Below are 56,244 nucleotides of genomic sequence, written 5' to 3' on the forward strand. Positions count from 1 at the left end.
CCGTATGCCTATCTCAAGGACGTGCTGACACGACTGCCGACGCAGCGGGCGAGTGAGATCGGCCAACTACTGCCGCATCAGTGGGTACCTGCCTGAATCACGCAAGGTGAGTTCGGCGGACGCTTACACCTATGCCAGATCTGGTGCAGATGTATGTGTCTATTAGGTATCCGGTTACAGGCCATGAAAATTGGGTGCTCTGCGCTTTTATCAGGCGTATCTTTGTTCGTTGCGATAATTCGGTGATTGGCATCAAAAAATACGCCCAATAGCTTCTAGGGTCGCTCTTTTTCTCACGCCACTACCAATGAGTATGTAAGTCGAATTTAGCGTCTTAAATATGAAGCCATCTTCGAATTTATGGAGGAAGCTTGTGCGCACGAAGTCACCGACATCCCATCGACGACTGCTATCGTAGATCACGGTATCTGCGTAGATAACTGCGGGCTTTCGATTTGTTCTGGTTAGCTCAGAGAGCTGGACTGGGGTGACTTCTAAATCAATCCACCGCCAGTTCGACACGATGCAGTATTCAGCATATGGGTAGCGTTCACGGACGATTTTTACAGCTTCATCCTGGCTGACCTTGGCTCCTGACATCGGCAGTCCAGCACTAAAGAGCAGAGCGGTTATTTCGTTTAACTTTTCCATCGATTAGCCTCCGTAATAGCGACGCGATGGAGATTCAGCGGCGTAGAGCACCACATCTGAACCCATTTGTACCTGGCTGGCCATGAGCTTGGAGGGGCCACCAAATTGATAGCAACCAAACCTTGTGTGGACGAGGTGAAATAGCTCGCCGCGCTTGGTTCGCTCCTCGATGAGCTTTAGGACATCCGCTACGGCAATACCTTTATTGTCGGGAAAGTCGCAGCTCACGACCGCTTGAAAGCTTCGGATGTACAGTCCTTCACCTGGTTCTTCTAGCGTTCGTTTGATGATCTCGGGGTCATTAGTAGCGATGGTATTTACAACGCCATCAGTTTCCTTGCTCGCAAGAGTGATACTCATCCAGCGCTCGCTACCTTTTTTGTTAAGGCACCAGAGGCCCGCGCTTTCGGACTTGAATTCAAAGTCTATATGTCCTGCCTGGGCAGCCATCGTGTTTCTCCGCTTCAAATATCTCTTCAGTTGCTATTTCGCCAGGTAGGCAGATCGGAATCATTTGCGCTTGGAGCTGAGGTTTAAGGCCCTGTAGGCCAGGGCTTTCGCTTGATGCCATCACGCCTGCTCCTATGCGGCGATGATTTCAAATGGAATTTATTGACGGGATTTGCTGATATGCTCATGCGACATTTAATTTATCGTAGGCGATAAAGAGGTGTCGCGTCAAAGCTGGTCTGATGCTCAATTTTTGGGCTCAAACAAAATGCGGTACGAAGCGGTGTTGGGGCAGGTGCTGCGTGACGTTAGGTTGCAGGCCGGTCTTACGCTCACGGATTGCAATGAGGCGCTGAGCGTTGCGAACCTGAGTCAGGTTGAAAACGGCCTGGCAGTCATAAAGATCGAGTCCTTGGTTGGCCTCTGTGAAGTGCTAGGCGTTGCTCCAAGCGACGTGTTTTTAATTGTCGAGGCGCGCCGTTCTGGTCTGAGCGTTGATGAACAGATCGCTGTAAGTGCTGCAAGGCTTGGAAGGCTGTTGGGTACAGGTCGCCTTGATGGGGTTGCACAGGATGACGTTGTGCGCGCTATAACGAGGCAGAAAAAGGACAGCACTCGTGCCACTGTGATGCGGATGCAGCGTGAGGGGCTGCACAAGGAGGAGGTTGCTCGCCGGCTAGGGGTGACACTTAGGACAGTCCAGCGGCACTGGCCTAAAGGTGCAGAGTAATGTCGTCTTCGGATCTGGTTTGTCTTGGCGCTGTCGCGGTTGAGGGAGCAGGTGGTATCGGGGCCGTAGTCAGCAGCTAACAATTGGCTGGTAAACCTGAAGGGATGTGCTTGGCGGTTGATAGCTGGGGATTTGGGGCTGATGGGCGGGTCGGTGAGCAAAATATTGAAAAAAGATCTTGCATAGTGTATGTGCATGTTCCATAATGCACACATAGATTCTTTCCGTGAAGGCATTCGATCTTCACGTAATGTGCAGCTGGGTGGGGTGGTAAATCCGTTCGGCGTGCCCTTCAACATCGCCAGCTATGCGCTGCTGACGCTGATGGTGGCGCAGGTCTGCGGCCTGCAGCCGGGCGAGTTCATTTGGACCGGCGGCGACTGCCACCTGTACGCCAACCATATCGAGCAGACCGACCTGCAGCTGACGCGCGCGCCGCTGCCGCTGCCGACGATGAAGCTCAACCCCGAGGTGAAGGACCTGCTGGCCTTCAAGTTCGAGGACTTCGAGCTGGTGGGCTACGAAGCCCATCCGCATATCAAGGCGCCGGTCGCGGTCTGAGGTTCTGCCCGAACAAAACCGCAGGCGGGGGCAATTTGCTACCCTTTTCCCTCAACGAGTGAAAAGGGAGTCCCCCGTGAGCCGAATCGCACTGGCCCTGCTGCTGGTTTGCAGTTGTTTGACCAGTCATGCCGAGACCTCGCCGCTGCGGGTCGGCATCACCGAAGTGCCGCCTTTCGTGATCAAGCATGAGGACGGCAGCTGGAGCGGCATCAGCATCGACTTGTGGAATGCCATCGCCGAGAAGAACGGCTATGCCTTCCAGTACGAGTCGATGCCCTTCGAGCGCCTGCTCGACAGCCTCGAGCAGAGCAAGGTCGACGTCGTGGTCGGGGCGATGACCATGACCCCCGAGCGCGAGGCGCGCTTCGACTTCACCCATCCGTTCTACTTCACCGGGCTCGCCATCGCGGTGCCGGCTACCGCCTCGGCGGGCTGGTGGACGACCTTCAAACGGCTGTTCTCCTGGCGTTTCATCAGTGTGGTACTGGGCCTGGCCGCGGTGCTGATGCTGGTCGGGGCCTTGATCTGGTTCTTCGAGCGACGGCGCAACCGCGAGCAGTTCCCTGAGGAGCCGGTGCGCGGCCTGGGTGATGGCTTCTGGTGGGCCGCGGTGACCATGACCACCGTTGGCTACGGCGACAAGTCGCCGGTGACGCTGGGCGGACGGCTGGTCGCGGTGGTGTGGATGTTCGCCGCACTGATCATGGTCTCGACCTTCACCGCAGCGATGACCACGGCCCTGACCGTGAGCAATCTGCAAGGCAGCATCCAGGGGCCGAAGGATCTGCAGGGCGCCAACGTTGCCAGCGTGCAGCACACGGCCAGCTCGCGCTGGCTGCAGGAGCAACGCATTCGCCAGAGCGACTACCCGAACCTGACCAAGGCCTTGCAGGCGGTGCAGCAGGGTGAGGCCGATGCCATCGTCTATGACAAGCCGATTCTGCAATACCGCAACCGCGAGCTGGTCGGCGCGCGCCTGCAGGTCCTGTCAGGCACTTTCGAGAACCAGAGCTACGGCTTTCTGGTGCGCAGTGGCAGCCCGCTGCGTGAGCCGATCAGCCGGGCGATCCTGAGCATCATGGATGATCCGCAATGGCCGCGAACGGTGAACGAATACCTGGGTGAGGCGCTCTGAGGCGTCGTTTGCGGATTGGCCTCCAGCGGGCGTCCGCCAGTCGTGCGCTTTCAGTCTGCCGAGAATGCTGGCGCCGGGTTTGCTGTCGATCATCGCCAGAGAGAGCTGAGCGGTCACGCGCATCGGCATGCACGCCGGCTATCGCTGCCGTAGACACTGGCGCAGAACAGCACGCATGGTCATGCCTGCTGTGCCTGGGCCAGCTCTGTCAGCAAGCGTTGCGCCTGCTCCTGGCGTTCGGCCTCTTCCAGGCGCGCGCCTGGGTTCAGTGACGACCATTGCGGGTGAGCGCGCGCCACGTTCAGTGGGGCGGGCAGTTTGCCCTGGCGCCACAGGGTTTCCTGCGGCGCGTTAAGGGTAATGGCGTCCATCGCCGCGTGGCCGCGCACGTCCAGCGCGGCCAGCAGTTGCTGCTGACGCAGGGCGAGCAGGCGCAGCACGGCGTCGTCGACGGTCAGCTCGCGCTGACCTTTCAATTTTCCCTTCAGCCTTTCCCCGTAATTGCGCAGGGTCTGCGCGCTGCCGCCGATCACCGCGCCCAGCGCGGCAGCGGCGCCGAGGGTGATGCCGCCTACCAGCAGATCGACACCGATGCCGGTGGCGGCGCCGGCGGCCATGCCACCGCCGACCTTGATGCCAAGTTGCTTGAGGGTTTCCGGGTTGAACAGGTCGTCGCCCCAGCGGCCATTGAGCAGCGGCAGATCGGCGGCCTTGGCATCGCTGCTGCGGAAAGCGTAAAGGCGCAGCAGGGCTTCGACACAGCGTTGTTCGCGCTGGCGAATCGCGTCGCGCAATTCGGCGATGGCGCCCTGTTCCAGCACGGTCTGGGCCGCGACGCTACGGCGGCAGGCGGCGCAGTCGATCAGCAACTCGGCGATCAAACGGTTGCCGGCCTGGCGCCGGGCCAGGCGCTGGGCTTCGTGATCCTCGATCAGGCGTTGCAGTTGCGGGCGTGAGCGCTCCAGCAGCAGGGCCAGGCTCTCATACAGGCGTCGCTCGCCGTCTGCAGGTGGCGCCACGCTATCGAAGGCCACCAGGGCGTGCAGGCCGAGGCGCGCCAGGGCTTCGCGCCATTCGGCTTGGCGATGGCTGGCGCTGGCGACGAAGTTGAGCACCGGCAGCAGCGGTCGGCCGCACATGTTGAGCACGGCAAGCTCGTCGCGGTACTTGGCCAGCACCGGCTCGCGGACGTCGATCACGTACAGCCCGGCGTCACAGGCCGTGAGCTGGCGCAGTACCTTGGCTTCCTGCTCGTAGCGCTGGCGTGCTTCGCTGCCTTCGAGAAAGCGTGCCAGGCGCGCCGGCCCGTCGAGGCGCTCGCCAGGGCGGTCGAGACGTTCCAGGTAGTCGAGCAGGGCGATGGCGTCTTCCAGGCCTGGGGTGTCGTACAGCTCCAGCAGCGCCTGGCCGTCCACCGACAGGCGCGCACCTTCGACGTGGCGGGTGGTGCTGGCACGCGGCGAAACTTCGCCGAAGTCGATGTCGCGGGTCAGGGTGCGCAGCAGCGAGGTCTTGCCGACGTTGGTGTGGCCGACCAGGGCCAGTTTCAGTGGTGGGCTCATGAGGCAGACCCCGACAGGGTGTTCCCGGATTGCATCCGGGCTACGGGCTGAAGCTCCCCTCTCCCGCTTGTGGGGGAGGGGTTGGGGGAGAGGGTAATAGAATCGTCAGTCATGCCCACTCTCCAGCCAGCTCAGCGGTGCCGTGTCGCCATGGGCCAGGCCGAGCTTGTCCAGCGCCTGGTGCCAGTCTGCCAGGCGTGCGCTGTCGAGGCTCTCGCTGGTGCTCGGTGGCAGCAGCCAGATGCGCGTGGCGCCGGCCGAGCGCGCCAGTTCGCCGAGCAGCGCCAGGGTGCCGCGGTCCGGTGAGCGGCGTGGGTCGCAGACGATGGCCAGGCGTTCAGGCGGGAAGCGTGTCAGTTGTTCGAGCAACAGGCGGCGTTGTTCGCGGCTGTCGATCACCCCGGCGTCGGCCACGCCTTTGGGCAGCGCTGCCGGAGGCCAGGTGCGTCGCCCGTCCAGTTCGATGCCGAGCAGCAGTGCGCCGCTGCCCGCTTGGGTGCTGGCGCCGCTTGGCGGTTGATGCAGCGTGGCGGGCGCCAGGTCGCAGATGCCCAGGCGTTCGCTGTCCGGCTGCAGGCGCTGGCGCAACAGGCCGTAGCCGGGCAGGTCGAGATCCAGATGCAGCGCCCCCTTGCCGGTTTGCCAGCGCCACAGGCACAGCAACGCCAGCAGCAGGCGCGGCAGCAGGCCGTAGACCAGTACCACGCCGACCAGCCAGCCAGCCCAGCTTTGCCGGGCCACCTCGCTGGCGATGGCGGCATCGCCACTGGCGCGGATCAGGTCGATGTCCGGCAGGCTGAAGCAGAGCAGCGCGGGCAGGGAGCCGATGGCCTGAGTCAGGGCGATGAAGGTGTCGCCGCCGAGAATGGTGGTTTCCCAGACGAAACCGTAGCGGCGGGTGGCGAGCAGCAGCAACAGGGTGATCAGTGCCGTGAGCATGGCCAGCGTCCACAGACCGTTGACCATCAGGCCCAGCCCCCAGCGCGTCAGGCGCTGGCGTTGCAGCATCAGCAGCAGCGCCGGTGCCAGTTGCGCAGCGCTGGCGTCGCGCGCCAGTTTTTCACTGAGCCACAGCCACAGGCGGCCGAGTGCGCCGGGGTGATCCCGGGTCAGCAGCAGGCCCAGCAGCCAGCCAAGCAGCATCAGCAGATTGAGCCCGAGCAGGCTGCCCAGGGCCCAGAACACATTGACCGGCTGGCGCCCGTCGCCCAGCGCTGCCAGGGCCAGGCCGAAACCGCTGGCCAGGGCCAGCAGCGCCAGTAGCAGGCCAGCCAGACGTGCGCCTTGCAACCAGTGCAGCAACTCCTGCCACTGACCGTCACGGCGGGCCAGGTGCAGGGCGCGATGCTGGATGCGTTCGGCCAGGTCGCCGTGTTCGCTGCGGGCCCGGCGATTGGCCTCGGCGTCTTCGAGCGGGCCGGCGTGTTCCTCGCGCAGGCGAATCGTCTCGCTGAGCCAGAGGCGTTGGAATGCGGTGGGGGAGGAGGCGTCTATCACGCGGCGTCTCGTCGTTCGGATCAGGGGTTGAGAATAACCCCTGATCCGCCCCGGTGCGAATCAGCGCTGCTGGCGCAGACGCACGGCGATATCCGGTTGATCGATGAACAGGCCGTCGATGCCGGTGGCTAGGAAGGCGCGCAGCTCGGCGTCGATGTCGCCGCGTGCGGTCGGATCGCTGCCATTGCGCAGGTCTGTAGGCAGGAAGGCGTTCTCGGCGCGGAAGGTATAGGGGTGTACCTTGAGCCTGGTGGCATGGGCGTCGCTCACCAGGCTGGTCGGCGTGGTCAGGTTGCCGGCTGCATCACGCGGGATGATCATGCCTTTCTCCGGACCGATGCCGCTGGCGTAGCGGGCGATGGCTTTCAGGCCCTTGGGCGTGATCATCTGCGCATAGCTGAGGTCGGTGCCGAGTGCCTGCTGGTCGTATGGCTGGCCGTCCGTCCACAGCAGCTGGATCAGGCGGATCGAGGTCATGCGGCTGAGGGTCTTGAGGTTCTCCACCTCGAAGGACTGGATGTACACCGGCGCCTTGGCGCTGGCGTAGCCGTTGCGCTTGAGCACGGCCAGCAGCGGTTTCTCCATGGCCAGGCCGAGTTGCTGAAAGTGGGTGGGGTGCTTGGTTTCCGGGTACAGGCCGATCACCCGTTGCTGGCTGAGCTGCAGGCTCTTCACCAGGTCGATGATTTCCTGCAGGGTCGGGATTTCGAACTGGCCGTCGAAGCGCGTATTGCCCGGACGGACCTGCGGGATTCGCTCGATGGCGCGCAGCGTCTTGAGCTCGGCCAGGGTGAAGTCCTCGCTGAACCAGCCTTCCAGGCTGACGCCGTCGACCGTCTGGGTGCGCTTGCGTGCCGCGAACTCGGGGCGCTGGGCGACGTCGGTGGTCAGGCCCAGTTCATTGTCATGGCGCGCCACCAGTTGCCCGTCGCGGGTCATCACCAGGTCCGGCTCGACATAATCGGCACCTTGCAGCACGGCCAGGGCGTAGGCGGCCAGGGTGTGTTCGGGCACGTAACCACTGGCGCCACGGTGCGCGATCACCAGCGGCTTGCGCGCAGCATGCGCGTGCTGTGGCTGTGTGCCGGGTTGGCGCTGGGCCCAGTCGACGGCGTTCTGCACGGTGTCGGCCTGCACCGGCAGTGCAGCGCTCAGCAATCCTGCGCACAGCAGTCCTGTGCGCAACAGGTTCGATATCATCGCGGCATCTCCTTGCTCGGGTGGGAGTGCAAAGCCTGGCGCATGGGCGATGACGATTCGGCGACAAACCGATGGCCGGTTGCCCGGGCTGTGAGCTGCTCGTCACTTGGTCGCTCTGCTATGCTCGCCGTTATGAACAAGACACTCCCCCTTTCCCTGATCGCCGCGCTCGCGCACAACCGCGTGATTGGCCGCGACAACCAACTGCCCTGGCACCTGCCGGCGGACCTCAAGCACTTCAAGGCACTGACCCTGGGCAAGCCGATCATCATGGGCCGCAAGACCTGGGATTCGCTCGGCCGGCCCTTGCCGGGGCGCCTCAACATCGTCGTCAGTCGCCAGCCGGGTCTGAGCCTGGAGGGTGCCGAGGTGTTCGCCACCCTGGACGCGGCCATCGAGCGCGCCGATGCCTGGGCGCGCGAAGAGGACGCCGAGGAGCTGATGCTGATCGGCGGCGCGCAGCTCTACGAGCTGGGCCTGGCGCAGGCCGATCGCCTGTACCTGACGCGTGTCGGTCTCGATCCCGAGGGCGATGCTTTCTTCCCCAAGGTCGAAGAGGCCACCTGGCGCATGACCTCCAGCGTCGAGCACCCCGCCAGCGCCGAAACACCCTTCTATGCCTTCGAAGTGTGGGAGCGCCGCGGCGCATAATCCTGCCGAGCGTTGCGGCCGTCTTTGCCGTCAGGTTGCCCTGCGCGGTGTGACGGCCATGGCCTTGCCACTGCCGTAACGGCTTTCGTGCATTCTGATGCAGGTTCTTTCATGACTGAGCAATCGCCCGTCGACGAGCGCCCGAGCGTCGTCGCTGCACTCTTCGTGCGTCATCCACTTTGGGAAGATGCGCTGGCTCTGCTGTTCGGCACCGCTCTGGTGGCGCTGGGTATCGCCTTCTACGCACACGCCGGCCTGATTACCGGCGGCACCGTTGGCATCGCCTTTCTGGCCAACTATCAGGCCGGCTGGTCGTTTGGTCTGGTGTTCGGCCTGGTCAACCTGCCGTTCTACTTGCTCGGTATCTGGCGCATGGGGTGGGGCTTCACCTTGCGCACGGGCTGCGCGGTGTTGCTGGTTTCGCTACTGTCCGAGCTGACGCCGCAATGGGTCGTCTTCGCCCATCTCAGCGCCCTGTATGCCGCGTTGTTCGGCGGCGCGGCGATGGGGCTGGGGTTACTCATGCTGTTTCGCCACCGTGCCAGCCTGGGCGGGGTGAACATTCTCGCGCTGTACATGCAGGAGCGCTTCGGTTTGCGGGCCGGCGCCGTGCAGATGGCCATCGACGCGAGCGTCGTGCTGGCGGCGATCTTCGTGATATCGCCAGACAAGGTGCTGCTCTCGGTGCTGGGGGCGGTGATGCTCAATCTGGTGCTGGCGATCAATCACCGGGCGGATCGCTACGTCGGCGTCAGTTGAATCTTTTGACGCATGAGGGGCTGCCTGGTTGCAGGCAGCCCCTCGTCGTTTTCGCGGACGCGAAACTCAGATCACTTCGGTGAACTGGATGATCTCCACCCAGTAGCCGTCCGGGTCCTTGATGAAGGCGATGTCGCGCATGCGGCCGTCGGTGAGGCGTTTCTGGAAGGTCACGCCGAGGTCTTCGAAGCGCTGGCAGGCGGCCTTGATGTCCGGCACCGCTACGCACAGGTGGCCGAAGCCGCGTGGGTCGCTGTTGCCGCTGTGGTAGGCAAATTCCGGGTCTTTCTCGGTGCCGTAGTTGTAGGTCAGTTCCAGCACGCCGGGGATGGACTTGCGCCACTGATGCCGGGCCGCTGGGTCAGCGGGAATCTGCGACTTGTCGTTGATCAGGGCAAGGAAGTACAGGCTGAACTCGGCGTCGTGGAAGTCCTTCTTCTCCAGCAGGGTGAAGCCCAGCACGCGGGTGTAGAAATCCAGCGACTTCTGCAGATCCTTCACGCGGATCATGGTGTGGTTGTAGACGAATTCTGCAGTGGCGACGTCGGGCTTGGCGGTCACGCCGGGCAGGGTGTTCAGTTCGTCGAGGGTCATGGGGTTCTCCATCAGGCGTGAAAAGTCTGTACTTGCCTAGATGGATTCGGTGGCAACGTTTTTCAAGTATGTGGGTAAGCCTTTGCCAGCCCTGACCAAGCAACGATGCAGGGGCGTATGTAGGAGCTGCTTCAGCCGCGATTGACGCGGAGACGCGAAGCATCGCGGCTGAAGCCGCTCCTACGGCGCATACGGTTGGCTTCAGATCTGCAGGGTGATCAGCTCGGCTCGCGCCTTGTCATCCTCGATATGCACGATGCCCAGGCCGATGGGCAGCTTGAAACGCCGTGGCCCGGCGCTGCCGGGGTTGAGGTAGAGCACACCGCCGCGCATCTCGTGCAGCGGCTTGTGCGAATGCCCGGCGATCACCACGTCGATGCCGAGTGCGGCCGGGTCGATATCCAGCTGCTTGAGGTCGTGCAGCACATGCAGGGTAACGCCGCCAAACGTCAGCGTCAGGCGCTCGGGGATGGCGTCGGCCCAGGCGTCCTGGTCGTTATTGCCACGCACCACCGACAGCGGCGCGATGCGCTGCAGTTCGGCGAGGATGTGCGGCCCGCCGATATCACCGGCATGGATCAGATGATCGACGCCCTGCAACGCCGCCAACGCTTCGGGGCGCAGCAGGTCGTGGGTGTCGGCGATCAGGCCGATGCGTATAGGCTGATAATCATTGGCACGCATTACATCCGCTCCGTGTAAATAAAGGCGGTAGAGCAGGGCTCTTTAGGTATTCATCCAGGCCATTTAGATCCAGCGCTAATGTACGTCAGGGCCAACTGACATCCAGCACGCGCACGAACACCTTTTTCTGCTCCTCCTCTGAAAGCTGGCTTTCCAATTGAGCTTTTAGCTCATTGGGTGTCGAGGGTTTTTGCTTCCTTATTGGCCTGCCTTTCAGCTTCTTGCTGTCGCCAAACCAAAGCACCAAATAGATCCCGTGGCCTGCAGACTTCGGTGCAGGTGCATATTGGGTAATGAGTTGATCGCGTAGAGCTGTCCATAGCTTTTCGTGATCGTCACGTTTTATCTCAATTGGCAGTGCCAATAGGTTGCGGTAGTCGAGAAGAAGATCGGCGCGCTTATCGCCTGCGTGGTCATATTCCGGAGCAATGCCAATGCCGTGAGCATCCAGCCGTGAGCGCAAGCGGGCCAGTAGGACATCGCGACATAGGTTCTCCCCACGGCGGCTGCGCGGCTGCCTAGTGGGGATATTCCAGAACATCCGATAGCCGTCGTCATTGCCGTGGCGTAGTTCATGGGCGATGTCGTCTAGATGGCACAAAGTCAAATGCATCAGATCGGCGACATTTGCCGGCGCCTGGTTGGCCAGCACATCGGCGACCGCTTCCAAACCTAGGAAGCGGAATTCAGCTTCCCTCTTGCGTGCTTGCTGCTGCTCCAATGTGCTCCGAATACGGTAGCGCTGAGACGCCAGAGCTGGGACAGCAAGCAGGCGCTGAAGCTCATTGCGGGCTTCTACTGTCGTTTGCGTACCCAACCAGTCGATCATTCCGCGCAGTTCGTCGCCCAGATCCATCGCTGCAGTGACGCCCCCTCGACCCCGCTCCATATCAGCGTGACGGATAAGTGTCTCGATCAAACGGCCCAGAATACGTTCGGGTTGGGAGGGGCGCAGGGCCTGTAGCTGAATACCTTGCATCAGCACTTCCACCGCTAGCTGTGTAGCTTTATCAGCCTTCCCTACTTCGCCGAGGCGTTGCCAGAACTCCTCTGATTCGTCAGCGCTGCCAGTCAGAACCTGTAGCGCTAGCCACAGAAGGCGCTGTTCAGCATTGAGTGGTGACTTCAGCTTCTGCAGTGTCAGCGCAGCGAGACATTCCGGAGCAAACAGCAGAGCTGCTTTCAGCAACTGACGAAGGTCGTGGAGCTGTTGGGCTGTCGCTGTTTCGGGAAATTGCTGCAACAGTTCTGGGATTGCTAGTTGGGCGACCTTTGCATAGGCAACGTCTCTGGCCAACAGGTGCGTGATGCCTGCAGAGGTATCGCCAACAGTGAAAGCACTAGTCGCATGCTGAACCATTACGCGGGAAAACAGTTCGGGCCGCTGCTGCGCGGTCTCTGCACACCAGATGCGAAGATCATCCAGTCCGAAGTGTGGTGTACAGAGATACATGGTGAGCAGTAGCTCAACCTGATCATCGGGTAATACGGCCCTCTGTTTGGGGCTATCTGTCCAGATCAGTCGCAGGCCAAGCAGGCACGGCAGGCTAATGTAATAACGCTTTCCGGCTTGCTTCAGAGCGATGATCTCTGCTGCAGAGGGCAGGTCCGAGCGCTGTAGGCATTTTCGGAAGCCAGACTCGGCTGCATACATGAGGACATCATCCAGATCGCTATAGCTGGAAAAACGGGCGCTGATAGTGTCCCCTCTAATATCCGAGAAGTGACCTAGCCAAAGCCTCGCAAGGTGTTCTAGCAGACCAGCCGAGGCTGTACCGGCGGCAATCGCGTCAAGCTCTGGAGTAATGTTTTGAGTGCGCCGGTGGCGTTGTTCAGCCTGTTGTTTTTTGTAGCTGCGAGAACGTGCCGCATCTTTAAGGCGCCAGCTTTCCCGTTCAAGATCACAGGTCATCCAGTTTTTTAACCAGCGCGCTCGCTCTGGGCAATCCTGCGCCCACGCTTCAAGAGCCTCCAGAGATAGCCCTTCTGCACCACGTTGTTGTATTAGTGCAGCCGCCGCGTACTGAGCATGGATTTTGGCCGCCGGTTCCTCTGACATGTCTGCCTGTTGGAGATGCCAAAGTCCTATGTCTGCCGGTGGCACGGCGTCATGCAAGTGGAGGTAGGGGATATGCCAGCTATCGCTTGCAATAGCTTGGACGCATTGCGTAAGCACGGCTTTGTATTTCTCGGGATGCTGTTCTAGCCAGTTCTGGATCTGTAATCGAGAGTCTTGCTCCCGGCTGAAATAGCCATGTTGATTAGCTCCAACACCCAGCCAGTTGAACAGTTGCTCACCCGTGGCGCGCTCACCGAGTTCCTTGAGGGTACGGGCAAGCAATCGATCGACCGAACGGGAAAGCATCCCCTCGGTTCTATCCTCGTCAAAGAGGTCGCTCTTTGCACGGAGCCCATCCAATAATGCTGGTAGCTGATCCGTTGGTGTGCGCTCCGATAGTCCATGCTCCAAGAACATCCGGTAGCCTCCAATCAGATGTGTGTTCTTGGGTGGATGAAGGCAATCAAGCAGGTCTTCCGCCATCAAATAATCCGGATACATCCGATCTAGCAGTTGGCTCAGAAGATCGTCATCTTCGTCTTCAATATAGCCACTGCATATTTGTGACAACAGGGATTTGCTTTCAGCTGGATGGGCCATTTTCAGCCAGATACTGAGCGCGCTATTACGGAGTCGTGGCCAGAGCGAAGCGTCTTTGATCATCGCGAGCAGCGGCGCTGCCAAGGTGGCATCGGCATGCCCGTATTCGAGAATATCCAGCACACAGTCCATATGTGACTGGGTTGGTTCATCGCGCTCGGGAGCCAGCAGAATGCGTTGAAAGTCCTCAAGCAACGACTCGTCTGCCAAGGCCCGGAACCCAGACATGTCTTGCCAAAGGTGCCAGCGATATCCAGGGAACCTCTCCGCTTGCTGGCGCAGGGCCTGCAGCAGGTAGCGTTTGTCTGCGGTGCTGAATGGGCCGACATCGCCATACAGCACGATGCCAAGAGGATCTGCTTCTATTAGGCGCCTGCGTATTGATGTGCTTTGTTGCGCGAGCCATGCGAGTAGTCCCCGCAAGTCGGCGACTACTCCCCCGTCGAAGCCGAGTAAAAGATTAAGTAGCCTTCCATGGGGAAGACTCTCCCGATCCAGCTTGTCCGCCAGCCATCTTGCTGCCAGATATTCGGCGATGCTGCGGTGGTGGGGGATTAGATGATCGACGTTGCCAGGTGCGGGGGTGAATAAAGCGGACTGTAGTGCTCTTCTGGCTGCAGCAGGAATCTCTGGTTTGAACTGGTTGAGTTCTGGGTAGTTATTGTCGCTGGAGTCCGAGTCGCTGGAAATGCCAGCCTTGCTCGATAGCAGCTGCACAGCGAACAACTGCCCTGCCGCTTTCAGCAAGGTTTCGTTATCGACCGCTTTGGCTTCACTGGTTTGCCGGTGGCGAACATTGTTTTCTTCCGCGAGTTTCTCGCAGGCGAGTCGATAGACCTCGCTGCGGCTTTCCGGCCATTTTTTACCGCTGACGGCCCTGGCCATTAGACCGAGCATTTGTGGGTTGCTCAGTAGTGCGGCAATACCGTGCCGCTCGGCTTGTTCGATAAAAGCTTTGGGGTCGATAACGTTGTAATTGCTGTGCAGTATTTGCTGGATGTCCTCGCCGCTCAGCGGACATAGCTGCAATACCGTCAACAGGCCATCGGGGCTGGCGCCTTGCAGATCAGCGATGTCTGCCGAGCCATACCAGTCAGCTGCGCGGCAGGAGAGTCGGAAAGCAGGTTTGCCGAGCCGAAGTAATTGTTGGCGGATGCGTAGAGGTAGGCTGTTAGCTCCTGCGGAGCGGGCCTCATCCAGTGCGTCGATGAACAGTTTTTTCTCGCGCCACTCCTCTAGCGGCGGTGTCGTGTTGATAAGTTCGTTCACCGTGACATATACGCCATCGACCTCCAGAGCAGCCTGCTTTAGGGCTTCACTTTTGCCTGCCCCGGGCTCGCCCAGCAGAACCCATGCAGGCGTCATGCGAAAGTTGTCGAGTGGTAACTCTTCTGGCCTGTGTTCTTCGTCCTGCGTTTCGGCAACTTTCAGTACTCGCCTGGCTACCAGCATCGTCCTTATCTCTCAAAGCCTGCATGCCCAGCAGAATACAGGGCTGATCAGTGGCGCAGAAAGCAAAGCGCCCCGCTATTGCGGGGCGCTTTTAACACTACTGAACTGGCTTAGCCGTCCAGCATCGCCTTGTCACGTACCGCGCCCTTGTCGGCGCTGGTGGCGAGCAGGGCGTAGGCCTTCAGGGCGGTGGTCACCTTGCGCGTGCGTGGCGCGGCAGGTTTCCAGCCTTTCTTGTCCTGTTCGGCGCGGCGGGTGGCCAGCTCTTCATCACTGACCAGCAGGTTGATGCTGCGGTTGGGGATGTCGATGAGGATCTTGTCACCGTCGTTGACCAGACCGATAGCACCACCGGAAGCCGCTTCCGGCGAGGCGTGGCCGATGGACAGGCCGCTGGTGCCGCCGGAGAAACGGCCGTCGGTGAGCAGGGCGCAGGCCTTGCCCAGGCCCTTGGACTTCAGATACGAGGTCGGATAGAGCATTTCCTGCATGCCCGGGCCGCCTTTCGGGCCTTCGTAGCGGATGATGACGATGTCGCCGGCTTTCACCTCATCGTTGAGGATGCCCTTGACCGCGCTGTCCTGGCTCTCGAAGACCTTGGCGTTGCCTTCGAAGACGTGGATGGACTCATCGACACCGGCGGTCTTCACCACGCAGCCGTCGAGGGCGATGTTGCCGTACAGCACGGCCAGGCCGCCTTCCTGCGAGTAGGCGTGCTCGACGCTGCGGATGCAGCCTTCGGCGCGGTCGTCGTCGAGGCTGTCCCAGCGGGTCGACTGGCTGAACGCAGTCTGGGTCGGGATGCCGGCAGGGCCTGCCTTGAAGAAGTGGTGCACCGCCTCGTCCTGGGTCTGGGTGATGTCCCATTGGGCGATGGCGTCACTCATGCTCGGGCTGTGCACGGTGGGCACGTCGGTGTGCAGCAGGCCGCCACGGGCCAGTTCGCCGAGGATGGAGAAGATGCCGCCAGCGCGGTGCACGTCTTCCATGTGGTACTTCTGGATGTTCGGCGCCACCTTGCACAGCTGCGGCACCTTGCGCGACAGGCGATCGATGTCGCGCAGGTCGAAGTCGATCTCGGCTTCCTGAGCGGCGGCCAGCAGGTGCAGGATGGTGTTGGTCGAACCGCCCATGGCGATGTCGAGCATCATGGCGTTCTCGAACGCCTTGAAGCTGGCGACGTTGCGCGGCAGTACCGACTCGTCGCCTTCGCCGTAGTAGCGTTGGCACAGCTCGACGGCCAGGCGGCCGGCGCGCAGGAACAGCTGCTCGCGGTCGCTGTGGGTAGCCAGGGTGGAGCCGTTGCCCGGCAGGGACAGGCCCAGGGCTTCGGTCAGGCAGTTCATCGAGTTGGCGGTGAACATGCCGGAGCAGCTGCCGCAGGTCGGGCAGGCGCTGCGCTCGTACTCGGCGACCTTCTCGTCGGACGCGGTCGAGTCGGCGGCGATGACCATGGCGTCGACCAGGTCCAGGCCGTGGCTGGCCAGCTTGGTCTTGCCGGCTTCCATCGGGCCGCCGGAGACGAATACCACCGGGACGTTCAGGCGCAGGGCAGCCATCAGCATGCCGGGGGTGATCTTGTCGCAGTTGCTGATGCAGACGATGGCGTCGGCGCAGTGGGCGTTGACCATGTACTCCACGGAGTCAGCGATAATCTCGCGGCTCGGCAGCGAATAGAGCATGCCGTCATGGCCCATGGCGATGCCGTCGTCGACGGCGATGGTGTTGAATTCCTTGGCCACGCCGCCGGCTTTCTCGATCTCGCGGGCAACCAGCTGGCCGAGGTCCTTCAGGTGCACGTGGCCGGGCACGAACTGGGTGAAAGAGTTGGCGATGGCGATGATCGGTTTCTTGAAGTCTTCGTCCTTCATCCCGGTGGCGCGCCACAGGGCACGGGCGCCGGCCATGTTGCGGCCGTGGGTGGAGGTTTTCGAGCGGTAATCGGGCATGACGGTTTCCTGCGGCTAATTCGGTTGAGTGTGCGGTGAGCAACGTCGGGGCGGCTGATCGCTGCCAGAGGAGGGCTGCAAGACGAGTCGGGATCACCACTCGTGCGCCAGGGCTCACGGGCCCGCCGGGGATGCCAGGCGAGGAATCGGCTGATTCTACGCCCGGCAGGGCAAGAGGGGAAAGACCGCTAGCCGGAAGGCGCTAGCTGGGCTGCACTACGGTGCCGGGGCGGAGGCCGTCGTCGATCTTGTGGGTCAGGCGCTGGATGGCTTGCACCATTCGCTGCGCGCCACCCTGAATGCTCTGGATGGCTCGCCCAGCCTCATTCGCCAGCACAACTCCCTGGTCCACCTTTTCGCAGCTCTGACGCATGCTGGATACGGCTTCCTGGGCCAGTTCGTGATTGCGCCTCACCACCTCAATGATTTCCTCGGTGGCCTGAGCGGTGCGGGAGGCAAGGTTGCGCACTTCATCTGCGACAACCGCAAAGCCTCGGCCTTGCTCGCCTGCGCGAGCGGCTTCGATGGCGGCGTTAAGGGCCAGAAGATTGGTCTGCTCGGCGATGCCGCGAATGGACTGAACGATACTGTTGATCAGCTCTGACTGCTGGCTGACTGCGCTCAAACGCTCGGCTGCATGGGTCAGCCCTCCGGCGATACCCTGCACCATATCCACGGTGCGCGTGACCACCTCGGCGCCCCCTTGGGCTTCAGCGTCGGTTTGCAACGCGGTTTCAAAGGCCAGGTGAGTCGCTGCGGATTCCGCCTGCTGCTCCAATACCTTGGCGGTGATGTCGGATGCGAACTTGACGATCTTGTAGAGACGCCCGCGAGTGTCGAATACCGGGTTGTAGCTGGCCTCGAGCCATATCACCTTGCCTTCCCGGTTGCGCCGCTGGAAGCGGCCGCTGCAGTATTCGCCGCGATTGAGTTGCTGCCAGAACTGCTGGTAGCCCGAGCCGGTCGTTTCTTCCGGGGCGCAGAACAGGCGGTGATGACGGCCTATCACGTCCTGCGGCCGGTAGCCCATCACACTGAGGAAGTTGTCATTAGCGGCGAGCACCTCGCCGCTTGGATTGAACTCGATGACGGCCGTCGAGCGGTTCAGGGCCGTCATGATCGCGTCTTCTTCATGCTGCTGAACAACGCTCTGGGTAATGTCGGTTGCCAGCTTGATCACCTTGGTGACTGCGCCTGTGGCGTCATGCACAGGGTTATACGAGGCTTCTAGCCAGACGTCTCGCCCCTGTTTGTCGAGGCGCAGAAAACGCTCTCGGATGAACTCACCGCGCGCCAAGCGCGCCCAGAACTGCCGGTACTCGTTGCTTTCTGCTTGCTGCCTTTGGCAGAACATGCGGTGGTGTTGCCCCACGATTTCATCGAGACGGTAACCCATGGTGTGCAGGAAGTTTTCGTTCGCGCCGAGAATCGTTCCGTCGGGTTGGAACTCGATGATGGCCTGTGAACGATTTAGGGCGTCCTGCAGTGCCAGGGCTTGGGCCAGCGCTTCATTGCAGCGCGCCAGTTCTTGTTTCAGAGCGGTATTGAAGAAGTTCATTTTGTGGAGCTCCGGTTCTCCCTCAGATCAGGCTACGTGGCATGAACGAGGGCAAAGATGTTCCTGTTTGGCGATGCTCCCTGGTCTCTGGTTCGCATGGTCAATGCTGTTCTCCCCTTAGGATGTAGGCGGGTATCTGCTCCAGCGGGATTTCCCGGCTGACCGCGTCAATTTTCTTGGCCTCTTTGGGCATGCCGTAGACCACGCAACTGGCCTCGTCCTGGCCGAGGGTGAAGGCGCCTGCCTCGTGCATTTCGCGCAGGCCGCGGGCGCCGTCGTCGCCCATGCCGGTCATGATGATGCCGGTGGCGTTGGCACCGGCGGCACGGGCAGTGGAGCGGAACAGCACGTCCACCGAGGGTTTGTGACGGCTCACGGGGGGGCCGTCGACCACTTCAACCATGTACTGCGCGCCACTGCGCTTGAGCAGCATGTGGCGACCACCGGGCGCGATCAGGGCGCGACCGGGGATGACCCGGTCGCCGTGCTTGGCTTCGCGCACTTCGATCTGGCACAAGCCGTTGAGGCGTTCGGCGAAGGCTGCGGTGAACTTTTCCGGCATGTGCTGGACGATGACGATGCCCGGGCACACGCGCGGCAGCGCGGTGAGTACGTACTCCAGAGCCTGGGTGCCGCCGGTGGAGGTGCCGATGGCGACGACTCGCTCGGTGGTGCGGGACATGGCCCCGACACTGCTGGCCGGCAGGATGGCGTCGGCATTGAGTTTGGGCGCCACTGCCACGGGGGCTGGCGTCTGGCGCCTGAGACGGGCCTGGGACGCGGCCCGAATCGCGCCTGCCAGCTCTTCGGTGGCCTCCAGCAGAAACTGGCGCAGACCGACCTGCGGCTTGGTGACGATGGCCACGGCACCGGCGGCCATGGCCTCCATGGTGGTGGCGGCGCCTTTTTCCGTCAGGGTCGAGCAGATCACCACCGGGGTCGGATGCTCGGCCATCAGCTTCTTCAGGAAGGAAATGCCGTCCATGCGTGGCATCTCCACGTCCAGCACGATCACATCGGGCCATTCGCGCTGCATCTTGTCCAGGGCGAACAAGGGGTCGGCAGCGGTGCCGATCACCTCGATGCCGGCGTGTTCGGCGAGACTGGCATTCAACACCTGGCGAACGACAGCGGAGTCGTCGACGATCATCACCTTGATGTTCTTCATGATGGTTGCGCCTCGTAGCGGCGTGTAGCGATCTGCTGTTGGGAGGGGCAGCGCAGGGTGACGTGGCCGCTCCAGATGTCGAAAATCAGGTTACGGTAGCCATCGCCACCGGCATGTGTGGCATGGCACTGCAGTCCATGGGCGGCGAGCAGTTCCAGGCCAGCGCTGACATTAGCGTGGCCGATGTTACGTTTGACCTGTGCGCCGAACATGTTGCCGCCGCCGAACAGGCTGATGCGATAGTCGCTGGAGCGTGTGCCACTGGCCTTGATCTCGCAGAGCAGCATATGCAGGGCCTCATCGGCGTAGCGCCCATCGAGCTGTTTCCCGGGGTGGCGTCGACTGGGCAGCATGTAGTGGCACATGCCGCCGAGCAGCTCGTTCTGGTGCCAGAGCACCAGCGATACGCACGAGCCCAGCAGGGTACGGATGCGCGTATGGCGGTCGCCGAAGTACAGATCCCCCGGTTGCAGGAAGACCTCGATGACGCCATCGGGCTTATGCATGGGGCTTCCGGTAGATCGAAGGGCGCAACGCCTGCAGTTCGTCGCTGATGCCGTTGAGACTTTCCGAGTGGCTGACGAAGAAGTAACCGCCAGGACGAAGGCGCGCGCACAAGCGCTGTACGACCTGGCGCTTGGTCGGCTGGTCGAAGTAGATCATCACGTTGCGCAGGAAGATCACGTCGAACACGCCAACCTCGGGTAGTGCATTGTTGAGGTTGATCTGGCGAAAGCTGATGCGGCGCTTGAGCGCCGGCTCCAGGGTGAACATGCCGGCGTGCTGGCCGGTGCCTTGCAGGCAATGGCGGTGCAGCACCTCACGCGGAATACCGGTGGCACCCTCCAGGGGGTAGATACCGGCGCGGGCCTTGTCGAGGATGCGCGTACTGATATCCGAGGCGAGGATTTCCCAGGGGCGAGTGCCCAGGCTGTCGGCCAGCAGCAGGGCCAGGGTGTAAGGCTCCTCGCCGCTGGAGCAGGCTGCGCTCCAGATGCGTAGAGGCTGGCTGCCGCTGCGCAGTTCGTCCTGCAGGCGCTGCTGGAGAAACTCGAAGTGCTTCGGTTCGCGGAAGAAATAGGTCTCGTTGGTGGTCAACAGGTCGACGGCGGTCTGCAGCTCGTCCTTGTCCTTCATGAGCAACTGGAAGTAGTCGCCGAAGCTGCTCAGGTCGTAGTGGCGCAGGCGCTTGCTCAGCCGTCCTGCGACCAGCTGGCGCTTGGCGTCGCTCATGGCGATGCCGGCGATCTCGTAAATCATGTCGCGAAACTGCTGGAACTCGCGATTGCTCAGGCTGGCGGCATTCATTACGGACTCCCGGGCTCAGGCCTGTTCAGGCAGTTGGTTGGCGGCCAGTCGGCGCAGGTCGTCGAGCGACAGCACACGACCGATATCGAGCAATACCACCAGGCGTGTGTCGAGCTTGCCCATGCCGATGAGGAAGTCGGTCGGAATATGGCTACCGAGGCTGGGCGGCGGTTCGATGTCCTGGACCGGGATTTCCAGCACGGCGTTCACGGCCTCGACGACGATGCCGATAACCTGCTGCAGACCATCACGCTGGACTTCCAGGATGACGATGCACGAGCGGCGTCCGATCTGCGTCGCGTCCTGACCGAAGCGCTGGCGCAGATCCATGATCGGTACCACGCCGCCGCGCAGGTTGATGACGCCGAGGATGCTCGGGGGCATCAGCGGCACCGGGGTCAGCCGACCATACTCGATGATCTCGCGGACATCGCGCGTGCCAACGGCGAAAATTTCGTCGCCGAGGCTGAACGTCAGGTATTGCTGGCTGGTGTCCGTGGCGGTGGCCGGGTTGAAGCTGGACATGAGTCGCTCCTGGGGCACTGTGTGGTGCCCGGCTGCGAATGTGGGCTGTGGTCAGTGCTGGAAGCGTATGAAGCCGGCGTACGCCGAATCCTGCGCGAACGAGTTGCTGCTGGCTTCGCTCGTTTCTCGGGGGCGGCTGGCCTGTTGGCTGCGCTCTGGACTCTTGCTGCCAGCGCTGTTTTGGATCTTGAAGAAATCCATCAACTGCTGCAGTTGTTCGGCCTGGCCACTCATTTCTTCGGCGGTGGCTGCCAGTTCCTCGGAGGCAGAGGCTGATTGCTGGGTGATCTCGCTGAGCTGATTCATGGCGGTGTTGATCTGCCCGACCCCGGCACTCTGTTCTTCGGAGGCTGCGGAAATTTCCTGTACCAGATCCGATGTCTTGGCGATCGAGGGCAGCATCTGGTCGAGCAAGTCGCCCGCGCGTTCGGCCAGCGATACGCTGTTCTTGGCTACCTCACTGATTTCCTGAGCGGCGATCTGGCTGCGTTCGGCCAGCTTGCGAACTTCGGCGGCCACCACGGCGAAGCCCTTGCCGTGTTCGCCAGCGCGGGCGGCCTCAATGGCGGCGTTGAGCGCCAGCAGGTTGGTCTGGTAGGCGATGTCGTCGACGATGCCGATCTTGTCGGCAATGGTCTTCATCGCCGATACGGTGTCCTTGACCGCCTGGCCGCCCTCGTCAGCCTCACGTGCGGCCTTGCTGGCCATGCCGTCGGTGACCTTGGCGTTCTCGGTGTTCTGCGCGATGGAGGCGGACATCTGTTCCATCGAGGCACTGGTTTCCTCCACCGAGGCGGCTTGCTCCGAAGCGCCCTGGCTCATGCTCTGCGCGGTCGCGGAGATCTGCTCGGAGGCTGAGGTCAAGGCGTTGGCATTGCTGCGCACCTCGCCGATGATCTGCGCCAGTTTTTCTACCATCACCTTGATCGCGGCGAGCATGCTGGTGGTGTCGCCGGCCTTGGTATTGACGCTGGCGGTGAGGTCGCCGGCGGCGATGCGCGCCACCATTTCGGCCGCGTAGGCCGGCTCGCCTCCGAGCTGGCGCAGCAGATTGCGGGTAATGAACAGACCGATCAGCGCAACCAGCAACAGGGTGATAGCGGACACGATGATGGAGGACAGTGTGGCGGTGTGCAGCTGCTCGCTGGCATCCAGGGTGGCCTGGTCACCTAGTTTCTCGTTGAATTCCACGTGAGCTTCGAAGGCGCGGGTCAGTTCGTTGATGGCCGCCGAGTTGTCGAGAATCATCTTTGCCGCCGCTTCGGTCTGGTTGTCGGCGGACAGCTTGATGACCGCGCCCTGCACCTCCCGAAAGCGCGCCAGCGCCGCCAGCACTTTGTCCAACAGTTGCTGATCCTCTTCATTGGACAGCAGCTTGCGATAGGCCTCGGTAGCATCTTGCAGGCTCTGCTCGGTCTTGCGGATGTCCTCTTCGATCAGGCGCATATTGGCGTCATCGGTGGTCAGGATGTGCTTGTACATCTGCCGGATCAGGTCCTTGGCATTGCTTTCCATGCCACGCAGGGCCAGCAGGCTGGGTACCGTGTTGTCATTGCCGTAGTTGGCCGAGGTAAACACCGACTTGAGCTGGTACTGGCCGACACTTGCCAGCACGATGATGCCGAGCAGAGCCGAGAGAACCAGAAGGATCATTTTCTTGCTGATGGTCATTTATTTGCTCCTGCGCGCTCGCGCGCATCGCATGGTAGGTACGAGGTGTCGCTGGGTTGGCCTGCCATGGCGGCGATCTGCGCGACCGACAACACTTGCTCCATGCGTAACAGGGTGAGGAAGTGCTCGTCGATGCGAGCCATGTCCTCGATGAATTCGCCGCGAATGCGGCTGCCGAACGCGGGGGCCTGGCGGATGGCCCCTGGTTCAACTTCCACCACCGCGTTGACCGCATCGACCAGGGCGCCCATCAAATGGGTCTCCTCCTCGTCGAGAATTTCCACGATGACGATGCAGGTGCGCGCGCCGAGGGCAGTACGACCATGGCCGAAGCGTTCGGCCAGGTCGATGATCGGCACCACGGCGCCGCGCAGGTTGATCACGCCGCGCACCAGACTGGGCATCATCGGCACCATCGTGATCTGGTCGAACTCGAGGATCTCGCGCACGTAACGGGTGGCGACGCCATACAGGTCCTGGCCGACGCGGAAAGTCAGGTACTGGCGTTGTTGCTCTTCGTTGATCAGCAGGGTGAGATCGGTGGTCATGGTTCAGCTCCCGAAGCGGGCGAATCCGCCGTTTTGTTCGCCGGATGCACTTGGCGCTACCGATATGGCCGCATGCTGGGGGCGTGAGATATTGAGCAGGTTGTCGCGGTTGGCCAGGCGAAAGAACTGCACCAGGTTTTGCAGGTTGATCGATTGGCTGGTCATTTCCTCGGCTGTGGCCGCCAGTTCTTCCGAGGCCGCCGCGTTCTGCTGGGTGATGTCGCTGAGTTCGCCCATGGTGCTGCTGATCTGGTTCACCCCTATGCTCTGCTCTTCCGAGGCGGCGGAGATTTCCTGTACCAGATCGGAGGTCTTGGTGATCGAGGGCACCATCTGGTCGAGCAGGTTGCCGGCACGCTCGGCCAGCGACACGCTGTTCTTGGCCACTTCGCTGATTTCCTGGGCTGCGACCTGGCTGCGTTCTGCCAGCTTGCGTACTTCGGCGGCGACCACGGCGAAGCCCTTGCCGTGCTCGCCGGCACGAGCGGCTTCGATGGCGGCGTTGAGGGCCAGCAGGTTGGTCTGGTAGGCGATGTCGTCGACGATGCCGATCTTGTCGGCGATGGTCTTCATCGCGGCCACGGTGTCCTTGACCGCCTGGCCACCCTCGTCAGCCTCACGTGCGGCTTTGCCGGCCATGCCGTCGGTGACTTTGGCGTTCTCGGTGTTCTGTGCGATCGAGGCGGACATCTGCTCCATCGCCGCGCTGGTTTCTTCGACCGAGGCGGCCTGGCTGGAGGCTGCCTGGCTGAGGCTCTGCGCGGTGGCGGAGATTTCCTCGGCGGCGCTGCTGAGCGTGCAGGTGGACTGTTGCACCTGGCCGATCACGTCCGCCAGTTTGCGTACGGTGGCATTGAGCGATTGCTGCAGTTCCTCGAGATTTCCTTTGTAGTTTCCGTTCATGGAGCGAGTCAGGTCGCCTTCGGCTAGCGCCTTGATCACGGCCATGGCTTCGTTGACCGGGGTGATGATGGCTTCCAGTGTTTCATTGAAGCCATTGACGATATTGCGGTAGTAGCCTTTGTGTCGGTTGGCATCGGCACGTACGTCGAGCTTGCCATGCATCGCCGATTGGCTGAGCAGGCTGGTGTCCTCGATCAGTGCGACCATGTTGGCGCGCAACTGCTCGATGGTCTGGTTGATGAACACCTTCTTGCCAGGGAAGGTTTCCAGATGAGCTTCGAGGTTGCCGGCACCGAGCTCCTGCACGCAAGCGATGGCTTTCTTCTTCACGGCGATGTGGCCGGCGACCATGGCGTTGATGCCGTGGGCGATCTCGGCGTAGCTACCGGAAAAGCGTGCTGCGTCGATGACCACATCGATATCGCCCTTGTCGTGCTCTTCGGCCATGTGGCGCATCTCGTCCATCAGCCCGGCGATGTTGCGGCGCAGGGTTTCGATGTTGTCGTTGATGAAGGCCTTCTTGCCGGGGAACTGCTCCAGCGAAGCGTTAAGGTCACCTTCGCCGATGGCCTTGACGCAGGCCATGGCTTTCTTCTTCACGGCGATGTGACCGGCGACCATGGTGTTGATGCCGTGGGCGATCTCGGCGTAGCTGCCAGAAAAGCGCGAGGCGTCGATGACCACATCGATATCGCCCTTGTCGTGCTCTTCGGACATGTGGCGCATCTCGTCCATCAACCCGGTGATATTGCGGCGCAGGGTTTCGATGTTGTCGTTGATGAAGGCTTTCTTGCCGGGGAACTGTTCCAGTGGCGCCTTCAGGTCGCCTTCGGCGATAGCCTTGACGCATGCCATGGCTTTCTTCTTCACATCGACATGGCTGGCCACCAGGGCGTTGATGTCTTCGGCCACCGCGCCGTAGATGCCGGGGCGGTGGGTGTCCAGCGTCGCGTCGATATCGCCCTGGGCGTGTTCATCGCTGACGCGGCGCAGGCTCTGGGTCAGCCCGTCGAGTTGCCCGCCGATTTGTTGCAGATGATCGCGTAGCGAGCTGGCGGCTGCGGGAAGCGCAGGCTGATGGCTGACTTCACCGCGCGTCAGTTGCTCGGCGAAGTCGAGCAGGGCCTGGGGTTCAGCGCCCAGTGGCTGCAACGTGCGTCGCAGCAGCAGGCCCTGCACGATAACGGCGATGGCCGCCAGGAGCGCGATGGGCATGGCCGCGCTGGCGGCCAGATTGGATGCGAGAACCAGCAGTGCGAGGGTGGCCGTCGCGATCAGCGTCGTTATGCGAAGGGTGATGTTCATTGCACGGTACTCCTCCGTTGAGTGAATGGTGTGACTTGTGCCCCTGTGTTTTGCGTGAGCTGCGCCTTCATTTGCATGACTCAGCTCCCGAAGCGGATGAACCCGCCTTCCTGCTCATCGACCTGTGCTGTTGGAACGCTGCGTACTACCGGCTTGGCCCGCGCTGTACTGGTGTCGCTGCGCTGATTGGTCAACTGGAAGAACTGCATCAGGTCCTGCAGGTTGACCGATTGCCCGGTCATTTCCTCGGAGGTGGCGGCCAGCTCTTCGGAGGCAGCAGCGTTCTGCTGGGTGATGTCGCTGAGCTGGGTCATGGCGGCGCTGATCTGGTTGACGCCGGTGTTCTGCTCGTCCGAGGCGGCGGCGATTTCCTGCACCAGGTCGGAGGTCTTGGAGATCGACGGCAGCATGTGGTCGAGCAGGCTGCCGGCGCGCTCGGCCAGTGACACGCTGCTCTTGGCCACTTCGCTGATTTCCTGGGCGGCCACCTGGCTGCGTTCTGCCAGCTTGCGCACTTCGGCGGCGACTACCGCAAAGCCCTTGCCGTGCTCGCCGGCTCGGGCCGCTTCGATGGCGGCGTTGAGGGCCAGCAGGTTGGTCTGGTAAGCGATGTCGTCGACGATGCCGATCTTGTCGGCGATGGTCTTCATCGCGGCCACGGTGTCGCGCACCGCCTGGCCGCCTTCGCTGGCTTCGCAGGAAGCCTTGCCGGCCATGCTGTCGGTGATCTTGGCATTCTCGGCGTTCTGCGCGATGGAGGCGGACATCTGCTCCATCGCCGCGCTGGTTTCCTCGACCGAGGCGGCCTGGCTGGAGGCCGCATGGCTGAGGCTTTGCGCGGTGGCGGAAATTTCCTCGGCGGCGCTGCTGAGCATGCTGGTGGAGTGTTGTACCTGGCCAATCACATCCGCCAGTTTGTTCACCGTGGCATTGATCGACTGCTGCAGTTCGGCCAGATGCCCCTTGTAGTGGCCGTTCATGGTGCAGGTCAGGTCACCCTGGGACAGCCCAGCGATCACGTTCATGGCTTCACGCAACGGGGATACGATGGCTTCCAGGGTGTCGTTGATGCCCTCGACGATGCGACGGAAGTCCCCCTCATGGCGGCTGGCGTCGGCGCGGGTGTCGAGGCGCCCGTCGAGCGCGGCCTGGCTGAGCATCTGGGTATCTTCGATCAGAGCCAGGACGTTGCGGCGCAGGGTTTCGATGTTGTCGTTGATGAAGGCCTTCTTGCCGGGGAACTGCTCCAGCGGCGCCTTCAGGTCGCCTTCGCTGAAGGCCTTGATGCAGGCCATGGCCTTCTTCTTCACGCTGATATGGCCGGCGACCATGGCGTTGATGCCGTGGGCGATTTCGGCATAGCTGCCGGAGAAGCGTGTGGCATCGATGGCCACGTCGATATCGCCCTTGTCATGCTCGTCGGCCATGTGGCGCATCTCGTCCATCAGCCCGGTGATATTGCGGCGCAGGGTTTCGATGTTGTCGTTGATGAAGGCCTTTTTGCCTGGCAGTTGTTCCAGTGGCGCGTTGAGGTCGCCTTCGGCGATCGAGCGCACGCAGGCCATGGCCTTTTTCTTCACTTCGATATGGCTGGCCACCAGGGCGTTGATGCCCTGTGCGACTTCGCCATAGAGACCGGGGAGGCGGGTGTCCAGCGCCACGTCGATGTCGCCACGGGCGTGTTCATCGCTGACATGGTGCAGGTTCTGGGTAAGCCCGCCGAGCTGGGCCGCAGCCTGTTGCAGGCGGTCCTGCAATGAGCCAGCGCTCGCCTGATTCTGCGGCCGCGGGCTGTTGTCGCCACGCGCCAGCCGCTCGGCCAGGTCGAGCAGGAGCAGAGGGTCCGCCCCCAGTTGCTGGTTCAGGCTGCGCTGCAGCAGCAGCCCCTGAATGGCGACGGCAATGGCTGCCAGGATGGCCACCGGCAGAACCGCGCTGGCAGCCAGGTTGGATGCCAGCACCAGCACGGCGACGATGGCGGTAGCGGTCAAGCTCATGATGCGCAGAGTGAGGTTCATTGCACGGTACTCCTGAGTTGCTGGGCTGGGCTGGCGACGCGCGCATTGGCGTTTTGCGTGACCTGCGTCAGCAGGCCCGGGATATCGAGGATCAGGGCGACCGCACCACTGCCAAGGATGGTGAAGCCGCTCAGCGCCGGGACCTGGCAGAACACCTTGCCCAGCGGCTTGATCACGGTCTGGAATTCGCCGAGCAACTGGTCGACCACCAGGCCGGCGCGAACCCCGGCGTAGCTGACCACCACCACGTTTTCGCGGCGGGGTGGCTGGCTCTGGTCATCGAACATCTGGCGCAGGCGAATGAACGGCAGCACGTCGCCGCGCAGGTCGAGGTGCTGCTGGCCGGCGATCTGCTCGCTGGGCAGCTCGATGCATTCCTCGACCATGTCCAGCGGCACCACGTAGCTGGCCTGGCCGACACCGATGAGGAAGCCATCGATGATCGCCAGGGTCAGCGGCAGGCGGATGCGCACGCAGGTGCCCTGGCCAAGCTTGCTGTCGAGTTCGACGGTGCCGCGCAGGGCGGTGATGTTGCGTTTGACCACGTCCATGCCGACGCCGCGGCCGGAGAGGTTGCTGATCTGCTCGGCGGTGGAGAAACCGGGTTCGAAGATCAGGTTGAGAATCTCCTTGTCGCTGAGCGGCTGGCCCTCGCTGACAAGGCCACGCTGGGTGGCTTTGGCCAGGATCTTCTGCGGGTTGAGGCCGCCGCCGTCGTCCGACACTTCGATGACGATGCCGCCGGCCTCGTGGTAGGCGTTGAGGCGGACCAAGCCTTGCACCGACTTGCCGCTGGCGCGCCGCGCGTCGGCCGCTTCGATACCGTGGTCCATGGCGTTGCGCACCAGGTGAGTGAGCGGGTCGCCGATCTTCTCCACCACGGTCTTGTCCAGCTCGGTGTCGCCGCCGCTGATCTGCAGCACGATGTCCTTGCCCAATTCCTTGGACACGTCGCGCACCACGCGCTGGAAGCGGTTGAAGGTGGCGCCGATCTGCACCATGCGCAGGGTCAGGGCACTGTCACGGACCTCTTCGACCAGGCGCGAGAGGGTCTCGGCTGACTCGCTCATGTCGGTCAGGCCACTGCGCTGGGCCAGCATGCGGGTGTTGGCGCCGGCGATGATCAGCTCGCCGACCAGATTGATCAGTTGATCGAGTTTGCTGGCGTCGACACGGATCAGGTTGGCGTCGTTGCTGCCACGCGCTGCCTCCTTGCCGCTGCGCGCCTCGGGGGATGGGGCTGGAGTGGCGCTTTCAGCCTGGATGCTGGGGGTATCGACGCTGGCTTGGGGGCTGTCGGTGGCGCTGAGTGCTTCGATACTCAGCCCGGAGCAGCGTGCCAGGCGTTCGAGTTGCGCCGAGCCTTCGCTGGCGCGCTCCTGCAGCAGCGCCTGGAAGTCGTCCAGGCTGGCGCCGGGTGGCAGCAGACGGATGCTGCCCTCTTCGCGAACGAAGTCGAAGGCGCCTTCGATGGCGCTGGCTTCGGCGTCGCTGGCGAAGCTGAGTTCCAGGCCCAGGTAGCAGGTTTCCGCATCCAGCTCATCGAGTGTCGGCAGGTGGTCGAGTACCGTCTCGATATGCAGCACCTGACCGAGTGTGCTCAGGTAGCGGATGAAGGCCAGTGGATCCATGCCGTTGCGCAGGGTGTCCGGGCCAAAACGCAGTGACAGGTACCAGTGCTGACTGCCGCCGGCGGCACGGTGTTCCTGAGTGGCGCTGGCTTTTGGCGTGGTCGCTGTGCTGGCCGGCTGATCCTGCAGGTAGCGGCTCAGGGCCGTGATCAGCTCCTGGCCGTTGGCGTTCACGCTGTCAGGCAGTTCCGCCAGGTCACCACCGTCGGCCAGGTGACGAATCAGCCCGGCCAGGTGGTCGCCGGCGTTGAGCATCAGGGCGATCAGGTCGGCGTCCAGGCGCAGCTCACCGCCACGTACGCGGTCGAGCACGCTTTCTGCCACATGGGTGAAGGCGACGATGCCATCGAAGCCGAATAGCCCGGCCGAGCCCTTGATGGTGTGGGCGGCGCGAAAGATGGCGTTGATCAGTTCGGGGTCATCCGGGCTGTGTTCGACCTGCAGCAGCGCGTCTTCCATCTGCAGCAGCAGCTCCTGACTTTCGGCGATGAAGGTGCCGATGATGCTGTCGAGGTTCATCAGTTGGCCTCCGGGGCAATCAGTGCGTCGCCCAGCCCACTCAGGGCGAGCAGCTCGCGAACCACAGCATTGGCGCCCAGCAAGCGCAGGTCGATATCCTGGCGGCGCGCCTGCTCGCGGGTAGCCAGCAGCAGTTGCAGGCCGGCGCAGTCGAATTCCTCGATGTCGCTCAGGTCGATCTCGAGGGCGATGGCGCCCTGCAGAGCTGCGCTCAGGCGCGGCTTGGTGTCGGCTGCGGTGTAGATGCTCAGGGCGCCGTCGAGCTGCAGTTGGCGGGTCTCATCGACTGTGGTGGTCGCGTGCATGGCACACCTCGCGGATCAGGGCAGGATCAGTTTGGAGACGGCGGTGAGCATCTGCGCCGGCTGGAAGGGTTTGACCACCCAGGCTTTGGCACCGGCTGCCTGGCCTTCGCTCTTCTTGGCGTCGCCGGCTTCGGTGGTGAGCATGATCACGGGGGTGAATTTGTAGTTGGGCAGCGTCTTGACGTTCTTCAGGAAGGTGATGCCATCCATGTTCGGCATGTTCACGTCGCTGATGATCAGGTGCACCTTGCGCCCGTCGAGCTTGGTCAGCGCGTCCTTGCCATCGACGCCTTCGATGACGTCGTAACCGGCACTTTTCAGGGTCATGCCGACGACCTGGCGAATGGAGGCGGAGTCGTCGACGATGAGAATGGTCTTGGCCATGGGGCAGGTCCTCAGAAAAAGGTGATATCGGAAGCGCTTTCGGCTGCTGCACTGCGGCGGCCGTGATGAATGGAGTGCTGCTCGGGCATGGTGTAGGTGCGCGACAGCTCGTCGAGCCAGGTGCGCGCGTCGATCCGTTCGCAGGGCTCACTCAGGTGCATGCCCAGGCGCTGAATGTCGTCGCGCATGTGGCCCAGCATCTGGCTGACGCGGTCCTGGAATTGCAGCGCCACCAGCACCTCGGAGATTTCCTCGCCAACGGCCCTGTTCTCCTGATGCAGCACCGCACCCTGTTCGACCAGGCGAGTGGCGCTGCCACGCAGGTCGTCGATGAGCTGGCGGATCACTTCGCTGGCGCTTTTCAGGGTGTTGGCGTCGCGGTCGGTGTGTTCGTTGGAGACCTGCAGGGTGCGCTCGATGGCCGAGCTGACGGTTTCGATGGTTTCGTCGATGCGTTTTCCGGTGGCTTCGGACAGGGTGGAGAGCTTGCGCACTTCATCGGCGACGACGGCGAAGCCACGGCCGGCCTCACCGGCCCGTGCGGCCTCGATGGCGGCATTGAGGGCCAGCAGGTTGGTCTGCTTGGCGACGTCGCCGACCTCCTTGGCCATGGTGCGCAGTTGGGTGGTGTAACCACTGAGGCTGATCACTTCGGCAAGCAGGGTCTCCTTGCTGCTCAGTGCCTGACGCAACTGGCCGACGATGGCTTCCAGGTCATGCTCGCTGCTGGCCAGGAGGCTGAGCAGCGATTGCTCGTCGCCCTGGTTGTCGCTGCTGACCACTGCGCTGATGCGCTGGGCCAGCTGGGTGAAGCGTGCGCTGAGCGATTCGATGGCCGTTTCGGTGTGCTGACGAGCCGCTTCGATCTGCTGCGACCAGACAGGAGACAGGCCACGGCACAGGTCGGGCAGGCCATCTACGTGGCGTTGGGCCTCCTCTGCCTGACCAGCGCTGACGCCGCTCTGGTAGGCCAGCGCTGCCGCTTCGGCCTGCTTGCTGGTCAGGCTGCGCACGCTGGCGTGCACCAGTACGCCGGGCAGCAGCGCAGCGATCAGCCAGTAGGCGCTGGGTAGCACCAGCATCAGCCAGGCGAGCAGCAAGCCGCCAAGGCTGGCCAGGGCTGCGGGGAGCCAGGAAATCCGGGGGGTGGTGAGCTGTGCGGTCACGTTGACACTCCATCGGGCAGCGACGTCGGGTATTGGCTACCCGGTCTTGGCTGTCAGGATGGTGTGTCGGCAGCCTTTGCAGCATCGGTGCATCCCGATGATGGCGTAGGGCCATTCTTTTTTTTTGTAGGGCTTTTCCTACCTCGACAGACGCTCCGTCATGGCGAAGCGGATGATGTCGGCGTTGCAGCTGAACCCCATCTTCTCCATCAAGCGGGTCTTGTGAGTGCTGACGGTCTTGTTGCTGATGGACAGACGCTCGGCGACCTGATTGACGCCCAGGCCGTCGGCGAGCAGGCGCAGTATCTGAAATTCCCGATCCGACAGGCTGTCCAGACCACTGTCACGGGGTTCGGCATTGGCGAAGGCCAATTGCTCGGCGATGCGTGGATCCAGGTAACGTCCGCCGCCGGCCACCTTGTTGATGGCGGCGAGCAGGGTTTCGGCGTTGTGGTCCTTGGTCAGGTAGCCGCTGGCACCGGCCCGCAGGGCGCGCTGGGCGATCTGCGGTTCGTTGTGCATGCTCAGCACCAGAATGGGTAGCTTGGGGTAATGGCCTTGGATCCGGGCGATCAGGTCCTCACCGCTGATACCGGGCATGCTCATGTCCAGCAGAACCAGGTCGAGCTCCACGTTGCGCAGGTTCTCCAGCACCTGACCGCCATTTTCGGCCTCTGCAACCACTTGCAGGCGGTTGTCGAACTCGATCAGTTGCTTGAGACCGTTGCGCATGAGGGTGTGATCGTCGGCGATCATGATTCGCGTCATCAGGTTTCCTCGGCCGATTTGATGGGCAAGGTCGCCTGCACGGTGGTGCCCTGGCCGGGGTGGCTGAAGATCACCACCTCGCCACCCAGGCTGATGCCGCGCTCGCGCATGCCGGCCAGCCCCAACGAGCGTTTGTTGACGGAACCCGGGTCGAAGCCGCGACCGTTGTCGGCGATGTCCAGGCGGTAGGCGCCGTCGATGCGCTCCAGGCTCACCATGGTGCGCGTGGCGCCTGAGTGGCGGGCGACGTTGTTGAGCGCCTCCTGGACGATGCGAAAGGCGGTAATGGCTTGGTCATCGGTCAAGGCGGGTTCTTCGCTGTGGGTGGTGAGTTCGCAGGCGATCCGGGTGTGCTGGCGAAACTCGTTGATCAGCCATTCCAGTGCCGGGTAGAGCCCCATGTTGAGCACGGCCGGGCGCAGGCTCGTGGCAATGGAACGCACCACCTGGATGGTGCGATCACACAGCTGCATCAGGCCGTCCACGGCATCGCTCAACCCTGGCGCCTGGGCGCCGAACTGCAGGTTTAGCATAGATATGCCCATGCGCAAGGCCGTCAGATGCTGGCCCAGTTCGTCATGGATTTCCTGGGCGATCAGCTTGCGCTCTTCTTCTCGGGCCGATTCCCGGCGGCTGGTCAGCTCGCGCAACTGCTGGTTGCTGTCGGCTAGCCGGCGTTCGGCCTTGCGAATGTTGGTGATGTCCCGCGCCAGGGACAGCACGCTGGTGACCTCACCGTTGGCATCGCGCTCGGGTACCAGTTGCACCAGGTAGTGCAATTGCTTGTCGATGGGGCCATCGATGCCGTGGATCATTTCCTCTTCCAGCGAGGTGCCGCTTTGTGCCACCTCGCGCACCATGTCCGCCATGATGTCGACCTGCGAGTTGTCGCCAAAGGCATCGCGTGCGGGGCGGCCGCGGGCCTCCACCAGAGGCAGTCGGCACAGCGCCTCCAGCGCCGGGTTGGCATAGATCAGACGGAAGTCGGGCGTGAGGCGGCCGATGGCGTCGTGGGTGTTCTCGATCAACGCACGGAACTGGCGCTCGTTGTGTCGCAGGGTTTCGGTCAGGCGTTGCTGCTCGGTGAGGTCGTGCAACAGTGCCAGGCTGTAGCCGCGCCGGTCATAGTGGAAGCGTGTGAACTTCACCGAGAGGTGACGGCGGGTGCCATCGATGGGGTTGTTCAACTCCAGGTTCAGCGCTCGCTGGTCGCGTACCAGCTCCTGCAGCTGTTCGTCGCTGTGCAGGGCCAGTGGCGCCAGCACCTGGCCGATGCTCTGGCCCAGCAGGTACCTGTGGGCCTGGCCCAGCAGAACGGTGGCCGATTCGTTGAGGTAGCGAATATTCAGGCCATCATCGAGCAGCACGGCGCCGTCGGCGGTGAAGTCGAGCGCGAAGCTGAGCAGGTACACCAGCTCGGCGCGCTCCTGGGTCGAGCGTGGCGGGCTCAGGCGAATCAGGAAGTGATCGACGTCTGCGCCGCTCGCCGAAATTCCGGAAACGCTGGTGCTCAACCATTGATACGCCTCATCTGCGCCGCGTATGCGCAGCTCGCCGCAGGGAATATCGGCATGCTGGTGACGCGCGCGTTTCATTGCATAGGTCAGGGCGTCCCGATCCTGCGGGTGCAACCAGTGCGTCAGCGGCTCGAGCGTAGGCACCTGCAGCGGCGTGCCGAGCAGCTGCAGCAGTGCCTGGTTACCCTGCTGCAGACAGCCGTCGAGCTTGAGTACTCCCAGGCCTACAGGTGCCGAATGCCATGCCGCGCCGAGCAGGGCATCTACCGTACGTGTCTCTTCCAAAGCCTTCCCCCGATGGCCTGACCCTTTGAGTATGGGTCAGTTTTCAGGTTACGCCGTATGCATCGGGTTCAGGCTCAGGGACGTTCGGTCCGCAGGATCTGTGCGGGAATTTGTTCCAGAGGGATTTCCCGACCGATCGCGCCAAGTTTCTTGGCTTCCTTGGGCATGCCGTAGACCACGCAGCTGGCTTCGTCCTGGCCGAAGGTCTGAGCCCCGGCTTCGAACATTTCGCGCAGGCCACGGGCGCCATCGTCACCCATGCCGGTCATGATGATGCCGGTGGCGTTGGCACCCGCCGCGCGTGCGGTGGAGCGAAACAGCACGTCCACCGAGGGTTTGTGCCGACTCACGGGCGGGCCGTCGACCACTTCCACCAGGTACTGCGCGCCGCTGCGTTTGAGCAGCATGTGACGGCCTCCGGGGGCGATCAGGGCGCGCCCGGGGATGACCCGGTCGCCATGGCGCGCTTCCAGTACCTCGATCTGGCACAGGCCATTGAGGCGTTCGGCGAAGGCCGCCGTGAAGCGCTCCGGCATGTGCTGGACGATGATGATGCCAGGGCAGACCCGTGGCAGCGCGGTGAGTATGTACTCCAGCGCCTGGGTGCCGCCGGTGGACGTGCCGATGGCCACCACGCGCTCGGTGGTGCGGGCCATGGCCGCTTGCCCGGCCGGGAGCACCGCATCGGCGCCCAGCTTGGGCTGCACCGGGACCTTGCTCTTGGACAGTTGGCGCATGTTGGCGCGCGCTGCGGCTTTCACCGCGCCGAGCAGGTCATCGCTGGCATTGACCAGGAATTTGCTCAGGTTGAGCTGCGGCTTGGTGACGATGCTCACGGCGCCAGCGGCGAGGGCCTGCATGGTGGTGCTGGCGCCTTTTTCGGTGAGGGTCGAGCAGATCACCACCGGCGTCGGGCGCTCGGCCATGAGCTTCTTGAGGAAGGTGATGCCGTCCATGCGCGGCATCTCCACATCGAGGACGATCACGTCCGGCCATTCGCGCTCCATCTTGCTCAGGGCGAACAGCGGGTCGGCGGCGGTGCCCAGAATCTCGATCGCCGGGTCAGCTGCCAGCACCGAGGCCAGCACCTGACGGACGACGGCGGAGTCGTCGACGATCATGACTTTGATGGGTTTCATGCAGGTTGTACTCCAGTGGGACATCCACTGTCAGCTACGAGGGGGGATTGCTTGAGGGCCAGCTGGCCGCTCCAGATATCGAAGATCACGTGGCGGTGGCCTGTACCACCGACATGTTCGCCATGACTCATCAACCCGTGCATGGCGAGGAGCTTGTAGGCCATGTCGATATTCTGCTGGCCGATGTGGCGTTTGCCGCGATTTCCGACGTTCGGAAACATGTTGCCGCCGCCAAAGATGCGCAGGTGATATTCGCTGGCGCGGGTGCCGTGAGCGCGGATGGCCTCCAGCAGCAGGAGCATGGCTTCGTCACCGTAACGCCCATCCAGCCTGGCAGTGGGCTGGCCACGGGTGGGCAGCATGTAATGGCACATGCCGCCCAGCCTGCGCCGAGGATGCCAGAACACCAGGGAAACGCAGGAGCCGAGCAGGGTTCGAATACGCGTGCCAACGCCGGCGAAGTGCAGGTCACCGGGTTGCAGATAGACATCTCGGGGTGCAACGGGTCTAGGCATCGGGTTTGCGATAGATCGAGGGTTTCACGACCTTGAGTGTGTCATCGATGCCGTTGAGGCTTTCCGAATGGCTGATCAGAAAGTAGCCGCCGGGCCGCAGTCGGCTCAAAAGGCGCTTCACCACCTGGCGCTTGGTGTCACCGTCGAAGTAGATCATGACGTTACGCAGGAAGATCACATCGAATTGACCGACTTCCGGCAATGGGTTGTTCAGGTTGATCTGCTCGAAGCGCACGCGTCGGCGCAGTGCGGGGTCGATCAGCAGATTGCCCTCGTTGGCGCCGACGCCGCGAAAGCAGTGGCGTACCAGCATCCGACGCGGGATATCCTCGCTGTCCTGCACACGATAGACCCCGGCACGGGCACGATCCAGCACGCGCTGGCTGATATCCGACGCAAGGATCTCCCAGGGTTTGTCCACGAGTACGTCGGCCAGTAGCAGGGCGATGCTGTAGGGCTCCTCGCCGCTGGAGCAGGCCCCGCTCCAGATGCGCAGGGGGCGCCCGCTGGGAATCAGGCCCGGCTTCTCCAGATGCTCGCGGAGAAAGTCGAAATGCTTGGGTTCGCGAAAGAAGTAGGTTTCGTTGGTGGTCAGCAGGTCGACGCAGGTCTGCAGCTCCGCCGGGCTCTGGCTCAGGCGGCGGAAATACTCGCCGTAGCTGTCGAGATGAAACTCGCGCAGGCGTTTGTTCAAACGGCCGGCGACCAGGGGTTTCTTCGCGTCGGAAAGGCTGATGCCGGCGATTTCATGGATCAACTGGCGGAACCTGGCGAACTCCTGATCACTCAGGGCTATGGCTGCGCTGCTGCTCATGGTTGGTCCTGCGCCGTCGTGCCTTGTGCACCGGCATGCTCCAGCAAGGCTATTTCATCGTCGGACAGCACTCGCCCGACATCGAGCAGCACCACCAGGCGCTCATCCAGCTTGCCCATGCCGCGAATGAAGTCGGCGCGAATACGATTGCCGAAACTGGGGGCCGGCTCGATCTGTTCTGCACTGAGCTCCAGGACTTCGCTGACCGCATCGACCACCATGCCGATCACCCGCAGGCCATCGCCTGTCGCGATCTCCAGAATGACGATACAGGTGCGTGGGCCTATCGAGGTGGCGCTGCCGCCGAAGCGCAGCCCCAGGTCGATGACGGGCACCACCGCCCCGCGCAGATTGATCACGCCGAGGATGCTCGGCGGCATCATCGGCACGCTGGTCAGGTGGCCGTACTCGATGATCTCGCGCACGGCATGGATATCCACGGCGAACAACTCCTGCGCCAGGGCGAAGGTCAGGTACTGGCCGGCGACACTGTGAGTGGCGGCAGTCATCGACTACTCCTGAAAGCGCACGTAGCCTGCGGGCAAACCGCCGGCCATCAGCGTGGACGCGTCGTCATCGGTCTGCGCACTACGTGGCGAGCGGCTCGGGCGTGACGGCTGGACGTTGCGTTGCGAACTGCGAGTGCCCTGGGCGCTGTTGAGCTTGAAGAACTCCATCAGTTGCTGCAGTTGCTCGGCCTGGCCGCTCATTTCTTCTGCCGTGGCCGCCAGCTCTTCCGACGAGGAGGCGTTCTGCTGGGTGATTTCGTTGAGCTGGTTCATGGCCGTGCTGATCTGGCCGACGCCCGAGCTTTGCTCTTCGGAGCCTGCCGCGATTTCCTGCACCAGGTCAGACGTCTTGGCGATGGAGGGGACGATCTCGTCGAGCAGGGTGCCGGCACGTTCAGCCAGTTGCACGCTGGACTTGGCCACTTCACCGATTTCCTGGGCTGCGATCTGGCTGCGTTCGGCCAGCTTGCGCACCTCGGCGGCGACCACCGCGAAGCCCTTGCCATGCTCGCCGGCACGGGCGGCTTCGATGGCGGCGTTGAGCGCCAGCAGGTTGGTCTGGTAGGCGATGTCGTCGACGATACCGATCTTGTCGGCAATGGTCTTCATGGCGCGTACGGTTTCCTTGACCGCCTGGCCGCCTTCGCTGGCTTCGTTGCTGGCCTTGCTTGCCATGCCATCGGTGATGCGGGCGTTCTCGGTGTTCTGCGCGATGGAGGCGGACATCTGCTCCATCGAGGCGCTGGTTTCCTCCACCGAGGCCGCCTGCTCGGAAGCCGCCTGGCTCATGCTCTGCGCGGTGGCGGAGATTTCCTCGGAGGCACTGGTCAGGGCGTCGGCGTTGCCGCGTACTTCGGAGATGATCTGTGTCAGGCGCTGCGACATGCTGTGGATGGCGGCCAGCATGCTGGTGGTGTCACCAGGACGGGTATTGACCTGCACGCGCAAATCGCCTTCGGCGATGCGGCTCACGACTTCGGCAGCATAGCCTGGCTCGCCGCCGAGCTGGCGCAGCAGGCTGTGGGTGATCAGCCAGGCGATCAGCACGGACACCAGCAACGCTACGCCACCGACGATCAGCAACTGCATGCGCGACTCCTCGTAGAGGGCAGTGCCGTCAGCAGAAGTCTGGTTCATCAGCTCGCTCTGCAACTTCACCATTTCGTCCACGGCAGCCAGCAGCGTGTTGTTTGCAGGAATCAACTGCTCATACAGGTAGCTTTCCGCGCGCTCCTGATCGCCAAGCATGGAGAACAGCTCGTCAAGGTGTTTGCCAAGGGATTCGCGTGCCGCGTTGATCTTCGCCAGCAGTTCGCGCTCCTGGGGCGTATCGACCATCTTGCCGAGTTCTTCGACCGCGTCGGCGCGGCGCTTTCTGCTGGCGTCTATCAATGCCTTGGTTTCTGCATCAGCGGCTTCGTTGTCGACCAGCAGCATGTCGCGGATAAACCGGGCTTGATTCAGGGTTTCTTCCTTGGCGCTGACGGCCAGGCGCACGGTGACGTAGCTATCCTCGACAATGACGGTGCTTGCCGCATCGATGACGGCCATGCGAGTGATGCTGAGCACCAGTGATACCACCAGCAGCAGGATGACCACGCCAAAGCCCAGTCCCAGCTTGGTCGCCACTTTCATATTCTTGAACATGGTTACTTTCTCCGTATGACCTGGTCAGGTGCTCAGGTGCGTGTTCTGCTGCCGGACGCCACGATTTCGGCGACCGCCAGGGTGTGTTCGATGGTTAGAAGGACGATGAAGTCATCACCCTGGCGCACCATGCCGTGGATGAAATCGCTGCGAATGGGATTGCCGAACGCCGGGGACGGGCGTATCTGCGTGGCGGCGACCTCCAGCACTTCGCTGACGGCGTCGACGATGATGCCCAGTACCTGAGCGTCCTCTTCGTCCACCACCTCGACGATGATGATGCAGCTGCGTTTGTCGATGCGGCTTGGGCCCTGGTCGAAGCGCAGGCTCAGGTCGATCACCGGCACGACGGCGCCGCGCAGATTGATCACGCCGTGGATGCACGCGGCGGCCATGGGCACGCGCGTCAGCTGCGGATATTCGATGATCTCGCGCACGCACAAGCCGTCGAGGGCGTAGCGCCGTGCATTGAGCTCGAAGGTCAGGTACTGGCGCGAGGCGTCCGGCTCGGTGACGGCCGCGCCATCGACGGGGATGACCGCCATGGGGTGCTGCGGCACGCTCGCCGGATTATCGGGAAGGCTCATGATGTGCGCTCATTGGCTGAATTCAGGCTTCGATGGTGAGTGGGGCCGCGTGAGTCGTGGCACTGGACAGGTCGGTGAGCAGACTGGGGATATCGAGAATCAGCGCCACCGCGCCGCTGCCGAGAATGGTGAAACCGCCAACGCCACGGCAGGTGCCGAACAGCTTGCCCAGGGGCTTGATCACGGTCTGGAACTCGCCCATCAGGTGGTCGACCACTAGGCCGGCGCGCTGTCCCGCGTAGCTGACCACCACCACGTTTTCGCGGCGTGGCGGTTGGCCGGATTCGTCGAACAGTTCGCGCAGGCGGATGAATGGCAGTACCTCGCCGCGCAGGGCGATGTGGCCGCGGTCGTGCCGGGTGTTGGTGTCGAGCTCGATGCATTCCTCGACCAGATCCAGCGGGATCACGTAGCCGGCCGGGCCTACGCCGACCAGGAAACCATCGATGATGGCCAGGGTCAGCGGCAGGCGGATGCGTACGCAGGTGCCTTCGCCGAGCTTGCTGTCCAGGTCGATGCTGCCGCGCAGGGCGGTGATGTTGCGCTTGACCACGTCCATGCCGACGCCGCGGCCGGAGAGGTTGCTCACCTGTTCTGCGGTGGAGAAGCCCGGCTCGAAGATCAGGTTGAAGGTCTCCTTGTCGGTCAGGGTCTGGCCTTCGCTGATCAGTCCGCGCTCACGGGCCTTGGCCAGGATGCGCTGCGGATCGAGACCACCGCCGTCGTCGGTGACCTCCAGGACGATGCTACCGGCGTCGTGGTAGGCGTTCAGGCGCACGTTGCCCTGTGCCGGTTTGCCCCGCGCCTGGCGCACGGCCAGCGACTCGATGCCGTGGTCCATGGCATTGCGCACCAGATGGGTGAGCGGGTCGGTGATGCGCTCGACGACGGTCTTGTCCAGCTCGGTTTCACCGCCGCTGATGGTCAGGGCGATGTCCTTGCCCAGCTCCTTGGACACGTCGCGCACCACGCGCTGGAAGCGGTTGAAGGTGGCGCCGATCTGCACCATGCGCAGGGTCAGGGCGCTGTCGCGGACCTCCTCGACCAGGCGTGAGAGCAGTTCGGTGGATTCCAGCATTTCGGCATGGCCACATTGCTGGGCGGTCATGCGCGCACCGGCACCGGCGATGATCAGCTCGCCGACCAGGTTGATGAGCTGGTCGAGCTTGCCGGCATCGACGCGAATCAGGTTGTTGTCGCTGCTGCGGTTTTCCTTGACCTGTTGCTGCTTGTGCAGGGCCGCGGCGATCACCGGTGGCTGCACCAGGCTCTCTTCCATCAGCACCTGGCCGATGGGACGGGCTTCGGCCTGCTGCTGGCCCTGGACCTGGGCATGCAGCACCTCCTGCAGTTCGGCTGCGGTCAGGGTGCCACAGCGCATCAGGATCTCGCCCAGGCGCATGTCCTCTTCCGGCAGGGCGCGGATCAGTTCCAGATACTCTTCGGACTTGCTGTTGGGCGGCAGGATGCGGATCAGGCTGTCTTCGCGGACGAACTCGAAGGCGCCTTCGATGGTGGCTTTGTCCGCCTCGCTGACGAAGGCGACCTCGAAACCCAGGTAGCAGGTTTCCGGGTCCATCTCGCTGGCTGGCGGCACCCGGTCGAGCAGCGGAACGATGCTGACGATGCGCCCGAAGGTGTTCAGGTAGCGCAGCAAGGACAGCGGATCCATGCCGTTGCGCAGCGTGTCTGGGCCAAAGCGCAACGAGAGATGCCAGTGATCGGCGCTGACGCCGCCAGTGCCGCTGCGCTCGACCAGACCGTTGCTGGAAGGCAGGCTGCTGGTGCCTTGCGGGGCGCTCATGTAGAGGCTGAGTTGCTCGCCCAGCTGACGATTCTGTTCGAGCAGGGCCGGGTCGAGCTGTTCGAGCGAGTGGCCTGCATCGAGCAGGTCGACCAGGTGGCGCAGGTGATCGCCAACCTGCAGGAACAGGGCGGTCAGGGTGCCGTCGAAGCGCAGCTCGGCATTGCGAATCCGATCCAGCACGCTTTCCGCGATATGGGTGAAGCTGACGATCAGGTCGAGGCCGAACAGGCCGGCCGAGCCTTTGATGGTGTGCGCCGCACGGAAGATCGCATTGATGGTGTCGCTGTCCTCCGGGGCGCTCTCCAGCACCAGCAGCGCTTCCTCCATCTGTTCGAGCAGTTCGCGACTCTCGGCGATGAATATCTTGAGTACTTCGTCCATGTCCATGCCGTGTCACTCGCCGCTGGGTTTGATCAGGATGGGGTCGCCGAAGAAGGACACCAGGCCACTGAGTTCGAAGGCATCGATCACCGCGGGGCTGTGGTGGCTAAGGCGCAACTGACAGCCCTGGCGTTCGGCTTCCTGCTTGGTCAGTACCAGCAGTTGCAGCCCGGCACAGTCGATTTCGTCGAGGGCGGAGAGATCCAGCTCCACCTCCGCACCAGGCGTCAGCGCGCGCAGCAGCAGATCCAGGTTTTCGCCGACGCTGTAGATGGTCAGGCCACCTTCGAGCGGCAGGATGCGGTACAGGTTCTCGCTCGACGCGTCTGTCATGGCGCCGGCCTCAAGGCAGGATCAGTTTGGAAACGGCAGTGAGCATTTGCGCCGGCTGGAAGGGCTTGACCACCCAGGCCTTGGCGCCTGCGGCGCGACCTTCTTCTTTCTTCCCTTCGCCGGCTTCGGTGGTGAGCATGATCACCGGGGTGAACTTGTAGGCGGGCAGCTGCTTGACGTTCTTGAGGAAGGTGATGCCGTCCATGTTCGGCATGTTCACGTCGCTGATGATCAGGTGCACCTTGCGACCATCGAGTTTGTTCAGGGCATCCTTGCCGTCGCATCCTTCGATCACGTCGTAGCCTGCACCTTTCAGGGTGATGCTCACGACCTGGCGAATGGAAGCCGAGTCGTCGACGATGAGTACGGTCTTGCCCATGGGGTACCTCAGAAGAAAGTGATTTCGGAATCGTTGCGCTTGCCGGGTGCTTCTCCCCGGTGGATGTCGTGTTGTTCAGGCATGGTGTAGGTCTGGGCCAGTTCATCCAGCCATCGGTCCACATCCAGAGGCACCGGTTGCTGGCCGAGCCGGCGTTGTTCATTGCTGCTGTGGATGTGTCCGAGGAGCTTGTCGATGTTGCCGCTGACATGCCCGAGCATCTGGCTAATGCGGTCCTGGAACTGCAGCGACACCAGCACTTCGGCGATGTCCTGGGCGACGATTTCGCTCTGGCTGCGCATTGCGTCGTTGTGGCTGACGATGCCGCTGGCGCTGTGGTGAAAGCGGGTGATCACGCCCTTGATGACGTCGCTGGCATTGTTCAGGGTGGCGGCGTCGGTCTTGGCGTATTCGCGGGAGATGTTCAGGGTCTTGTGAATCGCGCCGTTGACGATGGTTACAGTTTCGCCAATGCGCTGGCCGGTTTCGCCGGACATGGAAGACAGCTTGCGCACTTCGTCGGCGACCACGGCGAAGCCACGGCCACTTTCACCCGCACGGGCGGCCTCGATGGCGGCGTTGAGGGCCAGCAGGTTGGTCTGCTTGGCGATGTCGGCGACGTCCTGCGCCATGTCCTGCAACTGGTCGGTGAAGTTCGACAGCTCCATGACTTCCTTGAGCAGCGACTCCTTGCTGGCCATCGCCTCGCGCAGGGCCATGATGATCATGTCCAGTTCGTGCTGGCTGGTGGACAGCAGCGCGACCAGGCGATTGCCGGCTTCACGCTCGTGACCGTTGCCCAGGCTCTGCTGAATGCGTACGGCCAGGTTGGCGAAGCGCTCGCTCAGTGCGCTGATCGCTTCTTCGGTGTGGTTACGTGCGGAGTGAATCTGTTGCGACCAGAGCGGCAATGTCTGTTCGCAAAGCTCTTCCATATCCCGGGGGAGAGGTTGCTCGTCACGGGGCTGGACTTCGACGCTCGGCGGCGATGATTTGAGTCGCTTCTGCTGAAGCAGCAGTACGCCGCCGATCACCAGCAGGCCGACCAGCGCGACGAGGGTGTCGAGCCAGCCTGAGCCGACCAGCACGACAGCCACGATGCCGGCCAGCAGCGTTAGCGATGGAATGACCAGGGAGAGGTTCTGCTCGCGCACTTCATGGCTCCGCGACTACTGGGATCAGGTGATCGCGGAACAGTTGCCAGGCTAGAAGGGGGAATTTCCTGCAGGTTGCCTGTCATCGTTCCATCGACATCTGGAGGATGCATTAGGCACTTGGGTGGGGGCATCGGAATACGCTGGATTTTTGCGTGAACTTATCCCGCTTGGCGCTAGGGAAATCCTCAGCCGGGCTCAGACATACTGAGTCTGCTGGCGTACTTGACCAGGTCGGCGTTACTGGAAAAGCCCATTTTCTCCATCAGATTTATCTTATGCGTGCTGACGGTCTTGTTGCTGATCATCAGTTGCTCGGCGATCTGGTTGACGCTAAGGCCGTCGGCCAGTAGTCGCATGATCTGGAACTCCCGGTTGGTCAGGCTGTCGAGGCCCGACACCGGATTCTGCTTGAGGCTGTTGAGGGCGATCTGTTCGAGCAGCTCCGGGTCGATGTAACGCGCGCCTGTGCTGACCTTCTTCACGGCGGCGATCAGGGTTTCGGGTGACTGGGTCTTGGTCGTGTAGCCGGTGGCCCCGCAGCGCAGCACGCGCATGGCGACATGCGGGTTGTTGTGCATGCTGAGAACCAGAATGGGCAGTTGCGGATGTTGATGGACGACGCGTGATACCAGCGCCTCACCACTGAGACCGGGCATGCTGATATCCAGCAGGAGCAGATCGATCTGTGTCGTTCTCAGATACTCCAGCGCCTGCAGACCGTTGGCCGCCTCGCCGGCGATGTGGATGTCCTTGTCCAGTTCGAATAGCCGTTTGAGGCCTTCTCGCATGATCGTGTGATCGTCGACGATCATCAGGTTGATCATTTGCTTTCCTTCATCGATTGATGTTCACGGGGAATATTGCCTGGACGATGGTGCCCTGCCCGGGGTGGCTGAAGATGATCACGGGGCCGCCCAGTTGCTTGCCGCGCTCGCGCATGCCGGACAGTCCGGTGGAGTCGGGCAGGATGTCGCTGAGGATGAAGCCCTGTCCGTCATCGAATATCTCCAGAACGTAGTCGTTCTCCCGCTGCTCCAGGCTCACTTCGGCTCTGGAGGCATTGGCGTGACGCAGGATGTTGGTCAGCGATTCCTGGACGATGCGATAGAGATGGGCCGCGCGTCGCGGCTCCAGCTCCAGATCTTGTTTGGGCAGGTTGCAGCGACAGTCGACCTCTGAGAGCTGGCGAAATTCATCGATCAAGCCTTTGAGGGTGTTGCTCAGGTTGTGCTGCAGCTTCTTGATGGGCGCCCCATTGCCGATTTCACGGACGACCTCGATGGCGCTTTGGGAAATGCTGCTCAGGCGTTCGATGTGACCCAGCAGATCAGGGCGGTCCTGGCCGAGATGGATACGCAGCACGCCCAGTCCTTGTTGCAGTGCGGTGAGTTGCTGTCCCAGCTCGTCGTGTAGTTCACGCGCGATACGCTTGCGTTCCTGAGTGCGGGCAAGAGCGCAGAGCCTGGCTTGCTGCGAGTGGCAGCTGGGACAGGCGGCTTCGGTATCTGGTTTTTGTTGTTTGCGAGGAGGGAGGTTGTAGCGCGAGAGCGTCGTTGTAATGTTCACCTTGGCTCTATCTCTTCTTGGCGCGGGGCGGGCAATCCACCGCTGGGCTGGCACGGGTTGGGGGCTTCTGGCCAGCGTATGGGCCGTATGCGAGGAAGGACGCCCAACATCGAAACAAGAAGTAACGGAAGATGAGGACTTCACTCGCCAGGAGGGGCGGGTGAGTTGAGATGTGCATTCCCCTGTTTCCAGTCACTTGTACGAGAGGCCGGTACCGTTCGGAGACAGTCGGGTGCAGTTCAGCGTTTTAGCTGCACCGGTATTTATCCGTCTCCGTAAATAATGTGGCGACCGGTCTGTGGTGGGGGAGGGGCGGGGCAAGTGCATCGGCCACCAGATGGCTGATGCCTTCGTGGGACTGAGTGATCATGGTAAAGGCTCTGCTTGTCCGATGACCTAGCATATCGCCCGTGTAGCTCGTGAGGACAGCAGGAAATCAGCCTGATGCTGGAATCTTGGCGTGGTCGACGAAGCTGTGTCGTCGATGCCTGTGCGTCAGGTCTCAGAACCCCGATACGCGCGTCGTGTGCGTCAGTGCGGAATCTCGATTCCCCGCATGCGCTCGGCGCGGCGGCGCAGCAGTTCGATGGTCACCAGCAGGGCGATGGACACCAGGATCAACAGCGTGGCGATGGCCAGGATGCTCGGGTTGATCTGCTCGCGCAGGCCCGAAAACATCTGCCGCGGGATGGTGCGCTGCTGCGGCCCGGCCATGAACAGGATGACCACCACTTCATCGAACGAGGTGATGAAGGCGAACAGCGCGCCGGAGATCACGCCTGGGCGGATCAGCGGCATGATCACGTCGAAGAACACCCGGATCGGCGTGGCGCCGAGATTCAGCGCGGCACGTGCCAGGCTGTAGTCGAAGCCGGTCAGGGTGGCGGTGACGGTGATGATGACGAAAGGCGTACCCAGTGCGGCGTGCGCCAGGATCACTCCCAGGTAGCCGCCGGCCAGACCCAGGTTGGAGTAGAAGAAGAACATGCCGGCGGCGGTGATGATCAGCGGCACGATCATCGGCGACAACAGCAGGGCGGTGATGAAACGGCGAAACGGCATCTCGTCGCGGGCCAGGCCCACGGCGGCGCAGGTGCCCAGAGTCGTGGCCAGGACGGTGGAGAGAATACCGATGAAGAAGCTGTTCTTGATCGCCAGGATCCACTTCGGATCGTTGAGGATTTCGCTATACCAGCGCAGTGAATAGGCCTCGGGGTCCAGCTTCAGCATGCCTTCGGTGAAGCTGAAGAAGGGTTCGGCGTTGAACGACAGCGGCACGATCACCAGGATCGGCAGGATCAGGAACAGCAGCACCAGCCAGGAGCTGAGCTTGAGCAGCCAGTGGCCGAGGTGGTGCCAGAAGCCGTAGTAGGCTGGAATTTTCATAAGTGCGAATCCAGGCTGGAGCGTCGGCAGTCGTTACCGCTAGCCCGGATGCAATCCGGGAAGGCGCCCTTGTCGGGATACCCGGATTGCATCCGGGCTACGTCGCTGCGTCGCGATGCTGATACGGGCATGCTCATCCCAACTTGATGTTGCTGGCGCCGACGAAACGGTCGTACACCCAGTACAGCAGCAGGATCAGGCCGAGCAGCAGCGAGCCCAGCGCGGCGGCCAGCTCCCAGTTGTTCGAGCGCTGCATATGGAAGGCGATGATGTTGCTGATCATCTGCCCATCGGTACCGCCGACCAGCGCCGGAGTGATGTAGTAACCCACCGAGATGATGAATACCAGGAGCGCCCCGGCGCTGAGGCCGGGCAGGGTCATCGGGAAGTAGATGCGGGCGAACGCCGGGATCGGTTTGTCGCCCAGGCTGAGCGCTGCGCGCATGTAGCTGGGGTCGATGCCGCGCATCACGCTGTACAGCGGCAGGATCATGAACGGCAGCAGGATGTGGGTCATCGCCACCACGGTGGCGAACGAGGTGTAGAGCATCTCGAAGGGCTGGCCGATCAGGCCGATGCCCATGAGAAAGGAGTTGATCACGCCGTTGGTCTGCAGCAGGGCGATCCATGAGGTGGTGCGCACCAGCAGGGAGGTCCAGAACGGCAACAGCACCAGTACCAGCAGCAGGTTGGCGCGATTCGAAGGCAGCCCGGCAAGGTAGTAGGCCAGCGGGTAGCCGAGCAGGGCGCAGAGCAGGGTGATGACCAGCGCCATGTTCAGGGTCTTGGTGTACAGCTGCAGGTAGATTTGCGTGTCCTGGCGCACCTGAATGCCTTCGTCAGGGTGCAGTTCGAGGTCCAGGGCGGTCAGGTAGTAGTCGTAGGTGTAGACCTTGCCGGCACGCTCGATGGCGTACCACAGCTCGGGTTTGCTCCAGTTGCGATGGGCGTCGAGCAGAGTCTTTACGCCCTGGGTTTCCAGCTTCTGGGCGTCCAGACGGCCGATACGGCGGGCGCTGGATTTGACCACGCTGGACATGCCGGTATACGCGCGGTTGAACTCCTCGGAGAGCTTGCCGGACAGGCGTTGCTCGTTGAGTCCATGCAGCTCCGTGACGAAGACTTGCAGCGTCTTCTCGTCCGGTAGTTGCTTGTGATCGTCCCAGCGCTGGAGTTCGGCCAGGGTCAGGGGAATCAGCTCGGCCACCGTCGGGTGATGCACGCTGCGCCACAGCATGGTGCCGATCGGCGCGACGAAGGTGACGAGGATGAATAGCAGCAGCGGCACCACGAACAGGAAGGCGGTCAGGCGCTTCTTGCGTCGGGCGCTGGCCGCTTGGCCGGCTTCGCTGGTGGTCAGGGATGACAAGGCGTTACTCCGATGGATTCAGCCCCACTGCTCCCCCGGCTCCCGTGGGAGGCGCTTCTGCGGCGATGGTCGCGGCTAAAGCCCCTCCTACAGGGCGGAGGAAACAGGGCGCTGGTGCTTTACTTCAGCAGCCACTCATTGAACTTCTCGCCCAGCGATTCGCCGTAGTCGGCCCAGAACTCGGAGCCGGCCTGGATACCCTGGTTCAGGTGCGCGGTCGGCAGGTGCGGAGTAGCGCTCTGGTCAGCCAGCGGCATCGACGACTTGCGAGTCGGGCCGTAGGCCACGTCCGGCATGCCGGCCAGCGGCTTGGAGCCGGTGGCGAACTTGATGAACTCCATGGCCAAGTCCTTCTTCTTCGAACCCTTGACGATGGCCCAGGCGTCGAGGTCGTAGACGTGGCCGTCCCAGACGATTTCGAAGGGTTTCTTCTCCTGCACGATGGCATCGTAGAAGCGCCCGTTGGCCGACTGCACCAGCACGGCGCCGCCATCGTTGAGCAGCTGCGGCGCCTGCGACCAGGAGTCGAACCAGACGATGTCCTTCTTGATGCTGTCCAGCTTGGCGAACGCGCGTTGCTGGCCTTCCGGGGTGGCGAGTACTTCGTAGACGTCTTTCGGGGCGACGCCATCGGCCATCAGCGCCCACTCCATGTTCACCTGCGGGCGTTTGCGCATCGCGCGTTTGCCGGGGATCTTGCTGGTGTCGAAGAAGTCGCCAATGCTGGTGGCCTTGGTGCCACCGATGGTGTTGTCGTTATAGGCGAACACCACCGACCAGACGATGTTGCCCACCGCGCATTCGCTGGCCAGGGCCTCGGGGATGAAGTCCTGGGCGGCTGGGGTACCGTCGATGCCGGCTGGCAGCACGCTGTGGTCGAGGGTTTCCAGCAGGCCTTCGGAGCAGGCGCGTTCGAGGTCGATGACCTCGAAGTCGACCACATCCCACTGGATATTGCCGGACTCGACCTGGGCCTTGATCTCGGCGACGCCGCCCGAGTAGTCCTCGAACAGCACCTTGACCCCGGACTCGGCCTGGTAGGGGTCGATGACGTGCTTCTTCTGCGCGGCGCCGTATGCGCCACCCCAGGACACGACGGTGAGGCTGTCCTGGGCGCTGGCGTTGCCGGCGGTGAGCCCCAGTGCCGCCACCAGGGCGAAGGTGGAAACGCTGGTAGTCAGTGATCTAGCCATTGCTGTGCTCCATTTGCTTCTACTAGTTGTGGGGTCAGAGCGTCGTCGGCACTTCGGATCGGTCCAGGGCCTGGCTGTCTTCCGGCTGCCAGGTCAGGGCGATCTCTTCCTGAGCGCTGAGTTGTGGGGCTGAACTGTCGTTCAGATTCTTCACCACCAGCTCACTGCCGCTGGCGGTCTCGAAGTGGTAGCGGATGTACTCGCCGACGTAGTGGCGGGTGACGAAACGGGCCTTGACCTGATTGCCGCTGTCGCCGAGTCGGGTGGTGAAATTGAGCTTTTCCGGGCGTACCGACACCGTGGTGGCCAGGCCGACTTCGCTGCAGTTGGCCTTGAGCGTGCTGACCAGGCCGCCGTCGTCGAGACGCACCTGCACCCGCTCCGCCTCGACCGCCTCGATCACCCCAGGCAGCTTGTTGCTCTCGCCGATGAAGTCGGCGACGAACAGATTGGCCGGCCGCTCGTAGAGCACGTGGGGCGCGGCGCATTGCTGCACCACGCCATTGTTGAACACGGCGATACGGTCACTCATGGTCAGCGCTTCGGTCTGATCGTGGGTCACGTAGATCACGGTGAAACCGAGTTGCTCGTGCAGGCGCTTGATCTCGAACTGCATCTGCTCGCGCAGTTTCTTGTCCAGCGCACCGAGGGGTTCGTCCATCAGTACGATGTCTGGCGCGAAGATCAGCGCGCGTGCCAGCGCCACGCGTTGACGCTGGCCGCCAGAGAGCTGGCCCGGGTAGCGACCGCCGAAGGCCTGCAGTTCGACCAGGGCGAGGTATTGCTCGACCTTGGCGTGGATTTCGTCCTTGGGCAGTTTGCGAATCTTCAGCGGGTAGGCGAGGTTCTCGCGGATGGTCATGTGCGGGAACAGCGCGTACTGCTGGAAGACCATGCCGATGTTGCGCGCGTAGGGGGCGATACTGGTGACGTTGCGGCCGTTGATCAGGATTTCGCCGCTGGTCACGTCCTCGAAGCCGGCGAGCATCATCAGGCAGGTGGTCTTGCCGGAGCCGGAGGGGCCGAGCAGAGTGATGAACTCGCCCTTGGCCACGTCGAGGTTGAAGTCCTTGACCACCAGGGTCTTGTGATCGTAGGTCTTCTTGACGTTGGTGAATCGCAGGAACGCGTCGTTCCCAGCCTGCGCAGTCATAGTCCTCCCCACTGTCGGCAATCCGGAGCCTGCTCGTGGCCAAGGCTCCAGCATCTGAATCGATTCACCTCCTTCGTGGGAGGCGTTCGTTATGTGGATAGCTAAAAGCAATAAGCAAGCCACATGACCAGTGGCCGGCTGATAGCGCTCTGCTATGCAGACTCAAGCCTAGTCCATGCGGGGCGAGATGCGAGGCGGGTGTGGGCGCAGGTAACAGCGCGGGGGGAAAGAGGCACCTGTCGAAACGCACTCGACAGGTGCAGGTTGCTCAGCTGTTGGGCAGCAGGCGGACGGTCAGGCTCTTGATGTAGCGGGTTTCGTTGATCGCCGGGTGCACCGGGTGATCCGGGCCCTGGGCGCCGCGTTCGAGCAGCTGGATGTTGCGATCCAGGTGGCGGGCGCTGGTCAGCAGGATGTTTTGCAGGTTGTCTTCCTCCAGGTGCATCGAGCAGCTGGCGCTGACCAGGATGCCGTCCTTGTTGAGCAGGCGCATGGCGGTTTCGTTGAGGCGACGATAAGCGGCCTCGCCGTTCTTGATGTCCTTCTTGCGCTTGATGAAGGCGGGTGGGTCGGCGATCACCACGTCGAAACGTTCTTCGGCGGCCTTGAGCTCGCGCAGGGCGGCGAACGCGTCGCCTTCCACGCAGGTGACCTTTTCGGCGAAGCCGTTGAGCGCCGCGTTGCGCTCCACGCCGTCGAGGGCGAAGGCCGAAGCGTCCACGCAGAACACTTCGCTGGCGCCAAAGGCCGCTGCCTGCACACCCCAGCCGCCGATGTAGCTGAACAGGTCGAGCACGCGCTTGCCCTTGACGTAGGGCGCCAGGCGCGCGCGGTTCATGCGGTGGTCATAGAACCAGCCGGTTTTCTGCCCTTCGATCACCGGCGCTTCGAATTTCACGCCGTTCTCTTCCAGCGCGACCCACTCCGGCACCACGCCGAAGGCGGTGTCGACATAGCGCTCGAGACCTTCGGCGTCGCGTGCGCTTGAGTCGTTCTTGAACAGGATGCCGCTGGGTTTGCACACCTGGATCAGGGCGGCGAGCACGTCGTCCTTGTGCGCCTCCATGGTGGCGGAGGCCAACTGCACCACCAGAATGTCGAAGAAACGGTCGACCACCAGACCCGGCAGCAGGTCGGAATCGCCATACACCAGGCGATAGCAGGGTTTGTCGAACAGCCGCTCGCGCAGGCTCAGGGCCACGTTGAGGCGATGCACCAGCAGCGATTTGTCCAGCACGTGCTTGACGTCGCGCGACAGCAGGCGGGCGCAGATCAGATTGTTCGGGCTCATGGCGACGATGCCCAGCGGCTTGCCGCCGGCCGCTTCGAGGACGGCCTGGTCGCCGGCCGCAAAGCCATGCAGCGGAGTGGCGGCGACATCGATCTCGTTGCTGTACACCCACAGATGGCCGGCGCGCAGGCGTCGGTCGGCGTTGGCTTTCAGGCGCAGACTGGGCAGGGAAGACATGAGTTCGGGCTCCGCGGGGAAAAGAGCGGGATTATAGCGGTTTGCGCGCAGGCCCGGCGTTTACAAAAGTCGGCTGCGGGCAGGTCTGCGCTTTGGCTAGACTGTGTGCTACTTCTCATCGTGCGCGATCCCTTTTCCATGACCTACGAACTCACCGCCGAACAGATCCAGCAAGTCCTGCAGGGGATCAGCGTACCGCCGCAGCCGCAGATCATGGTCGACCTGCAGATGGAGCAGGTCATGCCCAGCCCCGATCTGCGCAGTATCGCCAAACTGATCAGCCAGGATCCGGGGCTGTCCGGTGCGTTGCTGAAGATCGTCAACTCTCCGCATTTCGGCCTTGCCAATCGCATCGCTTCGATCCAGCAGGCGGTCAACCTGCTGGGCTGCAATACCGTGATCAACCTGATCAACGCGCAGTCGATCAAAGGGGAGCTGACCGATGAAGCGATCCTGGTGCTCAACCGTTTCTGGGACAGTGCCCAGGATGTGGCGATGACCTGCCTGACCCTGGCCAAGCGCCTCGGTTACCACTCGCCTGACGAAGCCTACAGCTTGGGGTTGTTCCACGACTGCGGCATTCCGCTGATGATCAAGCGCTTCCCCAATTACATGCTGGTGCTGGAGGAGGCCTATGCCAGCGCCAGTGACGAGTGCCGTGTGGTCGATACCGAGAACCGCCTGCTGACCACCAACCATGCCGTGGTGGGGTACTTCACTGCGCGCTCTTGGCGCCTGCCGGAGCACCTCTGCGAGGTCATCGCCAACCACCACAATGCCTCGTCGATCTTCAACGATGAATCCGGGCGCGATGCGCAGCTCAAGACGCTGCTGGGCATCCTGAAGATGGCCGAGCATATCTGCGAGACCCATCGCGTGCTGGGTGGCCAGGCTGTCGACATGGAATGGCAGTACATTTCGCAGTCGATACTGGAGTATGTGGGGCTGTCGGAGTACGACTTCGAGAACCTGCGTGAGAGTATCCGCGACCTGGCCGTGCTCTGAGTCTTCGCTCGCTGCGCCGCTGGGCGAAGGTGCAGGCGGCGCGCTCTACCGCTTTGCGGGCCGCTCCTGCTAAGGTGGCGCACCGCCGTTCTGCTGCCGTGTAGCCATGCCTGAATTACCCGAAGTCGAAACTACCCGCCGTGGTATCGCCCCCTACCTTGAAGGTCAGCGCGTCAGCCGCGTGATCGTGCGTGAGCGCCGTCTGCGCTGGCCGATCCCTGAGGACCTGGACGTGCGTCTGTCCGGCCAGCGTATCGAGTGCGTTGAGCGCCGCGCCAAGTACCTGCTGATCAAGGCCGAAGTCGGCAGCCTGATCGGTCACCTGGGCATGTCCGGCAGCCTGCGCCTGGTCGAATGCGGTCTGCCGGCGGCCAAGCATGAACACGTGGATATCGAACTGGAGTCGGGCCTCGCCTTGCGCTACACCGACCCGCGCCGCTTCGGCGCGCTGCTGTGGAGCGAAGATCCGCTGCGCCACGAGTTGCTCAGCAAGCTCGGCCCGGAGCCGCTGGGCGGGCTGTTCGATGGCGAGCGGCTGTTTCAGATGTCGCGTGGGCGCAGCATGGCGGTCAAGCCCTTCATCATGGATAACGCCGTGGTGGTGGGGGTCGGCAATATCTACGCCACCGAAGCGCTGTTCGCTGCCGGTATCGATCCGCGTCGCGAGGCTGGTGCCATCTCGCGGGCGCGCTACCTGCGCCTGGCCGAGGAGATCAAACGCATCCTCGCCCATGCCATCGAACGTGGCGGCACAACGCTGCGCGACTTCGTCGGTGGCGATGGCCAGCCCGGTTACTTCCAGCAGGAGCTGTTCGCTTACGGGCGTGGCGGCGAATTCTGCAAGGTCTGTGGCAGCACCTTGCGCGAGGTCAAACTGGGACAGCGCGCGAGTGTGTATTGTCCCAAGTGCCAGCGTTGAGCAAGACCACACTTCCAAAATAATAAGAAACACCGAGGTTGATCGATGTCCGGTAACTACCTGCCGCGCAACCCGGCCGCCGAGTGGCTGGGGCGCAGCGTGCTGAAACTGATGGGCTGGCGGATCGAGGGGCAGTTGCCGAAGCTCGACAAGTTCGTCGCCATCGGCGCCCACCACACCTCCAACTGGGACTTCGTGATCTTTATCGCGCTGAAGTTCGTGCTGCGCCTGAATGCCCGCTGGTTCGGCAAACACAGCATCTTCCGCTGGCCCTTCGGTGCGTTGATGCGCAGCTGGGGTGGCATCGCGATTCGCCGTGATCGCCAACTCAATACCGTTGAACAGGCCATTGATGCCTTCGCGAGCATGACCAATTCATCCTGGTGCTCTCGCCCGAAGGCACCCGCAAGAAGGTCGAACGCTGGAAGATGGGCTTCTACCATATCGCCCTCGGCGCAGGCGTGCCCATCGTGCTCGGGGCGCTGGATTACCAGAACCGCCGCGTGGTCATCGGCCCTACTTTCGAGCCTACGGGTGACGAAAAGGCCGATCTGGCCGCGATGCTGGCGTTCTTCCGGCCTTATGTACCGAAAAAGCCGGAATATGCCTTTCACGGCGATTGACGTCCGTCACGCTGACAATTACCAATGCGCTGTTATAGTTACTGGCACTTTCCCGAATAATCTGAAGGATCGATCCATGAAAGCGTTCCGCACTTCCGCTGCTGTCCTGGCGCTGACCTCTGGCCTGCTGGCGCTCTCGGCGCAAGCAGAAGTGGTTCAGCAGAATGCCAGCGGCGATCCGCTCTACACTGTCGAGGCCCCCAAGGGCTATGCCATGATCGGCGACCTGGTCATCGCCCGCCCGCTGCTGATCGGGGCCACGGCGATCGGCGCTGCAGCCTTCGTCGTCAGCCTGCCGTTCACTGCACTGGGCGGTAATGTCGGTGAAGCTGCTCAGTCTCTGGTGGTCGAACCAGGTAAAGAAGCCTTCGTGCGTTGCCTGGGCTGCACCAGCAGCGGCTACAAGCGAGACTGATCCGCTACACCGCTTGAGACGGCCTCTCGCCTCCCTTTGGAGGCGAGAGGCCGTTTGCGTTTGAACGCCGAGAAAAGGAAGAACCGGTGGTAATGAAGTACCTGCGCTGGGTGATGTTGTTGCTGGTGGTGTCGGGGCTGATCGCCTCGTTCTGGTTCAGCCAGGGCTGGCTGCAACTGTGCGCCGGTCTGGCGATATTCCTGTTCGGCATGCAGTGCCTGGAAGAAGGCCTGCGCCAGTTGGCGGGCAGCAAGCTGGAACAGATACTCGGGCGTAGCACGTCCACGCCCGTCAAGAGCCTGTTGTTCGGCGTGGGTGGCACCCTGTTGCTGCAGTCCAGCACCCTGGTTTCCCTGCTGACCATCGCCTTCATCAGCACCGGGTTGATTCAACTGGCCGGCGGTATCGCCATTTTGTTCGGCGCCAACCTGGGCGCCACCAGCGGCATCTGGTTGCTGGCGCTGGCCGGGCAGAACCTCAGCCTCAGCCCCCTGGCTCTGCCACTGCTGGTGCTCGGTGTGCTGGCCGGATTCTTCGGGCCCAGGAGCAAGGCGGCCGGGCGCATCGTGCTGGGCATCGCGTTCATCTTTCTCGGCATCGACCAGATCAAGGAAGGCTTCGCCAGCTTCGGTGATGGCCTGGACATGACGGGCCTGCAGGAAGGCGGGCTACGCGGGGCATTGCTGTTCACCGCTATCGGCATGGCCATCACCGTCGTGCTGCAGTCGAGCCATGCCACGCTGATGCTGACCCTGGCGGCATTGGCCAGTGGTCAGCTGGAACTGGGGCAAAGCCTGGCCATCGCCATCGGCTCGAACGTCGGCAGCAGCGTGACCACCGCCTTCGTCGGCTCGCTGGGTGGCAACCGCAGCGGCCAGCGTCTGGCGCTGGCCCATGTGCTGTTCAACATCACCACCGGCGTTATCGCGTTCTGCCTGCTCGGCCCGCTGACCTGGCTGGTGCATGTCTTGGCCGAACCCATGGGGCTTGGCGAGAACAGCCTGATTCAGCTGGCGATGTTCCACACGCTGTTCAACGCCATGGGCGTGGCGCTGTTCTGGCCGCTGCAGGCGCGCCTGGCGCAGTACCTGATCCGCTGGCTGCCGGAGCGAGTCGAGCCGCAGGTATTGATCACCGAACTGGTGGCCGAACTGGTGGCCGAGCCCGAGCGCACCCGTGCTCGCTATCTGAACGAGCGCTGCCTGGATTCGGTCGAAGCGGCGTCCGGCGCGGTGGTGCAGGAGCTGGGCCACCTCGGGCGCCTGAGCCTGGAGGTGATCTGCCATGCCTTGTATCTGCCGGTTGATCAACTGGCGCAGGCCAAGGCCGACGAGCAGTTGCTGCAGGCCAGGCCGGTGCGCGACGGGGTCGACGCCAATGATCTCTATCAGCGCCATATCAAGGGCGTGTATGGCGATCTGCTGAGCTTCATGGGGCGTATGGAGTTGCCCATGGACGAAGCACACCAGCAGTTCTGGAACACTTGCCAACTGGCGGCGCTGCAACTGGTGGATGCGGTCAAGGATGCCAAGCACCTGCAGAAGAACCTCGGCCATTATCTGGAGCAGCCGCCTTCGGGCGTACGCACCTGTTATGTCGAGTTGCGTCGCCATCTGCTGCTGACCTTGCACGAGTTGCGCGAACTGGCCCGCAGCGAGCTGGAAGAGGAGGCCTGGCGCTCACGCCTGGCCTGGCTGGACGACCAGGCCGCGGAATTCGACGCTCAGTTCCGCCAGCGGCTGTTCAGCGAGGTGCGCTACGGT

The 56,244-nt window shown here is 62.6% G+C and carries 49 protein-coding genes and 6 pseudogenes (1 of these 55 only partly in view); 11 read left to right on the forward strand and 44 right to left on the reverse strand.

From position 1 onward, the window contains the following. Positions 1-96: transposase domain-containing protein (locus tag ACN8M7_RS22095; protein WP_143485438.1), on the forward strand; the 96-nt coding region annotated here is incomplete at its 5' end. Between the two features lie 156 nt (positions 97-252). Here the strand turns inward: ACN8M7_RS22095 and ACN8M7_RS22100 are convergent. Together ACN8M7_RS22100 and ACN8M7_RS22105 are read right to left on the reverse strand one after the other, a co-directional pair. Continuing rightward, complete coding sequence (locus ACN8M7_RS22100) at positions 253-651, reverse strand: DUF6957 family protein (RefSeq protein WP_075750416.1); 399 nt, start codon at positions 649-651, stop codon at positions 253-255. A 3-nt stretch (positions 652-654) separates the two neighbouring features. Further along, positions 655-1,101, reverse strand: a complete 447-nt coding sequence (locus ACN8M7_RS22105) for a hypothetical protein (RefSeq protein WP_075750414.1) — start codon at positions 1,099-1,101, stop codon at positions 655-657. Between the two features lie 220 nt (positions 1,102-1,321). On the opposite strand from ACN8M7_RS22105, the gene ACN8M7_RS22110 reads away from it, so the two are divergent. The 3 genes and pseudogenes from ACN8M7_RS22110 to ACN8M7_RS22120 all read left to right on the forward strand — a co-directional run bounded on the left by ACN8M7_RS22110 (position 1,322) and on the right by ACN8M7_RS22120 (position 3,530). Continuing rightward, entirely contained in the window at positions 1,322-1,831 is a 510-nt protein-coding gene (locus ACN8M7_RS22110; RefSeq protein WP_156886321.1) for a helix-turn-helix domain-containing protein, read from the forward strand. Between the two features lie 282 nt (positions 1,832-2,113). Then, positions 2,114-2,392: pseudogene (thyA, locus tag ACN8M7_RS22115) on the forward strand (thymidylate synthase); the annotation flags it as partial. A gap of 76 nt (positions 2,393-2,468) precedes the next feature. Continuing rightward, complete coding sequence (locus ACN8M7_RS22120; RefSeq protein ID WP_490262175.1) at positions 2,469-3,530, forward strand: transporter substrate-binding domain-containing protein; 1,062 nt, start codon at positions 2,469-2,471, stop codon at positions 3,528-3,530. Between the two features lie 179 nt (positions 3,531-3,709). Here the strand turns inward: ACN8M7_RS22120 and ACN8M7_RS22125 are convergent, their stop codons facing one another. The 3 genes from ACN8M7_RS22125 to ACN8M7_RS22135 form a co-directional block, all read right to left on the reverse strand. Further along, positions 3,710-5,092: a GTPase/DUF3482 domain-containing protein gene (locus ACN8M7_RS22125; protein ID WP_490262176.1), complete on the reverse strand. Its 1,383-nt coding sequence runs from the start codon at positions 5,090-5,092 to the stop codon at positions 3,710-3,712. A 105-nt stretch (positions 5,093-5,197) separates the two neighbouring features. Then, positions 5,198-6,589 (reverse strand): DUF2868 domain-containing protein, encoded by a 1,392-nt coding sequence (locus ACN8M7_RS22130; RefSeq protein WP_490262177.1) that lies wholly within the window; start codon positions 6,587-6,589, stop codon positions 5,198-5,200. A 60-nt stretch (positions 6,590-6,649) separates the two neighbouring features. Further along, the gene (locus ACN8M7_RS22135; RefSeq protein ID WP_490262178.1) at positions 6,650-7,789 is read right to left on the reverse strand and encodes a glycerophosphodiester phosphodiesterase; all 1,140 of its coding nucleotides are present in this window, start codon (positions 7,787-7,789) and stop codon (positions 6,650-6,652) included. Positions 7,790-7,909: 120 nt separating this feature from the next. Between ACN8M7_RS22135 and ACN8M7_RS22140 the strand changes: the two genes are divergently transcribed. Both ACN8M7_RS22140 and ACN8M7_RS22145 read left to right on the forward strand, forming a co-directional pair. Continuing rightward, on the forward strand, positions 7,910-8,440 hold the full coding sequence (locus ACN8M7_RS22140; protein WP_490262179.1) for a dihydrofolate reductase: 531 nt from the start codon (positions 7,910-7,912) through the stop codon (positions 8,438-8,440). Positions 8,441-8,551: 111 nt separating this feature from the next. Continuing rightward, positions 8,552-9,199, forward strand: a complete 648-nt coding sequence (locus tag ACN8M7_RS22145) for a YitT family protein (RefSeq protein WP_490262180.1) — start codon at positions 8,552-8,554, stop codon at positions 9,197-9,199. Between the two features lie 66 nt (positions 9,200-9,265). On the opposite strand, the gene gloA is transcribed toward ACN8M7_RS22145, so the two are convergent. The 39 genes and pseudogenes from gloA to ACN8M7_RS22340 all read right to left on the reverse strand — a co-directional run bounded on the left by gloA (position 9,266) and on the right by ACN8M7_RS22340 (position 51,519). Next, a complete protein-coding gene (gene gloA, locus ACN8M7_RS22150) occupies positions 9,266-9,793 on the reverse strand; it encodes a lactoylglutathione lyase (RefSeq protein WP_490262181.1) in 528 nt (175 codons plus the stop codon). Between the two features lie 201 nt (positions 9,794-9,994). Continuing rightward, complete coding sequence (locus ACN8M7_RS22155; RefSeq protein WP_490262182.1) at positions 9,995-10,477, reverse strand: metallophosphoesterase family protein; 483 nt, start codon at positions 10,475-10,477, stop codon at positions 9,995-9,997. Between the two features lie 85 nt (positions 10,478-10,562). Next, on the reverse strand, positions 10,563-14,588 hold the full coding sequence (eruA, locus tag ACN8M7_RS22160; RefSeq protein ID WP_490262183.1) for an NACHT domain-containing antiphage protein EruA: 4,026 nt from the start codon (positions 14,586-14,588) through the stop codon (positions 10,563-10,565). Positions 14,589-14,698: 110 nt separating this feature from the next. Further along, on the reverse strand, positions 14,699-16,537 hold the full coding sequence (ilvD, locus tag ACN8M7_RS22165; protein WP_490262184.1) for a dihydroxy-acid dehydratase: 1,839 nt from the start codon (positions 16,535-16,537) through the stop codon (positions 14,699-14,701). A gap of 202 nt (positions 16,538-16,739) precedes the next feature. Then, the gene (locus ACN8M7_RS22170; RefSeq protein WP_231740163.1) at positions 16,740-17,207 is read right to left on the reverse strand and encodes a methyl-accepting chemotaxis protein; all 468 of its coding nucleotides are present in this window, start codon (positions 17,205-17,207) and stop codon (positions 16,740-16,742) included. A gap of 108 nt (positions 17,208-17,315) precedes the next feature. Next, positions 17,316-18,095, reverse strand: a pseudogene (locus tag ACN8M7_RS22175) (PAS domain-containing protein); the annotation flags it as partial. Between the two features lie 100 nt (positions 18,096-18,195). After that, complete coding sequence (locus tag ACN8M7_RS22180) at positions 18,196-19,263, reverse strand: protein-glutamate methylesterase/protein-glutamine glutaminase (RefSeq protein ID WP_490262185.1); 1,068 nt, start codon at positions 19,261-19,263, stop codon at positions 18,196-18,198. Next, positions 19,260-19,769, reverse strand: coding sequence for a chemotaxis protein CheD (locus ACN8M7_RS22185; RefSeq protein WP_061240156.1), 510 nt, complete (start codon positions 19,767-19,769; stop codon positions 19,260-19,262). Before ACN8M7_RS22185 ends, ACN8M7_RS22180 begins: the two co-directional genes overlap by 4 nt. Continuing rightward, positions 19,762-20,571, reverse strand: a complete 810-nt coding sequence (locus ACN8M7_RS22190; protein WP_061240157.1) for a CheR family methyltransferase — start codon at positions 20,569-20,571, stop codon at positions 19,762-19,764. Before ACN8M7_RS22190 ends, ACN8M7_RS22185 begins: the two co-directional genes overlap by 8 nt. Positions 20,572-20,586: 15 nt before the next feature. Beyond that, positions 20,587-21,096, reverse strand: coding sequence for a chemotaxis protein CheW (locus tag ACN8M7_RS22195; RefSeq protein WP_061240158.1), 510 nt, complete (start codon positions 21,094-21,096; stop codon positions 20,587-20,589). A 51-nt stretch (positions 21,097-21,147) separates the two neighbouring features. Next, entirely contained in the window at positions 21,148-22,767 is a 1,620-nt protein-coding gene (locus ACN8M7_RS22200) for a methyl-accepting chemotaxis protein (protein ID WP_490262186.1), read from the reverse strand. Then, positions 22,764-23,315 (reverse strand): chemotaxis protein CheW, encoded by a 552-nt coding sequence (locus ACN8M7_RS22205; RefSeq protein WP_061240159.1) that lies wholly within the window; start codon positions 23,313-23,315, stop codon positions 22,764-22,766. Before ACN8M7_RS22205 ends, ACN8M7_RS22200 begins: the two co-directional genes overlap by 4 nt. Positions 23,316-23,318: 3 nt before the next feature. After that, positions 23,319-24,116, reverse strand: a pseudogene (locus tag ACN8M7_RS22210) (methyl-accepting chemotaxis protein); the annotation flags it as partial. A 45-nt stretch (positions 24,117-24,161) separates the two neighbouring features. Next, a pseudogene (locus ACN8M7_RS22215) lies at positions 24,162-25,523 on the reverse strand (HAMP domain-containing protein); the annotation flags it as partial. Between the two features lie 80 nt (positions 25,524-25,603). Continuing rightward, a complete protein-coding gene (locus ACN8M7_RS22220) occupies positions 25,604-27,541 on the reverse strand; it encodes a methyl-accepting chemotaxis protein (protein ID WP_082768079.1) in 1,938 nt (645 codons plus the stop codon). Further along, a complete protein-coding gene (locus ACN8M7_RS22225; protein ID WP_490262187.1) occupies positions 27,538-29,691 on the reverse strand; it encodes a chemotaxis protein CheA in 2,154 nt (717 codons plus the stop codon). Before ACN8M7_RS22225 ends, ACN8M7_RS22220 begins: the two co-directional genes overlap by 4 nt. Continuing rightward, on the reverse strand, positions 29,691-29,996 hold the full coding sequence (locus tag ACN8M7_RS22230) for an STAS domain-containing protein (protein WP_490262188.1): 306 nt from the start codon (positions 29,994-29,996) through the stop codon (positions 29,691-29,693). Before ACN8M7_RS22230 ends, ACN8M7_RS22225 begins: the two co-directional genes overlap by 1 nt. A 15-nt stretch (positions 29,997-30,011) precedes the next feature. Then, the gene (locus tag ACN8M7_RS22235; RefSeq protein WP_061240163.1) at positions 30,012-30,380 is read right to left on the reverse strand and encodes a response regulator; all 369 of its coding nucleotides are present in this window, start codon (positions 30,378-30,380) and stop codon (positions 30,012-30,014) included. 11 nt (positions 30,381-30,391) lie between these two features. Next, positions 30,392-31,462, reverse strand: coding sequence for a methyl-accepting chemotaxis protein (locus tag ACN8M7_RS22240; protein ID WP_490262238.1), 1,071 nt, complete (start codon positions 31,460-31,462; stop codon positions 30,392-30,394). A gap of 222 nt (positions 31,463-31,684) precedes the next feature. Continuing rightward, on the reverse strand, positions 31,685-32,314 hold the full coding sequence (locus ACN8M7_RS22245; RefSeq protein ID WP_490262189.1) for a response regulator: 630 nt from the start codon (positions 32,312-32,314) through the stop codon (positions 31,685-31,687). Further along, positions 32,314-34,116, reverse strand: a complete 1,803-nt coding sequence (locus ACN8M7_RS22250; RefSeq protein WP_490262190.1) for a sensor histidine kinase — start codon at positions 34,114-34,116, stop codon at positions 32,314-32,316. Before ACN8M7_RS22250 ends, ACN8M7_RS22245 begins: the two co-directional genes overlap by 1 nt. Positions 34,117-34,190: 74 nt before the next feature. After that, a complete protein-coding gene (locus ACN8M7_RS22255) occupies positions 34,191-35,255 on the reverse strand; it encodes a protein-glutamate methylesterase/protein-glutamine glutaminase (RefSeq protein WP_490262191.1) in 1,065 nt (354 codons plus the stop codon). Further along, positions 35,252-35,770, reverse strand: coding sequence for a chemotaxis protein CheD (locus ACN8M7_RS22260; protein ID WP_061240167.1), 519 nt, complete (start codon positions 35,768-35,770; stop codon positions 35,252-35,254). Before ACN8M7_RS22260 ends, ACN8M7_RS22255 begins: the two co-directional genes overlap by 4 nt. Further along, positions 35,763-36,584 carry a CheR family methyltransferase gene (locus ACN8M7_RS22265; protein WP_490262192.1) on the reverse strand — a complete coding sequence of 274 codons (822 nt, stop codon included), beginning with the start codon at positions 36,582-36,584 and terminating at the stop codon, positions 35,763-35,765. Before ACN8M7_RS22265 ends, ACN8M7_RS22260 begins: the two co-directional genes overlap by 8 nt. Next, positions 36,581-37,093 (reverse strand): chemotaxis protein CheW, encoded by a 513-nt coding sequence (locus ACN8M7_RS22270; RefSeq protein ID WP_061240169.1) that lies wholly within the window; start codon positions 37,091-37,093, stop codon positions 36,581-36,583. Before ACN8M7_RS22270 ends, ACN8M7_RS22265 begins: the two co-directional genes overlap by 4 nt. A 3-nt stretch (positions 37,094-37,096) precedes the next feature. Next, a complete protein-coding gene (locus tag ACN8M7_RS22275; RefSeq protein WP_490262239.1) occupies positions 37,097-38,230 on the reverse strand; it encodes a methyl-accepting chemotaxis protein in 1,134 nt (377 codons plus the stop codon). After that, positions 38,207-38,740 (reverse strand): annotated as a pseudogene (locus tag ACN8M7_RS22280) (MCP four helix bundle domain-containing protein); the annotation flags it as partial. The gene ACN8M7_RS22275 and the pseudogene ACN8M7_RS22280, both read right to left, overlap by 24 nt. Positions 38,741-38,772: 32 nt before the next feature. Then, the gene (locus ACN8M7_RS22285) at positions 38,773-39,327 is read right to left on the reverse strand and encodes a chemotaxis protein CheW (RefSeq protein ID WP_490262193.1); all 555 of its coding nucleotides are present in this window, start codon (positions 39,325-39,327) and stop codon (positions 38,773-38,775) included. A 22-nt stretch (positions 39,328-39,349) separates the two neighbouring features. Next, positions 39,350-41,521 carry a chemotaxis protein CheA gene (locus ACN8M7_RS22290; protein WP_490262194.1) on the reverse strand — a complete coding sequence of 724 codons (2,172 nt, stop codon included), beginning with the start codon at positions 41,519-41,521 and terminating at the stop codon, positions 39,350-39,352. 6 nt (positions 41,522-41,527) lie between these two features. Further along, on the reverse strand, positions 41,528-41,848 hold the full coding sequence (locus tag ACN8M7_RS22295) for an STAS domain-containing protein (RefSeq protein WP_490262195.1): 321 nt from the start codon (positions 41,846-41,848) through the stop codon (positions 41,528-41,530). Positions 41,849-41,858: 10 nt separating this feature from the next. After that, complete coding sequence (locus tag ACN8M7_RS22300) at positions 41,859-42,227, reverse strand: response regulator (protein ID WP_061240174.1); 369 nt, start codon at positions 42,225-42,227, stop codon at positions 41,859-41,861. Between the two features lie 8 nt (positions 42,228-42,235). Next, the gene (locus ACN8M7_RS22305; protein WP_490262240.1) at positions 42,236-43,162 is read right to left on the reverse strand and encodes a methyl-accepting chemotaxis protein; all 927 of its coding nucleotides are present in this window, start codon (positions 43,160-43,162) and stop codon (positions 42,236-42,238) included. Positions 43,163-43,569: 407 nt separating this feature from the next. Beyond that, entirely contained in the window at positions 43,570-44,208 is a 639-nt protein-coding gene (locus ACN8M7_RS22310) for a response regulator (protein WP_490262196.1), read from the reverse strand. 10 nt (positions 44,209-44,218) lie between these two features. Continuing rightward, on the reverse strand, positions 44,219-45,094 hold the full coding sequence (locus ACN8M7_RS22315) for a sensor histidine kinase (RefSeq protein ID WP_490262197.1): 876 nt from the start codon (positions 45,092-45,094) through the stop codon (positions 44,219-44,221). Between the two features lie 387 nt (positions 45,095-45,481). Next, entirely contained in the window at positions 45,482-46,336 is an 855-nt protein-coding gene (locus tag ACN8M7_RS22320) for an ABC transporter permease (RefSeq protein WP_061240178.1), read from the reverse strand. A gap of 133 nt (positions 46,337-46,469) precedes the next feature. Beyond that, positions 46,470-47,705, reverse strand: a complete 1,236-nt coding sequence (locus ACN8M7_RS22325) for an ABC transporter permease (RefSeq protein WP_061240179.1) — start codon at positions 47,703-47,705, stop codon at positions 46,470-46,472. 119 nt (positions 47,706-47,824) lie between these two features. After that, the gene (locus tag ACN8M7_RS22330; RefSeq protein WP_490262198.1) at positions 47,825-48,898 is read right to left on the reverse strand and encodes an ABC transporter substrate-binding protein; all 1,074 of its coding nucleotides are present in this window, start codon (positions 48,896-48,898) and stop codon (positions 47,825-47,827) included. 34 nt (positions 48,899-48,932) lie between these two features. After that, the gene (locus ACN8M7_RS22335) at positions 48,933-50,051 is read right to left on the reverse strand and encodes an ABC transporter ATP-binding protein (RefSeq protein ID WP_061240181.1); all 1,119 of its coding nucleotides are present in this window, start codon (positions 50,049-50,051) and stop codon (positions 48,933-48,935) included. A 268-nt stretch (positions 50,052-50,319) separates the two neighbouring features. After that, positions 50,320-51,519, reverse strand: a complete 1,200-nt coding sequence (locus tag ACN8M7_RS22340; protein ID WP_490262199.1) for a class I SAM-dependent rRNA methyltransferase — start codon at positions 51,517-51,519, stop codon at positions 50,320-50,322. Positions 51,520-51,657: 138 nt separating this feature from the next. Between ACN8M7_RS22340 and ACN8M7_RS22345 the strand changes: the two genes are divergently transcribed. The 5 genes and pseudogenes from ACN8M7_RS22345 to ACN8M7_RS22365 form a co-directional block, all read left to right on the forward strand. After that, on the forward strand, positions 51,658-52,524 hold the full coding sequence (locus tag ACN8M7_RS22345) for an HDOD domain-containing protein (RefSeq protein WP_061240183.1): 867 nt from the start codon (positions 51,658-51,660) through the stop codon (positions 52,522-52,524). A 106-nt stretch (positions 52,525-52,630) separates the two neighbouring features. Continuing rightward, complete coding sequence (gene mutM / locus ACN8M7_RS22350; RefSeq protein WP_061240184.1) at positions 52,631-53,443, forward strand: bifunctional DNA-formamidopyrimidine glycosylase/DNA-(apurinic or apyrimidinic site) lyase; 813 nt, start codon at positions 52,631-52,633, stop codon at positions 53,441-53,443. Between the two features lie 45 nt (positions 53,444-53,488). Next, a pseudogene (locus ACN8M7_RS22355) lies at positions 53,489-54,066 on the forward strand (lysophospholipid acyltransferase family protein). A 76-nt stretch (positions 54,067-54,142) separates the two neighbouring features. Beyond that, entirely contained in the window at positions 54,143-54,481 is a 339-nt protein-coding gene (locus ACN8M7_RS22360) for a hypothetical protein (RefSeq protein WP_061240186.1), read from the forward strand. A gap of 92 nt (positions 54,482-54,573) precedes the next feature. Continuing rightward, positions 54,574-56,244, forward strand: the 5' portion of a protein-coding gene (locus ACN8M7_RS22365) for a Na/Pi cotransporter family protein (protein ID WP_490262200.1). 165 nt of this gene lie beyond the right edge of the window; the window shows 1,671 of its 1,836 coding nt (coding positions 1-1,671); it begins with the start codon at positions 54,574-54,576; the stop codon falls past the right edge of the window.

The sequence above is a fragment of the Pseudomonas spartinae genome, from assembly GCF_965197125.1.
Classification (GTDB): Bacteria; Pseudomonadota; Gammaproteobacteria; order Pseudomonadales; family Pseudomonadaceae; genus Aquipseudomonas; species Aquipseudomonas composti_A.

What these genes read in the sequence shown, in the direction of transcription:
- ACN8M7_RS22275 (WP_490262239.1), bottom strand. Translation starts at nt 38,230, where the DNA reads ATGAACCAGACTTCTGCTGACGGCACTGCCCTCTACGAGGAGTCGCGC.
- ACN8M7_RS22310 (WP_490262196.1), bottom strand. Translation starts at nt 44,208, where the DNA reads ATGATCAACCTGATGATCGTCGACGATCACACGATCATGCGAGAAGGC.
- ACN8M7_RS22240 (WP_490262238.1), bottom strand. Translation starts at nt 31,462, where the DNA reads ATGCTGGTGCTACCCAGCGCCTACTGGCTGATCGCTGCGCTGCTGCCC.
- ACN8M7_RS22295 (WP_490262195.1), bottom strand. Translation starts at nt 41,848, where the DNA reads ATGACAGACGCGTCGAGCGAGAACCTGTACCGCATCCTGCCGCTCGAA.
- ACN8M7_RS22340 (WP_490262199.1), bottom strand. Translation starts at nt 51,519, where the DNA reads ATGTCTTCCCTGCCCAGTCTGCGCCTGAAAGCCAACGCCGACCGACGC.
- ACN8M7_RS22185 (WP_061240156.1), bottom strand. Translation starts at nt 19,769, where the DNA reads ATGCATAAGCCCGATGGCGTCATCGAGGTCTTCCTGCAACCGGGGGAT.
- ACN8M7_RS22170 (WP_231740163.1), bottom strand. Translation starts at nt 17,207, where the DNA reads ATGGTGCAGGGTATCGCCGGAGGGCTGACCCATGCAGCCGAGCGTTTG.
- ACN8M7_RS22360 (WP_061240186.1), top strand. Translation starts at nt 54,143, where the DNA reads ATGAAAGCGTTCCGCACTTCCGCTGCTGTCCTGGCGCTGACCTCTGGC.
- ACN8M7_RS22220 (WP_082768079.1), bottom strand. Translation starts at nt 27,541, where the DNA reads ATGAACCTCACTCTGCGCATCATGAGCTTGACCGCTACCGCCATCGTC.
- eruA (WP_490262183.1), bottom strand. Translation starts at nt 14,588, where the DNA reads ATGCTGGTAGCCAGGCGAGTACTGAAAGTTGCCGAAACGCAGGACGAA.
- ACN8M7_RS22200 (WP_490262186.1), bottom strand. Translation starts at nt 22,767, where the DNA reads ATGACCATCAGCAAGAAAATGATCCTTCTGGTTCTCTCGGCTCTGCTC.
- ACN8M7_RS22155 (WP_490262182.1), bottom strand. Translation starts at nt 10,477, where the DNA reads ATGCGTGCCAATGATTATCAGCCTATACGCATCGGCCTGATCGCCGAC.
- ACN8M7_RS22300 (WP_061240174.1), bottom strand. Translation starts at nt 42,227, where the DNA reads ATGGGCAAGACCGTACTCATCGTCGACGACTCGGCTTCCATTCGCCAG.
- ACN8M7_RS22145 (WP_490262180.1), top strand. Translation starts at nt 8,552, where the DNA reads ATGACTGAGCAATCGCCCGTCGACGAGCGCCCGAGCGTCGTCGCTGCA.
- ACN8M7_RS22225 (WP_490262187.1), bottom strand. Translation starts at nt 29,691, where the DNA reads ATGAACCTCGACAGCATCATCGGCACCTTCATCGCCGAAAGTCAGGAG.
- ACN8M7_RS22305 (WP_490262240.1), bottom strand. Translation starts at nt 43,162, where the DNA reads ATGGAAGAGCTTTGCGAACAGACATTGCCGCTCTGGTCGCAACAGATT.
- ACN8M7_RS22265 (WP_490262192.1), bottom strand. Translation starts at nt 36,584, where the DNA reads ATGAGCAGCAGCGCAGCCATAGCCCTGAGTGATCAGGAGTTCGCCAGG.
- ACN8M7_RS22260 (WP_061240167.1), bottom strand. Translation starts at nt 35,770, where the DNA reads ATGCCTAGACCCGTTGCACCCCGAGATGTCTATCTGCAACCCGGTGAC.
- ACN8M7_RS22270 (WP_061240169.1), bottom strand. Translation starts at nt 37,093, where the DNA reads ATGACTGCCGCCACTCACAGTGTCGCCGGCCAGTACCTGACCTTCGCC.
- gloA (WP_490262181.1), bottom strand. Translation starts at nt 9,793, where the DNA reads ATGACCCTCGACGAACTGAACACCCTGCCCGGCGTGACCGCCAAGCCC.
- ACN8M7_RS22105 (WP_075750414.1), bottom strand. Translation starts at nt 1,101, where the DNA reads ATGGCTGCCCAGGCAGGACATATAGACTTTGAATTCAAGTCCGAAAGC.
- ACN8M7_RS22320 (WP_061240178.1), bottom strand. Translation starts at nt 46,336, where the DNA reads ATGAAAATTCCAGCCTACTACGGCTTCTGGCACCACCTCGGCCACTGG.
- ACN8M7_RS22285 (WP_490262193.1), bottom strand. Translation starts at nt 39,327, where the DNA reads ATGAGCCTTCCCGATAATCCGGCGAGCGTGCCGCAGCACCCCATGGCG.
- mutM (WP_061240184.1), top strand. Translation starts at nt 52,631, where the DNA reads ATGCCTGAATTACCCGAAGTCGAAACTACCCGCCGTGGTATCGCCCCC.
- ACN8M7_RS22205 (WP_061240159.1), bottom strand. Translation starts at nt 23,315, where the DNA reads ATGACCACCGATCTCACCCTGCTGATCAACGAAGAGCAACAACGCCAG.
- ACN8M7_RS22190 (WP_061240157.1), bottom strand. Translation starts at nt 20,571, where the DNA reads ATGAATGCCGCCAGCCTGAGCAATCGCGAGTTCCAGCAGTTTCGCGAC.
- ACN8M7_RS22195 (WP_061240158.1), bottom strand. Translation starts at nt 21,096, where the DNA reads ATGTCCAGCTTCAACCCGGCCACCGCCACGGACACCAGCCAGCAATAC.
- ACN8M7_RS22125 (WP_490262176.1), bottom strand. Translation starts at nt 5,092, where the DNA reads ATGAGCCCACCACTGAAACTGGCCCTGGTCGGCCACACCAACGTCGGC.
- ilvD (WP_490262184.1), bottom strand. Translation starts at nt 16,537, where the DNA reads ATGCCCGATTACCGCTCGAAAACCTCCACCCACGGCCGCAACATGGCC.
- ACN8M7_RS22135 (WP_490262178.1), bottom strand. Translation starts at nt 7,789, where the DNA reads ATGATATCGAACCTGTTGCGCACAGGACTGCTGTGCGCAGGATTGCTG.
- ACN8M7_RS22140 (WP_490262179.1), top strand. Translation starts at nt 7,910, where the DNA reads ATGCTCGCCGTTATGAACAAGACACTCCCCCTTTCCCTGATCGCCGCG.
- ACN8M7_RS22345 (WP_061240183.1), top strand. Translation starts at nt 51,658, where the DNA reads ATGACCTACGAACTCACCGCCGAACAGATCCAGCAAGTCCTGCAGGGG.
- ACN8M7_RS22335 (WP_061240181.1), bottom strand. Translation starts at nt 50,051, where the DNA reads ATGACTGCGCAGGCTGGGAACGACGCGTTCCTGCGATTCACCAACGTC.
- ACN8M7_RS22230 (WP_490262188.1), bottom strand. Translation starts at nt 29,996, where the DNA reads ATGCACGCGACCACCACAGTCGATGAGACCCGCCAACTGCAGCTCGAC.
- ACN8M7_RS22330 (WP_490262198.1), bottom strand. Translation starts at nt 48,898, where the DNA reads ATGGCTAGATCACTGACTACCAGCGTTTCCACCTTCGCCCTGGTGGCG.
- ACN8M7_RS22100 (WP_075750416.1), bottom strand. Translation starts at nt 651, where the DNA reads ATGGAAAAGTTAAACGAAATAACCGCTCTGCTCTTTAGTGCTGGACTG.
- ACN8M7_RS22290 (WP_490262194.1), bottom strand. Translation starts at nt 41,521, where the DNA reads ATGGACATGGACGAAGTACTCAAGATATTCATCGCCGAGAGTCGCGAA.
- ACN8M7_RS22255 (WP_490262191.1), bottom strand. Translation starts at nt 35,255, where the DNA reads ATGAAACCCATCAAAGTCATGATCGTCGACGACTCCGCCGTCGTCCGT.
- ACN8M7_RS22235 (WP_061240163.1), bottom strand. Translation starts at nt 30,380, where the DNA reads ATGGCCAAGACCATTCTCATCGTCGACGACTCCGCCTCCATTCGCCAG.
- ACN8M7_RS22180 (WP_490262185.1), bottom strand. Translation starts at nt 19,263, where the DNA reads ATGAAGAACATCAAGGTGATGATCGTCGACGACTCCGCTGTCGTTCGC.
- ACN8M7_RS22245 (WP_490262189.1), bottom strand. Translation starts at nt 32,314, where the DNA reads ATGACGCGAATCATGATCGCCGACGATCACACCCTCATGCGCAACGGT.